Annotated in this window: 52 protein-coding genes, 4 tRNA genes and 1 pseudogene (1 of these 57 running past the window's edge); 34 read left to right on the forward strand and 23 right to left on the reverse strand. The window is 66.8% G+C overall.

What is annotated here, in order from left to right; translation table 11 throughout:
- Positions 1-172 (reverse strand): annotated as a pseudogene (locus AC1DKN_RS14580) (IS110 family RNA-guided transposase); the annotation flags it as partial.
- Positions 173-374: 202 nt separating this feature from the next.
- Between AC1DKN_RS14580 and AC1DKN_RS14585 the strand changes: the two are divergent.
- From AC1DKN_RS14585 to AC1DKN_RS14625, 9 genes are all read left to right on the forward strand, one after another.
- Positions 375-1,430, forward strand: coding sequence for a tyrosine-type recombinase/integrase (locus AC1DKN_RS14585; RefSeq protein WP_476871676.1), 1,056 nt, complete (start codon positions 375-377; stop codon positions 1,428-1,430).
- A 731-nt stretch (positions 1,431-2,161) separates the two neighbouring features.
- Positions 2,162-3,094, forward strand: coding sequence for a DUF6492 family protein (locus AC1DKN_RS14590; protein ID WP_476871677.1), 933 nt, complete (start codon positions 2,162-2,164; stop codon positions 3,092-3,094).
- 1,407 nt (positions 3,095-4,501) lie between these two features.
- Positions 4,502-6,142, forward strand: a complete 1,641-nt coding sequence (locus AC1DKN_RS14595) for a GMC family oxidoreductase (RefSeq protein WP_476871723.1) — start codon at positions 4,502-4,504, stop codon at positions 6,140-6,142.
- Between the two features lie 229 nt (positions 6,143-6,371).
- Positions 6,372-7,862, forward strand: a complete 1,491-nt coding sequence (locus AC1DKN_RS14600) for a glyceraldehyde-3-phosphate dehydrogenase (protein ID WP_476871678.1) — start codon at positions 6,372-6,374, stop codon at positions 7,860-7,862.
- 88 nt (positions 7,863-7,950) lie between these two features.
- Positions 7,951-8,160, forward strand: coding sequence for a hypothetical protein (locus AC1DKN_RS14605; RefSeq protein WP_018773403.1), 210 nt, complete (start codon positions 7,951-7,953; stop codon positions 8,158-8,160).
- Between the two features lie 109 nt (positions 8,161-8,269).
- Positions 8,270-9,067 (forward strand): HNH endonuclease family protein, encoded by a 798-nt coding sequence (locus AC1DKN_RS14610; RefSeq protein ID WP_476871679.1) that lies wholly within the window; start codon positions 8,270-8,272, stop codon positions 9,065-9,067.
- Between the two features lie 109 nt (positions 9,068-9,176).
- A complete protein-coding gene (gene ppk2, locus AC1DKN_RS14615; RefSeq protein ID WP_476871680.1) occupies positions 9,177-10,049 on the forward strand; it encodes a polyphosphate kinase 2 in 873 nt (290 codons plus the stop codon).
- 30 nt (positions 10,050-10,079) lie between these two features.
- Positions 10,080-10,538 carry a DUF1579 family protein gene (locus AC1DKN_RS14620; RefSeq protein ID WP_476871681.1) on the forward strand — a complete coding sequence of 153 codons (459 nt, stop codon included), beginning with the start codon at positions 10,080-10,082 and terminating at the stop codon, positions 10,536-10,538.
- 9 nt (positions 10,539-10,547) lie between these two features.
- Positions 10,548-11,249, forward strand: coding sequence for an alpha/beta fold hydrolase (locus AC1DKN_RS14625; protein WP_476848994.1), 702 nt, complete (start codon positions 10,548-10,550; stop codon positions 11,247-11,249).
- Between the two features lie 162 nt (positions 11,250-11,411).
- Here the strand turns inward: AC1DKN_RS14625 and def are convergent, their stop codons facing one another.
- The 4 genes from def to orn all read right to left on the reverse strand — a co-directional run bounded on the left by def (position 11,412) and on the right by orn (position 14,179).
- Complete coding sequence (gene def / locus AC1DKN_RS14630; protein ID WP_476848995.1) at positions 11,412-11,984, reverse strand: peptide deformylase; 573 nt, start codon at positions 11,982-11,984, stop codon at positions 11,412-11,414.
- A gap of 40 nt (positions 11,985-12,024) precedes the next feature.
- Entirely contained in the window at positions 12,025-13,179 is a 1,155-nt protein-coding gene (locus tag AC1DKN_RS14635) for an acyl-CoA dehydrogenase family protein (protein ID WP_476848996.1), read from the reverse strand.
- Between the two features lie 93 nt (positions 13,180-13,272).
- Positions 13,273-13,345: transfer RNA gene (locus tag AC1DKN_RS14640), tRNA-His, on the reverse strand.
- A 201-nt stretch (positions 13,346-13,546) separates the two neighbouring features.
- On the reverse strand, positions 13,547-14,179 hold the full coding sequence (orn, locus tag AC1DKN_RS14645) for an oligoribonuclease (RefSeq protein ID WP_476871682.1): 633 nt from the start codon (positions 14,177-14,179) through the stop codon (positions 13,547-13,549).
- A 168-nt stretch (positions 14,180-14,347) separates the two neighbouring features.
- On the opposite strand from orn, the gene mptB reads away from it, so the two are divergent.
- Positions 14,348-15,973, forward strand: coding sequence for a polyprenol phosphomannose-dependent alpha 1,6 mannosyltransferase MptB (gene mptB / locus AC1DKN_RS14650; RefSeq protein ID WP_476848998.1), 1,626 nt, complete (start codon positions 14,348-14,350; stop codon positions 15,971-15,973).
- Between the two features lie 12 nt (positions 15,974-15,985).
- Here the strand turns inward: mptB and AC1DKN_RS14655 are convergent, their stop codons facing one another.
- Entirely contained in the window at positions 15,986-16,669 is a 684-nt protein-coding gene (locus AC1DKN_RS14655) for a DNA alkylation repair protein (protein ID WP_476871683.1), read from the reverse strand.
- Positions 16,670-16,747: 78 nt separating this feature from the next.
- Between AC1DKN_RS14655 and map the strand changes: the two genes are divergently transcribed.
- Positions 16,748-17,515, forward strand: coding sequence for a type I methionyl aminopeptidase (gene map, locus AC1DKN_RS14660; protein WP_476856927.1), 768 nt, complete (start codon positions 16,748-16,750; stop codon positions 17,513-17,515).
- On the opposite strand, the gene AC1DKN_RS14665 is transcribed toward map, so the two are convergent.
- Positions 17,512-18,159 (reverse strand): GNAT family N-acetyltransferase, encoded by a 648-nt coding sequence (locus AC1DKN_RS14665; protein ID WP_476871684.1) that lies wholly within the window; start codon positions 18,157-18,159, stop codon positions 17,512-17,514. The two genes, map and AC1DKN_RS14665, sit on opposite strands and share 4 nt — an antisense overlap.
- 31 nt (positions 18,160-18,190) lie before the next feature.
- Positions 18,191-18,700: a LapA family protein gene (locus AC1DKN_RS14670; protein ID WP_476849002.1), complete on the reverse strand. Its 510-nt coding sequence runs from the start codon at positions 18,698-18,700 to the stop codon at positions 18,191-18,193.
- Between the two features lie 317 nt (positions 18,701-19,017).
- Here AC1DKN_RS14670 and AC1DKN_RS14675 point away from each other — a divergent pair, with 317 nt between their 5' ends.
- On the forward strand, positions 19,018-20,034 hold the full coding sequence (locus AC1DKN_RS14675) for a magnesium and cobalt transport protein CorA (protein ID WP_243177208.1): 1,017 nt from the start codon (positions 19,018-19,020) through the stop codon (positions 20,032-20,034).
- A 76-nt stretch (positions 20,035-20,110) separates the two neighbouring features.
- Here AC1DKN_RS14675 and AC1DKN_RS14680 read toward each other — a convergent pair.
- A tRNA-Arg gene (locus AC1DKN_RS14680) sits at positions 20,111-20,183 on the reverse strand.
- A gap of 245 nt (positions 20,184-20,428) precedes the next feature.
- Between AC1DKN_RS14680 and AC1DKN_RS14685 the strand changes: the two genes are divergently transcribed.
- From AC1DKN_RS14685 to ettA, 3 genes are all read left to right on the forward strand, one after another.
- On the forward strand, positions 20,429-21,001 hold the full coding sequence (locus AC1DKN_RS14685) for a single-stranded DNA-binding protein (protein ID WP_476871685.1): 573 nt from the start codon (positions 20,429-20,431) through the stop codon (positions 20,999-21,001).
- Between the two features lie 89 nt (positions 21,002-21,090).
- On the forward strand, positions 21,091-21,648 hold the full coding sequence (locus AC1DKN_RS14690; RefSeq protein WP_476871686.1) for a DUF6993 domain-containing protein: 558 nt from the start codon (positions 21,091-21,093) through the stop codon (positions 21,646-21,648).
- A gap of 83 nt (positions 21,649-21,731) precedes the next feature.
- Positions 21,732-23,414: an energy-dependent translational throttle protein EttA gene (gene ettA / locus AC1DKN_RS14695; protein WP_026266424.1), complete on the forward strand. Its 1,683-nt coding sequence runs from the start codon at positions 21,732-21,734 to the stop codon at positions 23,412-23,414.
- Between the two features lie 189 nt (positions 23,415-23,603).
- Here the strand turns inward: ettA and AC1DKN_RS14700 are convergent, their stop codons facing one another.
- Positions 23,604-24,566 (reverse strand): acyl-CoA thioesterase, encoded by a 963-nt coding sequence (locus AC1DKN_RS14700; RefSeq protein WP_476850152.1) that lies wholly within the window; start codon positions 24,564-24,566, stop codon positions 23,604-23,606.
- A gap of 62 nt (positions 24,567-24,628) precedes the next feature.
- Here AC1DKN_RS14700 and AC1DKN_RS14705 point away from each other — a divergent pair, with 62 nt between their 5' ends.
- Positions 24,629-25,288: a DUF8185 domain-containing protein gene (locus AC1DKN_RS14705; protein WP_476856923.1), complete on the forward strand. Its 660-nt coding sequence runs from the start codon at positions 24,629-24,631 to the stop codon at positions 25,286-25,288.
- Positions 25,289-25,310: 22 nt separating this feature from the next.
- Here the strand turns inward: AC1DKN_RS14705 and AC1DKN_RS14710 are convergent, their stop codons facing one another.
- Complete coding sequence (locus AC1DKN_RS14710) at positions 25,311-25,769, reverse strand: globin (RefSeq protein WP_079554696.1); 459 nt, start codon at positions 25,767-25,769, stop codon at positions 25,311-25,313.
- A 4-nt stretch (positions 25,770-25,773) separates the two neighbouring features.
- Positions 25,774-26,433: a mechanosensitive ion channel family protein gene (locus AC1DKN_RS14715; protein ID WP_028277840.1), complete on the reverse strand. Its 660-nt coding sequence runs from the start codon at positions 26,431-26,433 to the stop codon at positions 25,774-25,776.
- Positions 26,434-26,570: 137 nt separating this feature from the next.
- Here AC1DKN_RS14715 and AC1DKN_RS14720 point away from each other — a divergent pair, with 137 nt between their 5' ends.
- Positions 26,571-27,596 (forward strand): NAD-dependent epimerase/dehydratase family protein, encoded by a 1,026-nt coding sequence (locus AC1DKN_RS14720; RefSeq protein WP_476871687.1) that lies wholly within the window; start codon positions 26,571-26,573, stop codon positions 27,594-27,596.
- A gap of 7 nt (positions 27,597-27,603) precedes the next feature.
- On the opposite strand, the gene AC1DKN_RS14725 is transcribed toward AC1DKN_RS14720, so the two are convergent.
- Together AC1DKN_RS14725 and pepN are read right to left on the reverse strand one after the other, a co-directional pair.
- Positions 27,604-28,089, reverse strand: coding sequence for an OsmC family protein (locus AC1DKN_RS14725; RefSeq protein WP_476871688.1), 486 nt, complete (start codon positions 28,087-28,089; stop codon positions 27,604-27,606).
- Between the two features lie 87 nt (positions 28,090-28,176).
- Entirely contained in the window at positions 28,177-30,732 is a 2,556-nt protein-coding gene (pepN, locus tag AC1DKN_RS14730; protein WP_476871724.1) for an aminopeptidase N, read from the reverse strand.
- Between the two features lie 378 nt (positions 30,733-31,110).
- Between pepN and AC1DKN_RS14735 the strand changes: the two genes are divergently transcribed.
- The 3 genes from AC1DKN_RS14735 to AC1DKN_RS14745 all read left to right on the forward strand — a co-directional run bounded on the left by AC1DKN_RS14735 (position 31,111) and on the right by AC1DKN_RS14745 (position 33,736).
- Entirely contained in the window at positions 31,111-32,112 is a 1,002-nt protein-coding gene (locus AC1DKN_RS14735; protein WP_476871689.1) for a hypothetical protein, read from the forward strand.
- A gap of 215 nt (positions 32,113-32,327) precedes the next feature.
- Positions 32,328-32,819, forward strand: a complete 492-nt coding sequence (locus AC1DKN_RS14740; protein ID WP_290370304.1) for a ribose-5-phosphate isomerase — start codon at positions 32,328-32,330, stop codon at positions 32,817-32,819.
- Positions 32,819-33,736, forward strand: a complete 918-nt coding sequence (locus AC1DKN_RS14745) for an Fpg/Nei family DNA glycosylase (RefSeq protein WP_476871690.1) — start codon at positions 32,819-32,821, stop codon at positions 33,734-33,736. The genes AC1DKN_RS14740 and AC1DKN_RS14745 overlap by 1 nt, the downstream gene beginning before the upstream one ends.
- Before the next feature lie 109 nt (positions 33,737-33,845).
- Here AC1DKN_RS14745 and AC1DKN_RS14750 read toward each other — a convergent pair.
- Positions 33,846-33,916, reverse strand: a tRNA-Gly gene (locus AC1DKN_RS14750).
- Between the two features lie 131 nt (positions 33,917-34,047).
- Here AC1DKN_RS14750 and AC1DKN_RS14755 point away from each other — a divergent pair.
- The 6 genes from AC1DKN_RS14755 (at position 34,048) to AC1DKN_RS14780 (ending at position 39,364) form a co-directional block, all read left to right on the forward strand.
- Positions 34,048-34,122, forward strand: a tRNA-Pro gene (locus AC1DKN_RS14755).
- Positions 34,123-34,190: 68 nt separating this feature from the next.
- Entirely contained in the window at positions 34,191-35,585 is a 1,395-nt protein-coding gene (gene tig, locus AC1DKN_RS14760) for a trigger factor (RefSeq protein WP_476850146.1), read from the forward strand.
- Between the two features lie 308 nt (positions 35,586-35,893).
- On the forward strand, positions 35,894-36,532 hold the full coding sequence (locus AC1DKN_RS14765; protein ID WP_028277848.1) for an ATP-dependent Clp protease proteolytic subunit: 639 nt from the start codon (positions 35,894-35,896) through the stop codon (positions 36,530-36,532).
- Positions 36,533-36,570: 38 nt separating this feature from the next.
- Positions 36,571-37,230, forward strand: coding sequence for an ATP-dependent Clp protease proteolytic subunit (locus AC1DKN_RS14770; protein WP_026266422.1), 660 nt, complete (start codon positions 36,571-36,573; stop codon positions 37,228-37,230).
- A 131-nt stretch (positions 37,231-37,361) separates the two neighbouring features.
- The gene (gene clpX / locus AC1DKN_RS14775; protein WP_243177221.1) at positions 37,362-38,645 is read left to right on the forward strand and encodes an ATP-dependent Clp protease ATP-binding subunit ClpX; all 1,284 of its coding nucleotides are present in this window, start codon (positions 37,362-37,364) and stop codon (positions 38,643-38,645) included.
- A 113-nt stretch (positions 38,646-38,758) separates the two neighbouring features.
- A complete protein-coding gene (locus AC1DKN_RS14780) occupies positions 38,759-39,364 on the forward strand; it encodes a mycothiol-dependent nitroreductase Rv2466c family protein (protein WP_459386006.1) in 606 nt (201 codons plus the stop codon).
- A gap of 528 nt (positions 39,365-39,892) precedes the next feature.
- Here AC1DKN_RS14780 and AC1DKN_RS14785 read toward each other — a convergent pair.
- Together AC1DKN_RS14785 and AC1DKN_RS14790 are read right to left on the reverse strand one after the other, a co-directional pair.
- The gene (locus tag AC1DKN_RS14785) at positions 39,893-40,039 is read right to left on the reverse strand and encodes a hypothetical protein (protein ID WP_155855732.1); all 147 of its coding nucleotides are present in this window, start codon (positions 40,037-40,039) and stop codon (positions 39,893-39,895) included.
- A gap of 1 nt (position 40,040) precedes the next feature.
- Positions 40,041-40,514, reverse strand: a complete 474-nt coding sequence (locus AC1DKN_RS14790) for a DUF6325 family protein (protein WP_243177222.1) — start codon at positions 40,512-40,514, stop codon at positions 40,041-40,043.
- A gap of 286 nt (positions 40,515-40,800) precedes the next feature.
- Between AC1DKN_RS14790 and AC1DKN_RS14795 the strand changes: the two genes are divergently transcribed.
- Positions 40,801-41,094 carry a putative quinol monooxygenase gene (locus AC1DKN_RS14795; RefSeq protein WP_476871691.1) on the forward strand — a complete coding sequence of 98 codons (294 nt, stop codon included), beginning with the start codon at positions 40,801-40,803 and terminating at the stop codon, positions 41,092-41,094.
- A 90-nt stretch (positions 41,095-41,184) separates the two neighbouring features.
- Here AC1DKN_RS14795 and valS read toward each other — a convergent pair whose 3' ends face one another.
- Entirely contained in the window at positions 41,185-43,803 is a 2,619-nt protein-coding gene (valS, locus tag AC1DKN_RS14800) for a valine--tRNA ligase (protein WP_476871692.1), read from the reverse strand.
- Between the two features lie 106 nt (positions 43,804-43,909).
- Here valS and AC1DKN_RS14805 point away from each other — a divergent pair, with 106 nt between their 5' ends.
- The 3 genes from AC1DKN_RS14805 to AC1DKN_RS14815 all read left to right on the forward strand — a co-directional run bounded on the left by AC1DKN_RS14805 (position 43,910) and on the right by AC1DKN_RS14815 (position 46,370).
- Positions 43,910-44,299, forward strand: coding sequence for a DUF488 domain-containing protein (locus AC1DKN_RS14805; protein WP_476871693.1), 390 nt, complete (start codon positions 43,910-43,912; stop codon positions 44,297-44,299).
- A gap of 27 nt (positions 44,300-44,326) precedes the next feature.
- Positions 44,327-45,118: an SDR family oxidoreductase gene (locus tag AC1DKN_RS14810; protein ID WP_223917446.1), complete on the forward strand. Its 792-nt coding sequence runs from the start codon at positions 44,327-44,329 to the stop codon at positions 45,116-45,118.
- A gap of 172 nt (positions 45,119-45,290) precedes the next feature.
- A complete protein-coding gene (locus tag AC1DKN_RS14815) occupies positions 45,291-46,370 on the forward strand; it encodes a glycerophosphodiester phosphodiesterase (RefSeq protein WP_476871694.1) in 1,080 nt (359 codons plus the stop codon).
- Here AC1DKN_RS14815 and AC1DKN_RS14820 read toward each other — a convergent pair.
- Positions 46,367-47,428 carry an endonuclease/exonuclease/phosphatase family protein gene (locus AC1DKN_RS14820; protein WP_476858317.1) on the reverse strand — a complete coding sequence of 354 codons (1,062 nt, stop codon included), beginning with the start codon at positions 47,426-47,428 and terminating at the stop codon, positions 46,367-46,369. The genes AC1DKN_RS14815 and AC1DKN_RS14820 overlap by 4 nt on opposite strands.
- Positions 47,429-47,872: 444 nt before the next feature.
- Here AC1DKN_RS14820 and ileS point away from each other — a divergent pair, with 444 nt between their 5' ends.
- The 4 genes from ileS to ndk all read left to right on the forward strand — a co-directional run bounded on the left by ileS (position 47,873) and on the right by ndk (position 53,543).
- A complete protein-coding gene (gene ileS, locus AC1DKN_RS14825) occupies positions 47,873-51,235 on the forward strand; it encodes an isoleucine--tRNA ligase (RefSeq protein ID WP_476856913.1) in 3,363 nt (1,120 codons plus the stop codon).
- A 3-nt stretch (positions 51,236-51,238) separates the two neighbouring features.
- Positions 51,239-52,597, forward strand: a complete 1,359-nt coding sequence (locus AC1DKN_RS14830) for a bifunctional folylpolyglutamate synthase/dihydrofolate synthase (RefSeq protein WP_223917442.1) — start codon at positions 51,239-51,241, stop codon at positions 52,595-52,597.
- Positions 52,598-52,600: 3 nt separating this feature from the next.
- Positions 52,601-53,056 (forward strand): DUF4233 domain-containing protein, encoded by a 456-nt coding sequence (locus AC1DKN_RS14835; RefSeq protein ID WP_476871695.1) that lies wholly within the window; start codon positions 52,601-52,603, stop codon positions 53,054-53,056.
- Positions 53,057-53,129: 73 nt separating this feature from the next.
- A complete protein-coding gene (gene ndk, locus AC1DKN_RS14840) occupies positions 53,130-53,543 on the forward strand; it encodes a nucleoside-diphosphate kinase (RefSeq protein ID WP_018773361.1) in 414 nt (137 codons plus the stop codon).
- Between the two features lie 142 nt (positions 53,544-53,685).
- Here ndk and AC1DKN_RS14845 read toward each other — a convergent pair whose 3' ends face one another.
- The 4 genes from AC1DKN_RS14845 to AC1DKN_RS14860 form a co-directional block, all read right to left on the reverse strand.
- A complete protein-coding gene (locus AC1DKN_RS14845) occupies positions 53,686-54,351 on the reverse strand; it encodes a hypothetical protein (protein ID WP_476871696.1) in 666 nt (221 codons plus the stop codon).
- On the reverse strand, positions 54,348-55,070 hold the full coding sequence (locus AC1DKN_RS14850; RefSeq protein ID WP_476871697.1) for a dienelactone hydrolase family protein: 723 nt from the start codon (positions 55,068-55,070) through the stop codon (positions 54,348-54,350). Before AC1DKN_RS14850 ends, AC1DKN_RS14845 begins: the two co-directional genes overlap by 4 nt.
- 64 nt (positions 55,071-55,134) lie before the next feature.
- Positions 55,135-55,680 (reverse strand): flavodoxin domain-containing protein, encoded by a 546-nt coding sequence (locus tag AC1DKN_RS14855; RefSeq protein ID WP_476856908.1) that lies wholly within the window; start codon positions 55,678-55,680, stop codon positions 55,135-55,137.
- Between the two features lie 165 nt (positions 55,681-55,845).
- On the reverse strand, positions 55,846-56,078 hold the 3' end of the coding sequence (locus tag AC1DKN_RS14860) for a vitamin K epoxide reductase family protein (protein ID WP_028277864.1). It continues 439 nt past the right edge of the window; the window shows 233 of its 672 coding nt (coding positions 440-672); the start codon falls outside the window, past its right edge — the gene reads right to left on this strand; it ends in the stop codon at positions 55,846-55,848.

Below are 56,078 nucleotides of genomic sequence, written 5' to 3' on the forward strand. Positions count from 1 at the left end.
CGGCCTCGTAGACCACCCGCACCGGGGCTGGAAGAGAGACGATCCAGGCAAGAATCTCGGCATAATCCGGAGTCATCCGGTGCGGAATGATCTCGCCGGTCTGCGCGTCCAGGGCGCATCCGGCGACAGAACGGGCATGGACATCCAGGCCGACGCTTGTACGCTCGAACATAGCTGGAACCTCCCAATTTCAAATGTGGCTCTACCTGTCCGCCAAGTCTGGCAGGCAACCCACGTACCGCTTTGAAAAGGAGGTTCCAGCCCCAAAACCCGGCTACCTCATATCGTCTAGCGGGAAGGCTGAACTAATGGCCAGGGTCGAAGATAGATGGATCCGGAAGGACAAGACGCGCACTCCCTTATATGGGAAGGGTTTGCGGTGGCGTGCAGAGTGGACGCCGCCAGCCGGCACGAAGCAGCGGCAGAGCTTCGCCACTAGGGCCGCGGCCGAGGACTTCCTCGCCGAACAGGTGTCGTCGATAAACCGTGGCACGTATGTGCGTCTGCGGAAGAAGGTCCTGCTCTCGGATTACGCGGAGAAGTGGCAGGGCGCCCAGCTGCATCACCGGGCGTCATCGAAGGAGCAGGTGGCGGCCAAGCTAAAGCTCTACATCATCCCCAGCCTCGGGCACATGACGTTGGACGCCGTGCACCGGGAGGACGTGCAGGCCGCGGTGGGGGAGTGGGCGGAGTCCTTGGCCCCGTCCACGGTCAAGGTCACTTACGGCTACCTGGCCGCCATGTTCAAGGCTGCAGTGTTGGACGGCAACCTGCAGAAGAGCCCATGCCTGTCGATACGTTTGCCAACGATCGAGGATGAGGCGGTGATCCCTCTCAAGACGGAGACGGTGCAGCGGCTCGCAAAGGAGATCTGGAAACCGTACCGTCCGATGGTGGTGTTCTGCGCCGCCACCGGGTTACGGTCCTCCGAGCTGCGCGGCCTCACATGGGACAGGGTCGACTTCGACAACGCAATGATCAGCATCGACCGGCAGCTGATCGGGAACAACTCGAGCGATCCCTCCTGGGGGCCGCCCAAGACGAAGGCCAGCCGCCGGCGCGTCCACATCGGCGATCACTCCATGCAGATCCTCAAAAACTTGCGGGAAGGGCCGCAAGGCGTCGGTGGCATCATCTTCCACTCGGCCGGCAGGGCCGTCACCAGGCACACGGCGGGGGAGGCGTGGCGGCACATCCGTGACATCGTCCCTGGGGCCGGGACGGGCTGGCACGAGCTGCGGCACTATCACGCCTCGCAGCTGATCGCCGGTGGCATGTCCCCTGTGGCCGTGGCTCACCGTCTGGGGCAAAAGGATGCCACCGAGACCCTCAAGACCTATGCCCACCTGTGGCCTGACGATGACACGAAGGCGGCGGCCCTTACGGATGGTCTGGTGCGTTTGGATGCCCCTGATTTGCCCCTGACCTAGCCCACACCTCAGCGTGGGCGCTGATTTGGGCAGAACCCGGCGTATCGGTCAACCCATCCATCCACTTGGCCTGATTCCCGCGTGAGCTCGGGGACTTTCGGCTATTCTCCGGGGTCCACCGTCCGTTGGCTGGCCCTGCAGTATGGCACGTACATGCGAGTAGGAATGATGTTCTCTGCGGAAGACGTGGAGGCGCTGCTCTATAGGATCAGGAATCGGACTCCTGGGGTTCCTACCAACGTAACGCAGGGCCCATAGCCCCGCGAGTCCGCTGCAGGGAAATTCAAAGGCCGCATGCCTATTGTCGTGTCAGGTCGGGGCCCACGAGCCCCTTGGGGGAGCCGTTCAGCATCATACGCACAGGGTGCCGGTTGGCACTGGCGATGTTGACGCCCCAGATTCGGACCCATGGTCTTGAAATCATGGGGCTGACTCGCCCTTTTTCGGCGGCATTCTGGAGCCTATGCAGTCACGAACCCGGGCAGCCGTTGCCACAACGAATGGCCCGGAGCTGCTCCGGGCACCGCGGGCAGTCCTCTATCTCCCATTCGGAATCGGAGACGCGACAGACGTTGCCGGCCGGGATCCAGGCCGAATGCGCGTGGTCCCCGTCGTCATCCCAAGACGCGAGGAATGCGGGAGGGGTTCCAGCGCTCGGTGGCGACGTAGACGTTAAGGAACAGGGCAGGGCTTCATTTATCGTCCTCAAGGGACGCTGCTAATCTTGGGCCATGCCCAGAGACTCCCAAGACGTTGACCTCGTGACCATCACTTTCGAGGGAGACATCCGACTTACGGTCCTCCAGATCCTCTCGGTGGACCGGCTCCTGGACCACTCAAGTATCGGCCGATACATCGTTGTGCTGAACGGACAGGACAACGCCCGGCTGGAGGGCTTCCTGAAAACCAGCACTGAATCCCGCATCGCGCCCGGGCTGGCGGCGAAAATCGACTACGTCAATGCTTCTACCTTGCTGCCCGGCCACGACCCCCTAGGGTGGCGGGGGCAGCAACTCCTCAAGCTCGTAGTGGCGAACCATTTGGCCGCCCGCTATTACTTGGTACTGGATGCAAAAAACCACTTCGTACACCGAACGCTGGTCCGGGACTTCTTTACCGAAACGGCAATCAAGACTTTCCGTCGAGCTGCGCCCCAGAACTACCACTCCCACATCAAGAAATCGTTCGGCGCATTCGCTGCAGAGGACCGGGCCGGCGAATTCGCGGACTCCGCGATGCCCACCATTACCCCCTACCTCATGGATGCCGGACTCGTGCGGGGACTAATGTCAGAGCTGGAGACCATATACGCCGGCAGGTCTCTTGAAGATCTCTTTGAGAAGGAGCTGTCCGGGACCACCGAGTTCTTCCTCTACTGTGCCTATCTCGTCACCACCGGCCAGGAGAGCTTGTACGAGCACAGCGCCAAAATGGCAGCCACGCTCTTCACCAAGTGGCCCCGGGAGCACAAAGACGTGATGAAGCTAGTCAACTCGGCAAGATCTAACAAGGTCGCGATGTTCGGACTTCATCGCCGGCGTCTTCCCCAGTTGAATAATGAGCAACGGGACAACATCGTGAAACTTTGGAACACCGAACTCTTGGCCGCCGACGAGAACGCGGCCTGGTTCATGGAGACCGATAGCCCCATGTCGACGCCGTGACTGTGCCTTGTCGCAGTATCCGCGTGTCGCTAATGGCTGGCCACGGCTAGGGGAACGCACAAACGCGCGAACTTCGCGCAATGGGAGCTGAGGGTGTTGACGTGGGACACGGACGTCGCCATAACACCGGTGGCAAAGTGGAACTGGCCATGTTCGTCGGCGTAGTTGCGGCGAGTGTCTGCGACATGGCAGCAAGCTTCACGTCTTCTAACGTGCACCTAGCGGTCGAGCCATCACCGCTCACGGTCACGGTTCCCGAGGCGACACCGGTCATCAGCCCGGTGACGTCGCGGACGCCTGCGTAGCCACGCGAAACGCCCGGCGGATTTGTCAACGGTGAAGTCAAGATCGGAGCCGGTAAATAGGGTCAGTGTGGGATCGGCAATGAGTTGGTTCGTTACCAAGTTGAGGACGGGTGTTGCTGCGGATAGAGATTGCGGCGTCGCCCGGACGACAAGCTCCCCGGAAGGTAGGGATGGCGTAGTAAGTGCCGGCGGTGGAATCCCAAACCCAGGCGCCGGGTTCAAGGCGCACACATTTGGCTGCCTGCTTCGCTGCGGCTGAGGCGGTCTTCCGCTTCCGCACTGACACCGTGCAACGGCTGGCACTGGAGGTTTGGCGGCCGTACCGTGCGATGGTGGTGTTCTGCGCCGCAACGGAACTGTCCTCCGAACTGCGCGGCCGGACCTGGGACGGGGTAGACCTCAATAACGCCATGTTCAGCACGGACCGGCAGCTGATCGAGAACAACTCGAGCGATCCCTCATCGGGTCCGCCCAAAACGAAGGCCAGCCGCAGGCGCATCCATATCGGGGACCACTCCCCGCAGATGCTCAGAACCTTCGGGAAGGGCCGCAGGGTGTCGGGGGCTTCATTTTCCATTCGGCCGGCCGGGCGATCACCAGGCACAGAGCGGGGGAGCCGTGGCGGCACATCCGCGACATCGTCCCGGGCGCCGGCACGGACTGGCACGAGCTGCGGCACGATCACGCCTCGCAGCTGATCGCCAGGGCATGTCCCCCTGGGGCTGTGGCCCACCGGCAGGGGCACAAGGACGCCACCGAGACACCCAAGACCTACCCCCCTGTGGCCGGACGACGACACCCGGGCCGCGGCCCTCACGGATGGTCTCGTGAGGCTCGATGTCCCTCATTTGCCCCTGACCTTGCCCCATCCCGATGATGGAGACGAATCAGCCAGAACCCGGCGACTCGATTAACCCATCCACTTAAGGCCAGCCGCCCCGTCCGTTCCGCCGTGTGCCGCCTACCGGCGGCTGTGCACGCCAGCCCCGGATGCTTGACATCATGGCCGCGGAACTAACACACTTCAATCAACGCTTCAAGGAGCGGTAGCTTCGGCGATGGTTGAGGAGTCATAGTGCCGGACGATGCTGAGTACGACTATGTGATCGCCGGGGGTGGTACCGGCGGCAGCGTTCTGGCTGGCAGATTGAGTGAAGACCCCTCAGTCCGTGTGCTTCTGCTCGAGGCGGGCAGGTCCGACCGCCATCCCTTCATCCATATGCCCGCGGGCTTCCCGAGATTGAAGGGAGGGCCGTACCAGTGGGCGTATAGCAGTGTTCCGCAAAAGCACAGCAACGGCCGGAGCATCCCGCTCCCTCAAGGCCGCGGGCTTGGCGGCGGCGGGTCTATCAACTCCCAGGTCTTCACCCGGGGCGTGGCTGGGGACTACGACGGGTGGGCCGGGGACTATGGATGTGAGGGCTGGTCCGCTGCCGAGGTGTCCAAGTATTTCATTCGATCGGAGTCAAACACCAGGCTCTCAGGACCCCACCATGGAACCACAGGGCCGCTCGGCGTCTCTGACCTCCGGCGTCCGCACACGCTCTCGGCGGCATTCGTTCAGGCGGGCCAGGAGTTCGGGCTGCCCTACAACAGCGATTTTAATGGGGCGAAGCAGCTCGGCGTTGGCTTCTACCAGACCACCACCAGGAATGGGCGCCGGTGCAGCGCAGCCGTCGCCTATCTGAAACCCGCGCGCAGGCGGCCCAATCTCACTGTCCGCGTCAACGTGACCGTCTCCAAGGTGGTCATCAAGAATGGCCGCGCCGTCGGCATCCAGGCGATTGAAGGCGGAGTCGCGCGAACCTACGGTGCCCGGCGCGAGGTGCTGATCGCCAGCGGCGCGTTTGGCTCGCCCAAGTTGCTGCAGCTTTCAGGCATCGGCGACCCGGCAGACCTTGCTGCCGCCGGCATCGACGTGGTCCACGCCCTGCCCGGGGTCGGGAAGAACCTGCAGGACCACCTCGACCTGGACATCATCTACGAACTCACCGATGACCACAGCCTGGACCGGTTCAATCGGGTGCGCCCGGCGACAGTACTGGCGGGCCTCGAGTATCTGGCCTTCCGCTCGGGACCGTTCGCGTCCAACCTCGTCGAGGCCGGTGGCTTCAGCTACGCCAACACAGATGAGAAGACCCCGGACCTGCAGTTCCACTTCCTGCCCGCGGCGCGGTCGGAGCCGGGCATCGCGTCGCTGCGGCCCGGATTCGGGGCGACGCTCAACTCGTACTTCCTGCGCCCCCGCAGCCGGGGGACAGTTCGCGTCGCGTCCTCGGATCCCACAATGACACCGCTCATCGATCCGAATTTCCTGGCGGATGACTACGATCTGGAGATGACGATCGCCGGGGTGCAGCAGAGCCGGCAGATCATGGAGCAGTCATCGATGGCGGCGTTCATACAGAAGGAGCACATCGGCGACGGCTCCCGGGTGGCAACCCGCGACCAGTACGTGAATTTCGTGCGCTCCTACGGGCGGACCTCGTACCACCCGGTCGGCACTTGCGCCATGGGTACCACCGATGATTCCGTTGTCTCCCCGCGGCTGAAGGTCCACGGGCTGGAGGGATTGCGGGTCGTTGACTCCTCGATCATGCCCCGGCTGGTCAGTGCCAACACCCAGGCACCCACCATCATGATCGCGGAAAAGGCCGTCGACATGATCCTTGAGGACGCATCGGGGCTGACGCCCGGCGCGGATGGTTTTGCCGACTTCGACGTGGCCCCGGACAGTGTGTGAGTCAATTCACGCGCAACAGGCACCCCACCCTGGCTGGCCGCCCGTAGAATTGATGGTGAACGTAGAAGTTCTGCCGCCGGGTCTGCGTTCGCAGCCGGCGGTTTTTCTTTGCGCTCGATGAGGCGCCCGGGGTGGACCGAATCCCCGCCGGTGCCCGGTACCGGACACCCTCCGGCGGCCGACTTCCCCCTACGAGGACGTAGGGGGTGGATTCTAGGAAGGTAGTTCTGTGAGCCAGACGTCAGATTCTTGTCTTGATACGTGGATGGGCCGTGAGGCACTCGCCGAGGCGATGATCCCCGTGATCGGCCGGCTGTACCGCGAGAACAACGTGGTGACCTCCATCCACGGACGCAGCCTGATCAACAAGTCCACCATGAATATCCTCAAGGCCCACCGCTTCGCCCGCCGGATGAGCAAGGAAGAACTGCGCCTCGAGGAGACGGCCCCGCTGCTGGAGGCCCTGACCAAGCTGGACCTCGGCGCCGCGGCGATCGACATTGCCCGCCTCACCGAGAAATACCGCGCCGAGGGCGACGGCGCCAGCCTGGATGAGTTCCTCCGCGCCGAACTCGCCGAGGTTGTCGGCAAGCGCGGCGGCGACGACCGCACCAGCACCGACGTCGTCCTCTATGGCTTCGGCCGCATCGGCCGGCTCCTGGCCCGGCTCCTGATCGAAAAGGCAGGCGGCGGCCACGGCCTGCGCCTGCGTGCCATCGTGGTCCGCCGCGGTTCCGACAACGACCTTGCCAAGCGCGCGAGCCTGCTGCGCCGCGACTCCGTCCACGGCTCCTTCGAAGGCACCATCAAGGTTGACCTCGAAAACGACACCATCACGGCCAACGGCGTCCAGATCCAGGTCATCTACTCGGACAACCCCTCCACGGTGGACTACACTGCCTACGGCATCCAGGACGCGCTCGTCGTGGACAACACGGGCCGCTGGCGCGACGCCGAGGGCCTGTCCCAGCACCTGTTGAGCAAGGGTGTTGCCCGCGTTCTCCTCACCGCACCGGGCAAGGGCGAGTTGAAGAACATCGTGCACGGCATCAACCACGGCACCATCGACGACTCGGACACGATCGTCTCGGCGGCGTCCTGCACCACGAACGCCATCACCCCTGTGCTTAAGGCGATCAACGACCGCTACGGCGTGGTGCACGGCCACGTGGAGACGGTCCACTCCTTCACGAACGACCAGAACCTGATCGACAACTTCCACAAGGGCGACCGCCGTGGACGCTCTGCCGCGCTGAACATGGTGATCACCGAGACCGGTGCCGCCAAGGCCGTGGCCAAGGCCCTGCCGGAACTGCTCGGCAAGCTCACGGGCAGCTCCATCCGCGTCCCCACCCCGGACGTCTCGCTGGCCATCCTGAACCTGAACCTGGAGAACGGCACCACCAAGGACGAGGTCAACGACTACCTGCGGGAAATGTCGCTGCACTCCGAGCTGCGCAAGCAGATCGATTACATCGATTCGCCCGAGGTTGTCTCCACGGACTTCGTCGGCTCACGCCGGGCAGGCATCGTCGACGGCCTGGCCACCATCTCCAACGAGAAGAACCTCGTCCTGTACGTCTGGTACGACAACGAGTTCGGCTACAGCTGCCAGGTGGTCCGCGTCATGGAGGAAATGGCCGGGGTCAACCCGCCGTCCTTCCCCGCCAAGGACGCTGCGTCCATCCTCGAGGCCGCAGGGCTGCCCGTCGAGGTCTAGTCAGGGCGAATGTCCCTGACCGGGACATGTTCCTCCTTTCCCGGCCGATGCACTGGAATCGGCCGGGAAAGGGAACCACAATGGAGCCATGGAACCGAACCCGGCTGTTGAACACGAGACCACCCTGGAACACGCGCTGGACGTCGCGCGGAGCAACGCGAAAGAAGCGAAGCGGCTGCTGGACGACGCCCTCGTCAAACGCCAGTCCGGTGAAGTCAACGACGACCGGGTGACCCAGCTCCAGGGCCTGCTGGATCTGGCCAACGAAGACCTGAAACGGGTCACGCGGGAGCAATAGGCCCCCGCGTTCCGCCACCGGTCCCCAACACTGTAGACAACCGCCCGAGTGGCATGGCGTCCGCATAGGCTCAGGGCGTGCAGTCAAAACGCCGCGAGCGGCCGCCCACATGACCGTCACCTGGATGGATTTCCGCCGCGCCCGCCGCCACTCCCGCCAGGCCTGGCTTCTCCTGGCCGCGGCCTGCCTGGCCGTCCTGGGCGGTCTGGTCTGGTTCTTCACGGCTGGCCAGTTTGCCGCCGCGGAGCCGCAAATCGCCGGCCCCCGCGAGGCCCCCGTCATTGCCCGAGGGTGGATGAACGCGGTGGACGCCGTCCGGGCCGTGCCGCAGGGAAGCGCTGCCGGCGTGCTCGACACCCTCGCGGTCAAGGGACGGTCGGCGAAGAACAACTATGACCGGGGCGCCTTCGGCCAGGCGTGGCTCGACGTCGACCGCAACGGCTGCGATACGCGCAACGACATCCTCCGCCGCGACCTGGCGGCCGCCGAATTCGTCAGTGGCTCCCGCTGCCAGGTGGCCGGCGGCACGTTCCAGGAACCGTACACCGGCCGCATGATCGTGTTCCGGCGCGGCGCCGAAACCAGTGCTGCGGTGCAGATCGACCACGTCGTGGCGCTGGGGGACGCGTGGCAAAAGGGCGCCCAGCAGCTCACCTCGCAGCAGCGTGAACACCTGGCCAACGATCCGCTCAACCTGATCGCCGTCGACGGTCCCGCCAACCAGGACAAGAGTGCCTCCGACGCCGCCACCTGGCTGCCGCCAAACAAGGCTTTCCGCTGCCACTACGTCGCCCGCCAAATTTCGGTTAAGGCGGCCTACCGGCTGTGGGTTACTGCGGCAGAAAAGGAGGCGATGAAACGGATCCTGGCCTCTTGCCCAGGGCAACAGACGATCGTGGCGCGCTGACGCGCCCGTCCCGGATTCCGGGCTGGAGGACCCTTGCAGCCGTTCTGATGCACGGCGAGAATGGGCGCGGCGGGACAAACCCCGCGCCCCAAATGCTGGAACGGAAACCATGGCACATCGCACGGACAAATCAGGCAAGGGGCACGCCGGCCGCAAGAAGGGCTCCGCACGGCGGCCGGCCCGGCTCGATGCCGGAATCTACGAGGCCGAACTTCTGCGGCTCCAGGCGGAACTGGTTGCCCTCCAGGAGTGGGTCCGGAGCACCGGGGCGCGGGTCCTCGTTATCTTCGAGGGGCGGGATGCAGCCGGCAAGGGGAGTGCGATCAAGCGGGTCACCGAGTACCTGAATCCGCGGTTTGCCCGGATAGTCGCATTGCCGGCGCCGACTGAGCGCGAACGCGGTGAATGGTACTTCCAGCGCTATGTGGCGCATCTGCCGGCCGCCGGGGAAATCGTCCTGATGGACCGCTCCTGGTACAACCGCGCCGGCGTCGAACACGTGATGGGCTTTTGCACCCCGGCGGAGCACAAACGCTTCATGGCCCAGTGCCCGGTTTTTGAACGGCTCCTCATCCAGGACGGCATCCTCTTCTTCAAGTACTGGTTTTCGATCAGCCATGGGGAACAGGAGCGGCGGTTCAAATCCCGGATGGATGATCCCATGCGGCAATGGAAGCTCTCGCCGATGGACCGGGAGGCAATCCTGCGCTGGGAAGACTACTCAAGGGCCAAAGACGACATGTTCGTACAGACAGACACCGCGGAGTCTCCCTGGTACGTGGTGGAAGCCGAAGACAAACGCCGGGCAAGGATCAACCTCATCGCCCACCTGCTCTCCAGCATCGACTACACCGAAGTACGGACAGAACAGGTGACCTTGCCGGAGCGGCCGAAGGCCGTCAACTACACGCGCCCCCCGCGGGAACTGTTCCGCTACGTCCCGGACTTCGCGGCGAGCCTCGAAAAGCCGGCCAAGGACTGAGCAGGATCGATTGGCTCAGTAGACTGCAGCATGGACATTGTGAAATACCTGACACCGTTCCTTGGCGCCTGGCAGGGACAAAACCGCTTGCGGCTCATGCCCACGGACGACTACAAGGCTTCGGCGGCCACCGCCACGGTGACGGTGACCGCCGCACACTTCGCGAGTGTCGCCTACACCTGGTCAGACGGTGAGAGCCCGCAGGAAGGCCTCCTGATCCTGGCCGGCGGCGCGTCCGGCGCGGATCCCGCCACCGCTGTGTGGCTGGACTCCTGGCACACGGGCAAGGCGCTGATGCAGTTCTCCGGCACTGTGGGCGGCGACGGTGTCCTCCGGCTCAACGGCTCCTATGCGGCGCCGACCGGCCCGGACTGGGGCTGGCAGATCCACCTGCACCCGGCGGACGGCTCGGGCGGACGCATCACCATGCACAACCTGGTCCCGGGCGAGGACCCCTACCAGGTGGTGGAGCTGGTACTCGACCGGTAGGGTACCGGCATGGACATCATCCTCGTACCCGGATTCTGGTTGGACGCCTCGTCGTGGGCGGACGTCACCCCGCCGCTGACCGCGGCCGGGCACAAGGTCCATCCGTTGACCCTGCCGGGCCTGGAGTCGGCGGATGCGCCGCGCGCCGGGATCGGCCTGCGCACCCACATCGACGCCGTCGTGGCGAAGATCGATTCCTTCGACGCGCCGGTGGTCCTGGTGGGCCACTCCGGCGGCGGGGCCATCATCCACGGCGCCGTTGACGCCCGCCCGGACCGGGTGGCCCGGGCTGTCTACGTGGACAGCGGTCCGCTGGGGGAGGGCGGGGTCATCAATGACGAACTCCCGGCCGACGGCGACGAGGTGCCGCTGCCGCCGTGGGAGCTCTTCGAGGACCAGGACCTCACCGACCTGACCGACGAGCTGCGCGCCATGTTCCGTGCCCGTGCCATCCCGCAGCCCCGCGGCGTGGCCCAGGACCGGCAGCAGCTCTCGGATGAACGCCGCTTCGAGGTTCCGGTCACCATCATCGCCTGCGAATTCCCGTCCTCGATGCTGACGGAAATGGTTGCCGGCGGCCACCCGTTCGTGGCGGAGCTCGGACGGATCCGCCAGGTCGACTATGTGGACCTGCCTACCGGACACTGGCCGCAGTTCACCAGGCCGGCCGAGCTCGGCGCCGCCATTCTGGCCGCCGTCGACCGCACCTAAAGGAACCGGCTGGCCGGGTCACTGCTGAACTGGGGAAATCCCGCCGAAATTCCCCACCTTTGGGACCCGCCGCCGGCGCGTGCGCCCAAACCGCCGGCGATTTCCTGCGCATCGGCGTCAAACGTGGGGAAATCCGCGTGCAGCAGCGCCCAGCCGCGGCCGTCAGTGGCCGAACGGGTCCGGGTCCACTCCCGGCATCCAGGTCAGGCCGGGAACGCCCCAGCCGCTGCGCTTGGCCTGCTTCATGGCCCGGCGGGCATAGCGGTCAATGAGCCGGTTGACGTAGAGCTTGCCATCGAGGTGGTCGTACTCGTGCTGGATGACCCGGGCGAACCAGCCGGTCGCCTCGAATTCCACCGGCTTCCCGTCACCGTCGAAGCCCTGGACCCTCGCCCATTCCGCCCGCTTGAGCGGATACTGGCCGCCGGGGAAGGACAGGCAGCCTTCCTCTTCCTCGTCGGGGTCCGGCAGGGCGCCGGAGATCTTGGAAAGTGTCAGGACAGGGTTGACCACGACGCCGGTGGGCGCGGCGCCGTCGTCGTTGTCGTACTTGTACACGAAGAGCCGCTTGCCGACCCCCACCTGGGGGGCCGCCAGCCCGACGCCGTTCGCGGCGTCGTTGGTCTCGAACATGTCGGCTATCAGGCTGCGGAGCTCGTCGTCGAAGACTTCGACTTCCGCGGCCCGGCGGTGCAGCACGGGCTCGCCCCAGATCGTGATGGGCAGGACGGTCATATCAGGAATATTCCTCGGGTGCAGGTGGAGTCGCGGCGTCTCAGCCGGCGATGGTGCGGCCGACGACGTCGCGCATGATTTCGTTGGTGCCGCCGAAGATCGTCAGCAGCCGGGCGGCGAGGTAGGCCTGGGCCACCGGGTATTCCATGATGTAGCCGTACCCGCCGTGCAGCTGCAGGCAGCGGTCCGTGACGGACTTGGCGCGCTCGGACGCCCACAGTTTGGCACGGGCGGCGCCTGCGGCGTCGAGCTCTCCGGCGTTGAACGCCAGGATGGCCTGGTCCACATACGCTTCGGTGACCTCGACCTCCGTGAGGATGTCGGCGAGTTCGAAGCGGCTGTTCTGGAAATCGATGATCCGCTCGCCGAAAGCGTTGCGGTCCTTCGTGTAGCGGACAGTCGCCTCGTAGGTGGCGCGCACGACGGCGGAGCTGGCCACGGCGATCGCCAGCCGGCCCTGGGGGAGCTGTTCGGCCGCGTACTGCAGGCCCTTGCCCTCCTCGCCGACGAGGTCCGCGTGCGGGACGCGGACGTTGTCGAAGAACAGCTCGGCCGTGTCGGAGGCCTTGAGGCCCATCTTGTCCAGCTGTTTGCCGGTGTTGTAGCCCTCGCCCTTCTGGACCATGAAAAGCGAGAACGAGTCGCGGTTTCCGCGTCCGGTACCGCCGTCGGTGCGAGCCAGGACCAGGGAGGCGTCGCCGGAGATGCCGTTGCCGATAAACGTTTTCTGGCCAGTGATCAGCCAGTCGTCGCCGTCGCGGACCGCCTTGGTGCGGATGCCGCGCAGGTCGGAGCCGGCCCCCGGTTCGGTCCAGGCGACCGAGGTGACCTTTTCGCCCGAGACCATGCCCGGGAGCCAGCGGGCCTTGAGGTCATCGGAGCCGTAGGCCAGCAGGTGGGGGAGGACCATGTCATCGTGCAGGTGGAACGCCAGGCCGACCGCGAGGTGGTTGCTCTTGGCGAATTCTTCGTCCAGCACTGTCCGGAAGCGGTAGTCGGACATCCCCATGCCGCCGAACTCTTCCGGCACGGCCAGGCCCAGCAGGCCCTGCTCGCCGGCAGCGGACCACAGTTCCCGGGGCATCATGTGGTCCTCGTCCCACTGGGTGTAGTGGGGAGCGACCGCGCGCGCGTTGAACTCGGCGGCCATCTCACGGAACATCTCGTGGTCTTCTTCAAACAGCTTGCGCTTCACTGCGATTCCTTCCCATACAGACAACAAAGGCCGCACCGGATAACCGGTGCGGCCTTTGGAAAAGGTCGGACAATCACTGCCGTCCTTCATGAGGGTGAGCGACGGGGGTTGAACCCGCGACCTCCTGGACCACAACCAGGCGCTCTGCCAACTGAGCTACGCCCACCATGTGCCATATCAGGCCCTCCGGCGAACCGGCTGGCTGGAAAGGCAACGACAAATAGCTTACCTGCTGTTTGGGGGTGGTTTTGCCACTTTTGCGATTTTCGCCGAAATTTCCGCGAAACGTGGCGCAGATTACTTTTCCGCGCCACGTCCCCGGCGACGTTTCACCGGCCCCGCTGCGCGGAGGGTAGGTGTGCGGCCGCTACTCCGCCGGGGTGGGCTCGGCTGGTTCGCCGCCCATGACGCGTTTGGCGATCCGCTGCGCCGTGGCACTGTCCGGGCCCGGCGCGGGGACAAACACGGCCTCGCGGTAATACCGGAGTTCGTCGATGGAGTCCTTGATGTCGCCGAGCGCCCGGTGGCCGCCCAGCTTGGCCGGGGACTGGAAGTAGGCCCGGGCAAACCAGCGGCGGGAGAGTTCCTTGATGGTGCTCACATCGATGACCCGGTAGTGCAGGTGCTCCACCACGTCGGGCATATCGCGGACAAGGAACACGCGGTCGGTGCCCACCGAGTTGCCGCCGAGCGGGGCCTTCCGGGGATCCGGCACCCATTTCTTGATGTAGGCGAGCACCGCTGCCTGCGCTTCGACCATCGTCTTGCCGTGCGGAAGCTCCGCCAGCAGGCCGGAGCGTGTGTGCATGTCCCGGACAAAGTCGTTCATCTGGGCCAGCGCGGCGTCGTCGGGCTTGATCACGACGTCGACGCCGTCCCCCAGGATGTTGAGCTCCGAATCGGTCACCAGCGCGGCCACCTCGATAAGGGCGTCATTCTTGGTGTCCAGGCCGGTCATTTCGCAGTCGATCCAGACGATGCGTTCGTTAGTAATAGGCACCCGCCCAGCCTACCGTTCCGACGCCACAGAGCCGTCCGGTGCTAGGATTTCGAATACGCGGCCGCCGAATTATTTCGGCACTGATTTCTTCGACGCGGCGCCCCGGGCCGGACACTGCGGCCGGCTGTGGGCGGAATTGTGGCCCACAACAGATTGGACGATCCTGACATGACGGCGCCTGTGCCTGCGGCGGGGGAAACGGCTGCCGGTACGTCCCGCCCGTCCACGTCCCGCCCCTCCGCGTCCGGCCGGACCGCGCTCACCCCGGCTGCGGCCTCCACTGAGGGGGAAGGGGCCGTCGGCGACGTCGACAACCCGCGGTCCCCGATCCTTGCCGGGTTCCTGGGCTCGCTGTTCATGACGATCGGTTCGATCGGCGTCGGCTGGCTTGCCCCCGCGTCCGAACTCCGCCGCGTCCCGCTGTTCATCTTTATGCGCACCGAGGCCCTGGGCGTCGCCCTCTGCATTGTCCTGCTGGCCTTCGGCGGCATGCTGCTGGTCCGCGCCTGGCTCCGGCTCGGCCAGCGCGTCCGGGTCTGGGGGGCCGGCGCCCGCAAGGCCACGCTCCAGGCGACGGCGGCGTGGGGGCTGCCGCTGATGTTCTCTGTGCCGCTGTTCAGCCGCGACGTCTACGCGTACATCGGCCAGGGCCGGCTCATGGTGGAGGGCTTCAACCCCTACGAAAACGGCATTTCGGCGCTGTCCAACTACTTCCAGCTGGGCGCCGACAGAATGTGGACCGAAGCCCCCGTCCCCTACGGGCAACTGTTCCTGTGGATCGAACAGTTCGTGGTCTGGGCCACCAACGTGCACCCTGAAGGCAGCATCATGCTGTTCCGGATCGCGGCCCTGGTGGGCGTGGTCCTCTGCGTGATCTACGTGCCCAAACTGGCCGAACTGCACGGAGTGAACCCGAACCGGGCCCTGTGGCTGACGGCGGCCAACCCGCTGTTCCTCACCAACTTCATCGCCAGCGTCCACAACGATGCCCTCATGATCGGCCTGGCCCTGGCCGGCCTTTATTACTGCGCCACGCGCCGGGTCATCCTCGGCATCGTGCTGGTCACGCTCTCCATCTCGGTCAAGCCCATCACGGTGGTCTTCCTGCCGTTCATCGGCCTGCTCTGGGCGGGCAAGGGCGCCAGCTGGCCGCGCAAGTTCGTCTTCTGGGCCCTCACGGCCGGCATCAGCCTGGCCTTGCTGTATCTCATGAGCCGGGTCAATGGCTTCGGCTTCGGCTGGATCAACGGGTTGTCCGCCCCGGGCAGCATCTGGATCTGGTACGCGCCTGTTGGCCTGGTGGGCCTGATCGTGGCCTCCATCTCCAACGCCTTCGGGCTCGACGGCTGGGGACTGGCCAAGTGGGCGTTCGACGCCGGCAAGCTGCTCGCCGTCGGCATCGTCGCCTGGCAGATCTTCCGCGGCGACTACGACCGCCTGATGCGCCGGCTCACCCTAGCGTTCGCCGCCGTCGTGCTGCTGTCCCCGATGATCCAGTCCTGGTACATCGTCTGGCTCATCCCACTCTTCGCCGTCACGGGCATCCGCGACGACTGGCAGGTCAAGGCGCTCTACTTCATCGTGTCCTTCTTCATGGTGTACGCGATCTCGGACCAGCTCGACGTCTTCCCGTACCTGCAGACCGCGGATCTGGGCCTGGCCCTGGCGCTGGCCCGCAACGCCGCGGCGATCATTGCGTTGCTGTTCGCGCTGTACCTGATCTTCCTTGACCCGAAGACCAAGCTGCTGTTCACCAAGTCGGACGAGCCGGTCACGACGCGGCCGATCATCTAGCGCTGATTCTGGCTAAGCCGCCAGATTTCTGAGCGCTTCCTTGCGCGAGAGCGGACTGAGCTGGTCCGCATGCCGCCGCACGAACGCTTTCACCCGGGCCGGATCCGTCCTGGCGTACTGGCGCAGCGGCCACCCGATCGCCTTGCGGATGAAGAACTCCCGGTCCTCGAGGTTGGCCTCGATCACAGCGGCCAGGAGCTCCGTGTCCGTGGCGTCCTTCGCCCCCAGCTGTGCGGTGATCGCGGCCCGCCGGACCCAGAAGTCCTCGTCCCGGCTCCAGCGTTCGAGCACCGGCGTCAGTTCTGCCCGGTGGGCCTGCAACAGGGCGCCCAGCCGGTGGGCCACCCCGTCCACCAGGTCCCACCAGGCTCCGGTGCGGATGATTTCCTCATAGAGGGCCAGCATGCTCAGTTCCCCGGCTGCGGGCTTGAGACCCGTGAGCTCGATCGCGGCGTAGCGTTCCTCACGGTGGCCGGCGTTGCGCCACAGCACAAGCACCGCGGACTGCAGTTCCGCCAGGCTGCCCGGCGGGTGGTCCGCGGCCGCGGCCCTGACAATGCTGCGAACCTCGGGAACCCGCACGCCCAGGGATGGCATCTGCGATTTCATGTAGGCCTGTGCCCCCGCGGCGCGGCCAGGATCGGCAGCAGCCTGGAGGCTGCCGCGGATCGCGTCAATGAGTTCCGCGGTGGTCATGAGGCCACTGTAGACACGCCGCGGCGGGCTTTAGAGTTGAAGCCAGCAAGCCGCGGCTCCGCGTCGGAAGGGAAAGCCATGTCCATGATCAAGAGTCCCGAAGAGATCGCACTGATGCGCGAGGCCGGCCGGGTGGTCGCCACCACCCTCGCCCGGGTCCGCGACGCGGCCGCCGTCGGCGTTTCGCTCAAGGAACTGGACGATGTCGCCGCAGCGTCAATCGCCGATGCGGGAGCCACGCCGGCGTTCCTGAACTACCGGCCGCGGTGGGCGTCAGTGCCGTTCCCGGGGGTCATCTGCACGTCCGTCAACGACGCCGTCGTGCATGGCATCCCCAACGAGTACCGGCTCCAGGACGGGGACCTCCTGAGCGTGGATTGCGGCGCGTTCCTGGCCGGGTGGTGCGGCGATGCGGCAGTCAGCTTCATCGTGGGGACCGTGGACCCGGTGGACCAGGCCCTCATCGACGCCACGGACGCCGCCCTGGCCAGGGGGATCGAAGCGGCAAGGATCGGGAACAAGATGGGGGATCTCGCCTACGCGATCGGCGGGGCAGCGCGCCGGGCAGGCTACGGGCTGCTCGCCGACCACGGCGGCCACGGGATCGGCCGGACCATGCACGCCGAGCCGCACGTGCCCAACGACGGGCGTCCCGGTCGCGGCATCAAATTGACCGAGGGCCTGGTCATCGCCATCGAGCCAATGCTGATTCTCGGCCGCAAGGACGACTACTACCATGACGACGACGAATGGACCCTCCGCTCAGCGAACGGCCGCCGCGCCGCGCACAGCGAACACACCGTTGCCATCACCGCCGACGGGCCGGTGATCCTGACCCTGCCCTAGCGCCCGCGGTCCCTGCCGGGCCGGGGCACCATCAGGCGGACGACGGCGCGTCCCGGCACCGCGCCGCTGACCACTTCGCCGCTGACTACTGTGAAGCCAGCCGCCAAAAAGAGTCCCAGCGTGCCGTGGTAGAGGTCTGCCGGGCCGGCCTTGGGCCGTTGCGCGGGGTCGACCGGATAACCCTCCACCACCGTGGCGCCGTGCGCGGCGGCGTGTTCGACGGCGGCGGCAAGCAACGCCCCCGCCACGCCGGTCCGTCGGTGGCCGGGGGAGACGACAAAGCAACTGACGGACCACACATGGTCCACGCCGGGATCCCGGGCGGCGTCAGGGGCCGACGCCAGCACCTTCGAGCGCAGGATCCTTGGGTAGCACCCGCGGGGCTCGACGGCGCACCAGCCCACCGGATTCCCGTCGCGGAAGGCCAGGACCCCGGGCGCCGGCTGGCCGCCGTCGAACTTGTCCCGCAACTGGTTCTTCCGCTCCTCCGGGGTGGACGCGGACCACTGCGGGCCGGTCAAGGCAAAGAACCGGCACCAGCATCGTGAGGGCTCGCCGCGGACGCCAAAGAGACGCTCGACGTCGGGCCAGTCCGCCGCGGCGGTGGTGATGGCTGCCTGGGCCCGGGGTTCTGCGTCGCGCATGGAAAGAGGGTAGCGCCTGGCGGTTTCCGCGTCAGCGCGTGCGCGTGCCCGGGCTGGCCTGGCGGCGGACGCGGTGCGCGGCGAGCCGGAGCTGGATGATGCGGGCGGCTCCGGCGATGGCGACCAGAACGCCGCCGCCGACGGCCGCGATGAACAAGGCGATGCCCAGCGGGACCGAGCCTTCGAGGCCAAAGAACTTCACCTGCACGTATTCCTGATTCTGCAGGATGAAAGCGATCAGCAGGATCAGCACCACGAGCGCGCAGGCAACCGCGGCCCAAACCATTCCCGCACGGGTGACCTGGCGCGTGTCCGGAGCGGGCGCCGGCGCGGGAGCCTGAGCCGTGGGTTCCTCGGGGCGGGAGGTTTCGGCGCGCCCCGCCGTCGTGGCGGCCACATCGGTGCCGGTCGCGGCCACGTCCGTGCTGAGGCCTTGCTCGGCGGACGAGGGCCCGGGCGTGGCGTCAGCGGACCCCGCGTACTGGGAGGTGGAGGCGTCGTCTGGATTGGTGGGGTCGAATCTGCGGGGTGTCTCGGTCATGGCGGCCGTACCTTTCGATTGCGGGCAGGGCGCACAGGCTATCCCTGCCGGCCTGCCAGTCCACTCAATACTAAGCGTGCTGAGGGCTGGCGGGGCTCAGGGCAGACGGTGTGCACGGTTCGGGCGATCTGCCCCAAGCCAGCATCTGTGCTTTGGAGCCCTGGCGGCGGCCGTCGGCGTCGTTCTTCCCGGCAGTCTTTCCGGGGAATGTTCCCGGAAAACCAGCGGCGCCCTCGGGGCAGTGCGGACTGTTGGCACCGGCCCGGGGAGGGTATAACGTCACAGCAAAGCGAATGCCTTGAAGAGGAGGCGCGGCCGTGACGATTATTGACAACGCCGTCTATGTGGACGGTCACCGGACCGCCGACCCGGAAGGGCTCGAGGAGACGTACTTTCTGCTGCGGCAGCGCCAGGGCATGGCCTGGATCGGGCTCTACCGGCCCGAAGCCCAGGAGTTGCGCTCCGTGGCCGAGGAATTTGACCTGAGCCACCTGGCCGTGGAGGACGCGCTCGCCGGCCACCAGCGGGCCAAGCTGGAACACTATGGCGAGACGCTGTTCCTGGTGCTGCGGCCCGCGCGGTACCTGGACGATGTGGAGAAGGTCGAGTTCGGCGAGATCCATGTGTTCTCCGGCCCGGACTTTGTGGTGACCGTCCGCCGGGCGGAGTCTCCCGACCTGGCCCGGGTGCGCCGGCGGATGGAGTCCGAGCCGGAGTTCCTGGCGCTCGGACCGGATGCGGTGTTGTACGCGATCCTGGACCAGGTGGTGGACGAGTACGAGCCGGTGGCGGCAGGGCTGGAAAACGATATCGATGAAATCGAAGACGACCTGTTCGCTGCCGACCCCGGCGTATCGCGCAGGATCTATGAACTCTCCCGCCAGGTCATCACGTTCCAGCGTGCCACGGCCCCGCTGGCCGGAATCCTGCAGAGCCTCATGGGCGGCGGACCGGACGGCGTGCCGGACCCCGAACTGCAGGATCATTTCCGCGACGTCCTGGACCACGCCATCAGGCTGGGGGAGCGGGTGTCTGCCTTCCGGGCGTTGCTGCAGAACGCCCTGGCCGTCAACGCGGCCCTGGTTGCCCAGCGGCAGAACGACGAAATGCGGCTCCTGACGGAGTCGAGCTTCGCCCAGAACGAGCAGGTCAAGCGGATCTCGTCGTGGGCTGCCATCCTGTTTGCGCCGACGTTGATCGCGTCGATTTACGGCATGAACTTCCGCGACATGCCCGAGCTCGACTGGATCTTCGGCTATCCGATGGCACTCGCGCTCATGCTCGGCATGGGCGGGATCCTGTTCCTGACGTTCAAACACAACAAGTGGATCTGATGTTCTGGTTGAAATCGGAGTTGGCGTAGGAAGCGGCCCTGACCTTGCGTTGTCGCAGGTCAGAGCCGCTCTCTTGTGCCCCAGGAGGGAATCGAACCCCCGACCGGCGGATTAGAAGGCCGCTGCTCTATCCCCTGAGCTACTGGGGCGCGCTGGCGCCCACCGGCTGCTGCCGGTGACGCCTCAAAAAGTTTACAGTGCCGGACGGCCGGTGGAGGTCAACGCCGTCCGGTTGGCTGGCCCTGCCGGCCCTGACTTCTCCCCAACACGGTCCCCACACCGTTGCCGGCAGCCGGTTATCCACATGGCACAGCCGGGTCCTCCCCGGCCACGGTCCACGGCGGGATGCTGGAACTGCCCGGCAGGGCACGACAATTCGAGACAGGACATGAGAATGAGCGACAACATTACGGTCCGTGGCTTCGTCGCCTCGGAGATCAGAAGCTCGACCACACCCGGTGGCGTGGCCACGGCGTCCTTCCGGTTCGGCGCCACCGAGCGCCGGTACGACCGCGGCTCCAGCACCTGGGTGGATGGCAACACCAACTGGTTCACCGTCCAGGGATACCGGCAGCTGGCCGGCAACATTGGCTGCAGCATCAAGAAGGGCCAGCGGGTCATCGTGGTTGGCAGGCTGAAGATGCGGAGCTGGGAGAAGGACGGCAGGGTCTACCACGTCGCCGAAATTGACGCGGAGTCAGTTGGCCACGACCTCATGTGGGGCTCTGCCAACTTCACCCGCTCAGCCGCAGCCGGAAGCCAGGCGGCCGCCGGATCCGGTTCCCCAGACGCGCCCGGTAGCGGTGACGGCGACGGAGGCGGACCGCAGAGCCAGCCAGGGGACGACGACGGGGACGGCGACCACGGTGCCGACCACCACGACCACGGGACCTTCATCCATGACGAGAGCGGTGAGGAGGAGGAGGTGGACCAGGAAACCGGAGAACTGAAAGGGGTCGCAGCCTGAATCCCCTAGACCGGCGGGCAGCGCCGTGGACGCCGGGACTGGGCACCGGCACGCCGGAACGCGGCACTGCCGCGTGGCAGAATTGCCCGATGCAACACGCCAGGATCGCTGCGGGACGGGCGGGCCCCACCCGCACCGCGGGAGGGGACGCCCGTCGCGGCGGCTGGGCCGTTCCGGCCGCCGCAACCTTGGTGCTCCTGCTTTCGGCCACCGCCTGTGCGACGCCGGCCGGCAGCAGCGGAGCCATGGCCTCTGAAGCCGCGGATTCTCAGGGGACACCTTCCGCAACGTCCCCGGCACCGGCCCCGACAGCCACTGCGTCGCCGCTGGCGAAACCCGGCCTGAAACCCGACAGGGAATCCGCCATGAAGTCCACGGTCGAGGCGGTCCTGAACGCCGCCATCCGCGCCGGCGGTCAGCCCGAAACGGCGGGCATCCGCGCGTCGTTGGTTAAGGCAGGGATTCCGGCCGACACTGTAGAAGTCACAGCCGGGCGGACGCCCACCGGCCTGGCTGTCGACGCCGTCGAGGCCGGAGTGCGCGACGGCAGCGACTGCATCGTGGCCCAGATCCGCACCGGCAGCGTCACCGTCGCTGTGCTGCCGGGTCTGGCCTCCGGCGGCTGCCTCGTGGGCGTCCGGGACTGAGCCGAACCCCCGGACGCCGTTAAGTGGCCGATCCGGGCTCACGGAATGTGAGTTATCCCGCCCGAACCACTAGATTTGTAGGCATGGCGGAATTTATCTACACAATGACCAAGGCCCGTAAGGCTGTCGGCGAAAAACTCATCCTCGATGACGTAAGCATGTCCTTCTTCCCGGGGGCCAAGATTGGCGTTGTCGGCCCGAATGGTGCCGGTAAGTCCACCATTCTCAAGATCATGGCCGGCCTGGACACTCCCTCCAACGGTGAGGCCCGGCTCAGCCCCGGCTACACGGTAGGCATCCTGCTGCAGGAGCCGCCGCTGAACGAAGACAAGACCGTCCTGGGCAACGTCCAGGAAGGCGTCGGCGAAATCTACGGCAAGATCCAGCGCTTCAACGCGATCTCCGAGGAAATGGCCAGCCCCGACGCTGACTACGATGCCCTCCTCGAGGAAATGGGACAGCTGCAGGAAGCGATCGACGCGGCCGACGCCTGGGACATCGATTCCCAGCTGGAACAGGCTATGGACGCACTGCGCTGCCCGCCCGCCGACGCCGACGTCACCCTGCTCTCCGGTGGTGAGCGCCGCCGCGTCGCGCTGTGCAAGCTCCTGCTGCAGAAGCCGGACCTGTTGCTCCTCGACGAGCCCACCAACCACCTTGACGCCGAGAGCGTGCTGTGGCTGGAGCAGCACCTCTCCAGCTACTCCGGTGCCGTCCTTGCCGTCACCCACGACCGGTACTTCCTCGACCACGTGGCCGAGTGGATCGCCGAAGTCGACCGCGGCCACCTGTACCCGTACGAGGGCAACTACTCCACGTACCTGGAGAAGAAGCGCGCCCGTCTGGAGGTCCAGGGCAAGAAGGACGCCAAGCAGGCCAAGCGCCTGACCGAGGAACTCGAATGGGTCCGGTCCAACGCCAAGGGACGCCAGACCAAGTCCAAGGCCCGTCTGGCCCGCTACGAGGAAATGGCTGCCGAGGCAGACCGTACCCGCAAGCTCGACTTCGAAGAGATCCAGATCCCGCCGGGCCCGCGCCTGGGCGGACTCGTGCTGGAGGCCAAGGGGCTCCAGAAGGGCTTTGATGACCGCACCCTGATCGACGGACTGTCCTTCAGCCTGCCCCGCAACGGCATCGTCGGCGTCATCGGCCCCAACGGCGTCGGCAAATCGACCCTCTTCAAGACCATCGTGGGCCTGGAACCGCTCGACGGCGGCGAACTGAAGATCGGCGATTCCGTCAAGATCTCCTACGCCGACCAGAGCCGCGGCGGCATTGACCCGAACAAGACCCTGTGGGAAGTCGTCTCCGACGGCCTCGACTACATCCAGGTCGGCCACGTCGAAATGCCGTCCCGCGCCTACGTGGCCGCTTTCGGCTTCAAGGGCCCGGACCAGCAGAAGAAGGCCGGGGTGCTCTCCGGTGGTGAGCGCAACCGCCTCAACCTGGCGCTGACCCTCAAGCAGGGTGGCAACCTGCTGCTCCTCGACGAACCGACCAACGACCTCGACGTCGAAACCCTCAGCAGCCTCGAAAACGCCCTGCTCGAATTCCCGGGCTGCGCCGTCGTCGTCTCGCACGACCGCTGGTTCCTGGACCGGGTGGCCACCCACATCCTCGCCTACGAAGGCGACGAGGAGAACCCGTCCAAGTGGTACTGGTTCGAGGGCAACTTCGAGTCCTACGAGGAGAACAAGGTCGAGCGCCTGGGCCCGGATGCGGCCAAGCCGCACCGCGTAACCCACCGCCGCCTCACCCGCGACTAAGCCCGCAAGGCTTACAGCGCCACGAAAAAGCCGGCTCCCGCCTGAACTGTTTCAGGGGGAGCCGGCTTTTTGTGTGCAGTGGACCTGTGTGCGGTGGGCCTGTGTGCCGTTGACGCTGTGTGCCGAGGACGCCGTGGGGGAGTACTGGCAGCCCTCGGCTTTGCTGATCTGGTGCTGCAGCGCCCTCGATCAGACGGCGGCCTGCACGGCGCCCTTCTCTGTGTTCTTCAGGTCGGTGTTTTTGAAGTCGTTCGGGACGCGGATCATGCCTTCCTGGGCCACCGTCGCCACGTGCCGGCCGTCCCGGCTGAAGATTTTGCCCGTCGCGAGGCCCCGTGCGCCCTGGGCGCTGGGCGATTCCTGGACGTACAGGAGCCACTCGTCGACCCTGACCGGCCGGTGCCACCACATGGCGTGGTCCAGGCTTGCCACGGACATTCCCGGCGTAATCCAGCTCATGCCGTGCTTGCGGAGGATGGATTCGAGCAAGGTGTAGTCGCTCGCGTAGGCCAGGGCCGCCCGGTGCAGGCCGGCGTCGTCGGGCATCGGACCGAAGGTCTTCATCCACACGGCGTTGCGGGCTTCCCGGGGTCCCTTGGCCGAGACATACAGTGCCGGATCGACGTGGCGGATGTCGAACGGCCGCTCGTAGGCCCAGTGCCGGGCCACGGGGTGATCGAACTTGCCCAGCAGGTCGGCCGTGCTCGGCAGCGATTCGGGGTCCGGGATCCCGGCGGGCATCTCGGACTGGTGCTCGATCCCCTCGTCCTCGGCCTGGAAGGACGCGATCATCGACAGGATGGGCATGCCCTCCTGATAGGCGTGGACCCGGCGGGCCGAGAAGGACCGCCCGTCGCGCAGTCGCTGCACACCGAAGGTGATCGGCTTGTTGGCGTCTCCGGGCCGGAGGAAGTAACCGTGCATGGAGTGCACGCTGCGGTCCGGATCGACGGTGCGGCTGCCGGCTATCAGGGACTGCGCCAGCACCTGGCCGCCAAAGACGCGCTGCTTGGGCTGTTGCTGGGAGGGACCCATGAAGATGTCCTCGTCCGTCCGGGCGCCCTCGAGCTCGCCGAGGTTGAGAAGTTGGATGAGCGAGGAGGTGGGGTCCTGGGTCGGGAGCCCCAGCAGTCCGGCTTCGGCTTCAGTCATGGTCTGACTCTAGACGGCGTCCAGCGCCGCTCCAAAGAAGCGCAGCCGGTAGAGTCAGTAGTGTGTCTGATGTCCTAACCCAGCCCCTGCAGTTCACCGATCCCCGCGACCTCGACGACCTGCGCACCTTCGCGACGCGCGCCAGGTCCATTGACGACGGCGCCATCCGGCTCCAGGCCGCGGGCCCCGTCCTGGCCGCCTACGTCTGCGTCCTGCGGCCCCGGCTCCTGGGCGAATCCACCCCCACCATCCTGGGCCTGCGGACCATGGCGCTGGCGCAGCCGGCGGACACTGACGTGACAGTGCCGCTGTCCGCCGTGCTGGACCGCCTGGCACGGGCGGGGGAGCACGACGTCGAACTTCCCGTCCCGCCGGTGACCGTCAGCGAGTCGTGGGCCGGGATCGGCGCGCCGCGGGCCGGCTGGGAACTGCTCGGCACCGTCCAGGACACTGCCCTGCGGACCGCAGCGGAGGCCGGGATCAGGGAGATCGCCGCGATCATTCCGGACAAGCCCGGTGCGCTGATCGTCAACAACGCCAGGGCAACGGTCTGGGGCCGGGAACTGCCCGACGCCGGCGGCCTGCCGGCCGGGGCCGCGTTCGCCGCGCTCACCCTGGGTTTCCTGGCAGAGAGCGAACAACGGCTCTACCGCGCCGGGCGCTGGTTCCGGCTCAGCGGCACCCGCGGCCACGTGCTGGTCCGGACCGGCACCGGGCTCTAGGAAGCTCCGGCGCCCTCCGCACTCAGGCCTCTGACGGGCTGTTCACCATGGACAGGGCTGCCCGCTCCATGTAATCCCAGAGCGTTCCCTCATACAGCGGCGGCAGTTCCAGGGCATCCACCGCGGCACGCATGTGGAACAGCCAGCGCTCCTTGGCCTCCGGCGTCACCCGGAACGGCATGTGGCGCATCCGCAGCCGCGGATGCCCGCGCTCCTCGCCGTACGTCGTCGGCCCGCCCCAGTACTGTTCCAGGAACATCAGGAAGCGGCGCTTGGCCGGGCCAAGGTCCTCTTCCGGGTACATGGCGCGCAACAGCGGATCTGTTGCGACGCCGTCGTAGAAGACGTCGATGAGCTTCACAAAGGTCTCGTGGCCGCCCACGGCGTCATAGAAGTTGTCCGTGTAGCCGGGCTGGCTGAACGGATCGTTCTGCAGCAGCTGCCTGGGCTGGCTGGGTTCGCTGGCGCTGGGAATCGTCATTTCACTATTCTCCAGCCTTCTGCTGGGGTGCGCTGTCGGCCTCGTCCGCCGGGGACGTCTCGGGCGGAATGTACGTGCCCTGGGAGCGGTTGCCCACGCGCAGGATTTCGCCGTTGCGCAGGTACCAGATGGTGCCGTCGTCGGCCCGGACCCGGGTGATCCGCAGGTTCATGGCCTCGACCGTGCCCACCACCTCGGAAGTCTCGATAATGTCGCCAATGCCGTACTGGTCCTCGAAGGTAATGAAGATGCCGGCGAGGAAGTCGCGGATCAACTGCTGGGCCCCGAAGCCGATCGCCACACCGAGGATCCCGACGCTCGTCAGGATGGGAGCCACGTCCACGTTCAGGTACTTGAGCACGTACACGATGGTGAGGACGGCGATCAGGACGCCGACCACGCTGCGGAGCAGTGCGCCGATTGTCTCTGCCCGCTGGACGCGGCGTTCATGGTCCAGGGCGCGGAACGCCGGAGCCACCCAGCGGAAGTGCGACTTCTTGAAAAGTGTGCTGCCCGCCGCGACCCGTTTGGTGATTCCGGTGATCACGAAGGATGCCACCAGCCACACGGCGACGCCGATGCCCAGGCTGATGAGGCCGCCTGGCAGGTTGACAGCCGAGATGTCCGGTGCGGTGATGGGTTCGATGGTGGTCAGGCTGATCATCGGTGAGGGAAAACTCCTTGTTTACTGCAACCCTGCTGCCGGCCGGCAGCAGGGCTGGGCGTCCGGAAAGGCAGCTGGCGTTCGCCGGGCGCATAACGCTCTGGTCTACTTCAACACTAGCGCCGTAGCGTGGCCCCATGCGCATCCTGGTCCTTGGCGGCACCGTCTTCCTGTCAGCTGAAATAGCCCGGCAGGCCCTCGCCGCCGGTCACGACGTTACATGCCTGGCCCGCGGTACCGCCGCCGCGCCGCCCGACGGCGCCACCTGGCTGCGCGCGGACCGCGCGCAGGGGAAGGCCGCGTACCAAGGGGCCGCCGGCAGCGGCGGGTGGGACGCTGTCGTCGACGTCTCGCGGGACCCCGCCCAGGCACGGGCGGCCCTCGAGACGCTGGCCGGCTCGGCCCGGCACTGGACCTTCATTTCCAGCTGCTCGGTCTACGCTGACCACTCAGTGGCCGGCGAGGCCGAAGACGCCCAGGTGCTCCCGCCGCTGGCCCCGGGCACGGAACTGACCATGGATAACTACGGCGAGGCCAAGTCCGCGATCGAGCACCTGACCCGGGAACTGGCAGGGGACAAGGCGCACCTCTGCCGCGCCGGCCTGATCGGCGGCCCCGGGGACGGCTCCGACCGCTACGGGTACTGGCCGGCCCGATTCGCCCGGGACAACGATCCCGTCCTGGTCCCGGACATCCCCGCCGACGCCACCCAGATCATCGACGTCCGCGACCTCGCGGCCTGGATCCTCACCGCCGCCGAAAACGGAACCACAGGGGCGCTGAACGCCGTCGGTGAGCCGGTGCCCTTTGCCGCCTACCTGGAGGAAGCCCGCCAGCTGGCCGACGCCGAGTCAGAGGTGGTTGTCGCCCCCGAGGACTGGCTGGCGTCGCACGGTGCGAACTACTGGGCCGGCCCGGACTCGCTGCCGCTGTGGCTGCCGCCAGGCCACGAGGGCTTCGCGACCCGCAGCAACGACGCTGCCCGGACAGCAGGGCTGCGGCTCCGGCCCTGGATGGACACGCTGCGGGACACCCTGGCGGATGAACGCCGCCGCGGACTCGGCCGTGAACGCAAGGCCGGAATGAGCCCGGAGACGGAGCGCCGGCTGGTGTCCGAGTACCGGACAGAGGCCTCGGCCGACCCGGCTGACGGCGCCGCCTGAAAACTATTCAGTCAGCCTGGCCCTCCACCACAGCCGTCGGCTTGTGCAACACCGGGAAGTTCACGCTGCGGGCGATGAAACAGACCTTGTTGGCCTCCACGTGGAGTTCCTCGAGGACATCCGGTGCCGCCGCTTCCGCCACCGTCACCCGGGGCCTCAGCGTGACGGATTCGAACTGCCCGCTGCCGTCCCTGTTGGTCCGCATCAGGCCCTCGGCCCGGTCCTCGTAGGCCGTCACCACAACGCCGTGCTTCACGGCCACGTGCAGGAAGGAGAGCATGTGGCACTGCGAGAGCGCAGCCAGCAGGAGCTGTTCGGGGTTGTAGCGCTCCCGGTCCCCGTGGAAGGTCGGATCGGCCGAGCCGCGCAGCACCGGCAGCCCGGGGATCTCGACGTCGTGGTCCCGTGAGTAACCGCGGTACGAGGACGTCCCGGCCCCGCGGTTCCCGGTCCAGCGGACGGTCAGCGCATAGTGATGTTCGTCAAGGCTCATGACTCCAGCCTAGAACGACAGAACCCCGGCGCCGCACAGGGGCGGCGCCGGGGTTCCAGGCTTGCCGGGGATCCGGTGCCTTGGTCGTTAGCCGACGTCGGCCTGGCGGGCGCGCAGGGCCCGGGCAACGCCGTCGCGGTTCTCCAGCATCATCCGGCGCAGCGCCGCACTGCCCTCCGGCAGCGAGGCCAGGAACTCATCCGTGCGGTCCACCGTGGCCTGCGTGGTCAGCTGGGCCGGGTAGAGCCCGACGACGATCTGCGAGGCCAGCGCGTGGGTGCGGCTTGCCATGATGCCGGGGACGGCCTCGAAGTACTTCTCGGCGTACGGCTCGAGCAGGGACGTGTCCAGGACCCGGGTAAAGCCGGTCACCGCGGAGCCCTGCAGGGCGTTGGACAGATCGCCCTTGACCACGATCGATTCCCAGGCCGCGGCCTTGGCCTCCGGGGTGGGGATGGCGGCCGTGGCCAGGGCCGCCGCGTTCTGGCCGTTGGAGGTGTTGTCGTGCTCCAGTTCCTCGTCGATCCGCTCCTGTCCGGCGCGGCCGCCGGCCACGAGGGAGGCCAGCAGCTCCCACCGGAGGTCCTGGTCCACGCTCAGCCCATCGAGGGTGAGTGAGCCGTCCAGCAGCCCGGAGACCGTGTCCAGCTGCCCGGCGCTGCGGGCCAGCAGGGCGTAGGACTTCACGAACTGCAGCTGGGCGTCCGAGCCGGCCGGCACCGCCGAGGCGAGCTCCCAGAGCTTGTCGGCCGCGGCCACGGCGGTGGCCTCCTGGTGCTCCTCGGCCACGTAGAAGGTCAGCGTGGTGGCCAGCTGCCGGAGCTGGACCAGGATCACGGAGGAATCGGATTCCTCGGCAATGTTGGCGAGGATCAGCTCCACGTACCCGCGGGCCGGGGACTCGCCGTCGCGCGCCGCATCCCAGGCCGAGCCCCACACGAGCGTGCGGGGGAGGCTCTGGCTGAAGTCCTTCAGGTGCGCCGTTGCGGTGGCGAGGGACTTCGGATCCAGGCGGACCTTGGCATAGGCGAGGTCGTCGTCATTGAGCAGGATCAGGTCCGGCTGGGCCAGGCCGGCCAAGGCCGGAACTTCGGTGCGCTCGCCGTCGACGTCGAGCTCCTCGCGGTGCACCCGCTCCAGCTTGCCGGCCCCGTTGAGGTTGTAGAAGCCGACCGCGAGGCGGTGCGGCCGCAGGGTCGGTTCGCTCTCGATCGCCGACTGCACGATGGCGAAGGACTCGATGGTGCCGTCCGTGGCCGCCGAGATTTCCGGTGTCAGGGTGTTCACGCCGGCGGTCTCCAGCCAGAGCTGCCCCCACCGTTCCAGGTCGCGGCCGCTGGCCTTCTCGAGTTCGGCCATGAGGTCGCTGAGCTCGGTGTTCTGCCAGGCGTGCTTGCTGAAGTACTCCCGCACCCCGGACATGAATTGCTCCGGGCCCACCCAGGCGACGAGCTGGCGCAGCACCGACGCGCCCTTGGCGTAGGTGATCCCGTCGAAGTTCACCTCGACGTCCTGGAGGTCGTTGATCTCGGCGAAGATCGGGTGCGTGGTGGGCAGCTGATCCTGCCGGTAGGCCCAGGACTTCTCCACGGACGCGAACGTGGTCCAGGCGTGGCCGAACTCGGTGTTCTCGACGGCGGCCAGATGGGACATGTATTCGGCGAAGGACTCGTTGAGCCAGAGGTCGTTCCACCAGCGCATGGTGACGAGGTCGCCGAACCACATGTGCGCGAGCTCGTGCAGCACGGTGATCGCGCGGCGTTCCACCTGGGCGTCGGTGACCTTGCCGCGGAAGACGTAGCCTTCCAGGATGGTGACGGCCCCGGCGTTCTCCATGGCGCCGGCGTTGAACTCCGGCACGAAGAGCTGGTCGTACTTCTCGAACGGGTATGGGCAGCCGAACTGGGCCTCGAAGAACTCGAAGCCCTGCCGGGTGAGTTCGAAGATGTTGTCCGCATCGAGGTACTGCATGAGCGACTTGCGGGCGAAGATGCCCAGCGGGGTGACCTTGCCCGCCGCCGACGTGACCTCGCTGCCCACCGACTGGTACGGCCCGGCGATCAGGGCGGTGACATAGGAGGACAGCCGCGGTGTCGGCGTGAACTCCCAGACAGAGCGGGCGCCCCCATCCGCGCCGGGGATGGTCTCCACCGGCACCGGGGTGGGGGAGTTGGACACGACATCCCAGTGCGAGGGGGCGGTGACGGTGAACGTGAAGCTGGCCTTCAGGTCGGGCTGTTCGAAGACGGCGAACATGCGCCGCGAATCCGGGACCTCGAACTGGGTGTACAGGTAGACCTCGTTGTCCACCGGATCCACGAAGCGGTGCAGGCCTTCACCGGTGTTCATGTACGGGGCGTCGGCGACCACCAGCAGGTGGTTCTCGGCCGCGAGGTCCGGGAGCTGGATCCGGACGCCGTCGGAGACCTCGGCCGGATCCAGTTCGCGGCCGTTGAGGCTCACGCTGTGCACGGCGTGGGTGACGGCGTCGATGAAGGTCGACGAGCCCGGCTTGGCCCGGAACTTCACGGCCGTGGTGGAGCCGAAGACCTTCTCGCCGCGGGTCAGGTCCAGGCTGACCTCGTAGGAGTCGACGTCGATCAGGGCGGCGCGCTCGCGGGCTTCGGCGCGGGTCAGGTTCATACCGGGCAAAGGGGCCTCCAGAAGAAGATGGATACTGCCGGCCGGCCGCGGCCGCGGCCGCCGGCGATACTGTGAAATTATTCTTTCACGTTAGCGGCCCTTGGCAAGTTAGCCCGGTCACAACCGGCCCCAAGGCCTCCGCATCCAGCCCACGATTTGCCACGAATGGCCGCTTAGCCGATGCCCTTGGCGGCCGTTCGTGTCAGATGGGTGCGGTTGGGGCGGCCACGTTGACGTTGCCCCGGCGGTCTCTTCTTGCTCGTGGCGAGGTCCGGGCGCCGGACTACGTGCCTGATCCCACATTTGCTTCCCGTCCACCTCCTGACCTGCGCGCACGTCCCCAGATCCATCAAGGGGCGTCCGCGGTAGCGTTGGAGCATGGGAAAGATCCGTGACTCCGTCGATGCCAGGGCGCTGCGCTTTGCCATCGGTTTCCCCCTGATGCTGGCGGCAGGATTCGTGGTGTGTGCGCTTCTGGTACGCCCGGATCTGCCCGAGCCGCTGGCCGTCCGCTGGACCGCCGCCGGTGCCGCCGACTTCGCGCCGTTCGTGACGGTCGCGGGAGCCGGAGCCTCGCTGATCGTGGTGATCGGCTGGGCCGTGCTGCTGCAGGCCGTGCCGCTGTCGCGCCCCGCGATGATGCGCCGCATCATGATGGGCGCCGGCCTGTCCATGAGCCTGTTCGTCGCCACAGTCCTTGCCGCCGTGCTCGTGGGCCAGCTGGGCCTGCCCGATGCGCGGGGATCCCATGTGGACGCCTCGGTCCTGGCCCTCGGCAGCGGCGCGGCCCTCGGCCTGGGCATTGTGATGGGTTTTGTCTTCAAGGCCGACGAGCGCTGGTCCGTTGATGACGACGTCGCCGTCCGGCAGGCCCTCGAGCGCGAACAGGATCCGGATTTGGCCAGGGACCGGGTCAGCCTCTGGGTCCACGCCCGCAGCTCCATCTTCGTCATGCTCGGCATCGCAACGCTTCTGCCGGCCGCCCTCCTGACCGTTGCCGTGCCGTGGCTGTCTGTCCTCCTGGTGGCGGCGGCCCTGGTGGCCGCGGCGTTCCTGGTGGCCCGGATCCGGGTTGACCGCGGCGGCCTGCACGTCTTCGCGGCAGGCTTCGTCCGGGTCATGGAGGTTCCGGCCGCGGCCATCGACGCCGCGACGCCCAGGGACGTCACGGCGGCGGACTATGGCGGGTGGGGTTACCGGACCCATGGCAACACCACCGCGATGCTGGTCAGCAGCGGCCCCGCGGTGGTCATCGACCGCTCGGACGGGCGCCGGCTGGCGGTGAGCGGCGGCAGTGCCACCGCGGCGGACAATATCGCCCAAACGCTGTCCCGGGTGGCGGACAGGGCCCGGCGGAACGGCGGGACCACCGCCGTGTAGCACGGCCGTGTAGCACGGCGGTGTCGGTCCCCGGTGGAGTAGGACGGTGGAGCAAGACGGCGGAGTACGACGGCGTGCCGGGCCTGTGTAACACGACCGTCCAGTGAGGGGTCCGGCGGGCTGCAGCAAGGTCCCGGGAGGCCCGGCCTAGTACGCTTGGACCAGACCCCAACCGCCCCGGCCGCCGCCCGGCGCCGCAACCGAACGGAACAGCCGTGACCATTTCTGACCTGCCCCGCGTGCACATTGCCACCGACCACGCCGGAATGGAGCTCAGCGCCCACCTGGTCAGCCACCTCGGCGCCAAGGGCTATGAGGTGGTGGACCACGGACCGAAGGTCTACGACGCCCTGGATGACTACCCGTCGTTCTGCATCAACGCCGCCCTCGCCGTCGTCGCGGACCAGGAGGCCGGAACCCACGCCCTCGGCATAGTCCTCGGCGGCTCTGGCAATGGCGAGCAGATCGCCGCCAACAAGGTCAAGGGCGTCCGTGCCGCGCTGGCCTGGAACCTGTCCACCGCCCAGCTGGCACGTGAGCACAACGACGCCAACGTCGTCGCCGTCGGCGGCCGCCAGCACAGCGTCGACGAGGCCACGGAAATCATCGAGGCGTTCCTGGCCGAACCCTTCAGCAACGATGAGCGCCACGTCCGCCGGATCGGCAAGATCGCCACGTACGAGCGCACCGGCGAGGTCATCGACTAGTGCCGGAGGGGCATTCCGTCCACCGGCTGGCCCGCCAGTTCGGGGACGTCTTCGCGGGGGAGCGGCTCGCGGTCTCCAGTCCGCAGGGCCGGTTTGCCCAGGGCGCGGCGCTGCTGGACGGCCACACCCTCGTCAGTTCCGTGGCGCACGGAAAGCACCTCTTCCTGGAGTTCGGGCACGGGCTTCTCCTGCACGTCCACCTGGGCCTCTATGGCGCCTGGGATTTCGGCGGTGACGCCACCTTCCGCGGCGCCTCCAGCATTGGCGCGCCCCGGAAGGTGGGGGAGCGGGAAGTCTACGACGACGCTGAGGCGGCCGGGCTGGCCGCATATGAGGGCCCGCCCGCGCCGGTCGGTGCCGTCCGCGTCCGGCTCGCCGGCGCGCACGGCTGGGCCGATCTCCGCGGCGCGACCACGTGCGAGGCGATCACGGACGCGGAAGCGGCGGCCATACTGGCGCGGCTCGGCCCGGACCCGCTGCGGAACCTTCCGGGAGACCGGCACACCTTCAGCGCCAGCGTGGCGGCCAAACGCACACCGCTGGCGGCCCTGCTGATGGACCAAAAGGTGATTGCCGGCGTCGGGAACGTCTACCGGGCCGAACTCCTGTTCCGGCAGCGGCTCAACCCCTGGCTGCCCGGCGCCGAACTGTCACCGGACGCGGCCCGCCGGCTCTGGGACGACACCGCGGCCATGATGACCGACGGCGTCCGGGACGGCCGGATCATCACGACGCCGCCGCAGTACTGGAACGGGGCCGGAGCCGGCATATCCCGCGGCGTCCTGCCGGCCCCGGAGGAGGCGCACTTCGTCTACCGGCGGCACGGACTTGGCTGCAGGGACTGCGGAACGCCGGTGGCGCTGACCGAGCTCGGCGCCAGGAAGCTTTACTGGTGCCCGGCCTGCCAGCCGGCCTGAGCCGGTACGCCTGCCCTTGCACGCCTGCCCTTCCAAGCCCCGGCCGCCGGGGCCTGGAGGGCAACGAAAAAAGCCCCTCCGGAGAGGGGCTTTTTTCGTCATATTTCTGAGGGGACGACGGGAATCGAACCCGCGTAATCAGTTTGGAAGACTGAGGCTTTACCATTAAGCTACGTCCCCGGGATCTCACTGGAACTCCAGCAAAACTTCCGGGCGGCTGTTCAAGCCGGATACAACTAAACCCAATTCAAGGCCCCGGTGTCAAATGTGCAAATCGGCACAGTATGACCGTAGACTGTTCTGTGCACTTACGGGGTGTAGCTCAGCTTGGCTAGAGCGCCTGCTTTGGGAGCAGGAAGTCGCAGGTTCAAATCCTGTCACCCCGACTCTGCAAGCACTGCCAGCACGTGGCAATGCAGAACCCCATACCCCCCACACCAGGAGTACTTAGACTGTGAAGAGCGCTGTCGAGAACCTCACCCCCACGCGGGTCAAGCTCAATGTTGAGGTCCCCTTTGAGGAATTGAAGCCCAGCATCGCAGAGGCATACAAGACTGTTGCTTCGCAGATCCAGGTCCCCGGTTTCCGCAAGGGCAAGGTCCCCTCCAAGCTCATTGACCAGCGCGTTGGCCGCGGCTACGTCCTGGAGACGGCCATCAACGAAGGCCTCAACGGCTGGTACCAGGCCGCCGTGCAGGAAACCGGCATCCGCCCGCTGAGCCGTCCCGAGGTCGAGATCACCGAGGTTCCGGACCCGTCCGCCACCGACGGCGAGCTCAAGTTCCACGCCGAGGTTGACATCCGCCCCGAAATCGAACTGCCCGACTACGCAGGCATCAAGGTTGAGGTCGCCGCCGCCGAGTCCTCCGACGCCGACGTCGACAAGGCCCTGGACGAGCTCCGCGGCCGCTTCGGCACGCTGAAGTCCGTGGACCGCCCGGCCGCCGATGGCGACTTCCTGACGATCGACATCGCAGCCTCGATCGACGGCGCCGATGTTGACTCCGCTTCCGGCCTGTCCTACCAGGTTGGCGCCGGCACCATGCTCGAAGGCCTCGACGAGGCCGTCACCGGCCTCAGCGCCGACGAGGACGCCATCTTTGACACCACGCTGGTCGGCGGCGAGCACGCCGGCGAGTCCGCTCAGGTCAAGGTCACCGTCAAGGCCGTCAAGGAGCGCGAGCTCCCCGTCGCCGACGACGACTTCGCCCAGCTCGCCAGCGAATTCGACACCTTGGCCGAACTCCGTGAGGACCTCGCCAAGCAGGCCGCTGAGTCCAAGATTGTTGACCAGGGCGTCGAGGCCCGCGACAAGGTCCTGGACAAGCTCGTTGAGCTCGTCGAGGTTCCCGTCCCGGCGTCGATCGTCGAAGAGCAGCTCGAGCAGCACTTCAACGCCGAAAACGCCCACGGTGAAGGCGAGCACGACACCGAGGAGCACCGCGCCGAGGTCAAGGCCAACACCGAACGCGCCTTCCAGAACGAGATCATCCTCGACGCCATCGCGGAGAAGGAAGAAGTCAACGTCAGCCAGAACGAGCTGATCGACTACATCGTCACCACCGCCAGCCAGTACGGCATGGATCCGAACCAGTTCGCCCAGATCATCGATCAGAGCGGCCAGGTGCCCATGATGGTTTCCGAGGTCCGCCGCCGCAAGGCACTGGCCGTCGTGCTGGGCCAGGCCGAGGTCACCGACTCCGAGGGCAACAAGGTTGACCTGAGCGACTTCGTCCGCCCCGGCGACGAAGCCGCCCCGGCCGCCGAGACCGTTGAGGACGAAGCGGCTTCGGCAGAAGCCAGCACCGAGGCCACGCCGAGCGATGACCCCGCAGCAGTGAAGTTCTAGCAGTCACTGAGACTTAGAACAGTCGGCCCCCGGATCACCGATCCGGGGGCCGTCTGTTTTAAGCCCCCGCCTGCGGCCATGCCCGGCCGGCACGGTCTGTTCGGGAGCCGGGAAGGGCCCGCATCCAGGACCCGGCGCGCGGGGTCCCGGCAATCGTGCGCCGTCAGCGAACAGCCCGGCGCCAGCGAACAAAGCGGGCGTGAAAACGGTTAGTGTCGCTGTAGGAAAGTTCAGTGATGTCGTCCAGTGGCGTCACCGTCGCCAGCGAGAGGTAAGTACATATGTCACAGCAAGCAGGGACACCCCGGATGGCCACGGTCGATCCGGCAGCCCAGGATAACTACATTTACAACCGCCTGCTGAAAGAGCGCATCATCTGGCTCGGCTCCGAGGTCCGCGACGATAACGCCAACGCGATCTGCTCCCAGCTGCTGCTGCTCTCGGCGGAGAATCCTGAAAGGGACATCTACCTTTACATCAACTCACCCGGCGGCTCCGTCACCGCCGGCATGGCCATCTACGACACCATGCAGTTCATCCCGAACGATGTTGTCACGGTCGCCACCGGCCTCGCCGCGTCCATGGGCCAGTTCCTGCTCTCCTCCGGCACCAAGGGCAAGCGCTACGCCACCCCCAACGCCCGCATCCTCATGCACCAGCCCTCCGGCGGCATCGGCGGCACGGCGTCGGACATCAAGATCCAGGCCGAGCTGATCCTGCACATGAAGAAAGTCATGGCCGAGCTGACCGCGGACCAGACCGGCCAGAGTGTGGACACCATCCTCAAGGACAACGACCGCGACAAGTGGTTCACGGCCCCGGAAGCCCTCGAATACGGCTTCTTCGACAAGATCGCCGCACACGCCGGATCCGTGGCAGGCGGCGGCGGAACCAACGCCAACGGCTCCGGGAACAGCGGCGGCGCTGCGACAGCCACCGAGAACTGACCGGCAGGTAGACAGCAATGAATTCAGGAGCAATGAACATGAACTACAACTTCGGTTCGACTGCCGGCAACCTGCCGAGCAGCCGCTACGTGCTGCCCCAGTTCGAAGAGCGCACCCCCTACGGCTTCAAGCGCCAGGACCCGTACACCAAGCTGTTCGAGGACCGCATCATCTTCCTCGGCGTCCAGGTCGACGACGCCTCGGCCGACGACGTCATGGCCCAGCTGCTGGTGCTCGAGTCCACCGACCCGGACCGCGACATCACGCTCTACATCAACTCGCCTGGCGGTTCCTTCACCGCCATGACCGCGATCTACGACACCATGACGTACATCCGGCCCGAGATCCAGACCGTCTGCCTCGGCCAGGCGGCCAGCGCCGCCGCCGTGCTGCTCGCGGCCGGCACGCCGGGCAAGCGCCTCGCACTGCCGAACGCCCGCGTACTGATCCACCAGCCTTCGCTGTCCGGCGGACAAGGCGGGCAGGCCTCGGACCTCGAGATCCAGGCCGCCGAGGTCATGCGCATGCGCTCCTGGCTCGAGGACACGCTGGCCAAGCACTCCGGCCGGACGCCGGAACAGGTCAACAACGACATCGAGCGGGACAAGATCCTCACGGCCGCCGAGGCCATGCAGTACGGCCTCATTGACCAGGTCCTCGATTCCCGCAAGATCAAGCCCCAGGCAATCGCGCGCTAATCAGCAATCCGCGGCGCCGGTGCGGCATTTTTACTTGGCCGCACCGGCGTCCGCTTTCCACCCAACGGGCCCAAAGTGACCTAGAGTGGAACATGTCACAGCCAGCAGCAAGCTACTAAAGGGGTTCACACATGGCTCGGATTGGCGAGAGCACAGATCTGCTGAAGTGTTCTTTCTGCGGAAAGAGCCAGAAGCAGGTCCGCAAGCTCATTGCCGGGCCCGGCGTCTACATCTGCGACGAGTGCATCGAACTCTGCAACGAGATCATCGAAGAGGAACTCGCGGAAGTAGCTGACCTGGGCAGTTTCGAGTTGCCCAAGCCCCGCGAAATCTTTGATTTCCTGCAGGAATACGTGATTGGCCAGGAACCCGCCAAGCGTTCGCTCGCCGTCGCGGTGTACAACCACTACAAGCGGATCCAGGCCGGCCACGCGCCGAAGAGCGGCAGCCTCGCCGACGGCGTGCACCACGACGACGTCGAGATCGCCAAGTCCAACATCCTGCTGATCGGACCCACCGGCTGCGGCAAGACCTATCTGGCCCAAACCCTCGCCCGCCGCCTCAACGTCCCGTTCGCCGTCGCCGACGCCACGGCCCTGACCGAAGCCGGCTACGTCGGTGAGGACGTTGAAAACATCCTCCTCAAACTCATCCAGGCCGCCGACTACGACGTCAAAAAGGCCGAGCAGGGCATCATCTACATCGATGAGATCGACAAGATCTCACGCAAGAGCGAGAATCCGTCCATTACCCGGGACGTCTCGGGTGAGGGCGTGCAGCAGGCGCTCCTGAAAATCCTCGAGGGCACGGTGGCCTCGGTCCCGCCGCAGGGCGGACGCAAGCACCCGCACCAGGAATTCATCCAGATCGACACCACCAACGTGCTCTTCATCGTGGCCGGCGCCTTCGCGGGGCTCGAGGACATCATCGGTTCGCGGTCCGGGCGCAAGGGCATCGGATTCGGCGCCCCGCTCAACGAGGTCAAGAACACCACGGATTCCTACGGCGAGGTCATGCCGGAAGACCTGCTCAAGTTCGGGCTGATCCCGGAGTTCATCGGCCGGTTGCCCGTCATCACCACCGTCTCCAACCTGGACCGCGCCGCGCTCATCCAGATCCTCTCGACGCCGAAGAATGCCCTCGTCAAGCAGTACCAGAAGATGTTCCAGCTCGACGGCGTCGAGCTCATCTTCGAGGACGAGGCCCTCAACACCATTGCCGACCAGGCGCTGGAGCGCGGCACCGGGGCCCGGGGGCTGCGCGCCATCATGGAGGAAGTCCTGCTCCCGGTCATGTTCGACCTCCCCAGCCGCGACGACGTCGCCAGCGTCGTGATCACCGAAGAGGTCGTGACCAAGAAGGCGGCGCCCACGATGATCGCCCACGACGAGGTCAAACGGCGCAAGTCCGCCTGATCCGGAATATTATCGCGGCCAAGGTCGCTGTAATTTTTAGCGCGCCGTGTGCGTGATCCGCCCCGGCGCTTTCCCCGCAGACTTCCCTAAGGAGAACACCTGTGTCTGAAACCATGACCAACAAAGCCGACTTCTGGTTCGACCCGATGTGCCCCTTCGCCTGGGTCACCTCCCGCTGGATCGGTGAAGTCGAAGAAGTCCGCGACATCAAGACCGAGTGGCATGTCATGAGCCTCGCCGTGCTCAACGAGGGCCGCGAGGAACTGCCCGAGCAGTACCGCGAGTTCATGAAGAAGGCGTGGGCTCCGGTCCGCGTCATCACCGCCGCCGCTGAACAGCACGGTGCCGAATTTATCAAGGCGCTCTATGACTCCATGGGCACCAAGATCCACAACGAAGGCATCAAGGACATTGACGAGGTCATCGCCAAGTCGCTGGCCGAGGCCGGACTGCCGGCCGAGCTTGCCGCCGCGGGCCAGAGCGACGAATTCGATGCAAAGCTGCGCGCCAGCCACGAGGCAGGCATCTCGCTGGTCGGACAGGACGTGGGCACACCCGTCGTCGCCTTCAACGGCACGGCCTTCTTCGGCCCGGTCCTGACGCGCATCCCGCGCGGCGAGGAAGCAGGACAGATCTGGGACGCCACGGTGACCCTGGCATCCTTCCCGTACTTCTTCGAAATCAAGCGCAGCCGTACCGAAAGCCCGGTCTTTAACTAGGCCTGCCGGGCCGCTGCCCGGCCTCCCGGGAGCCCCGGCAGAACTACTCCGATGTAGTTCTGCCGGGGCTCTTGTGCACAGCAGGCCGGAGGACAACAATGGAACTTACCCACTTCGAAAGAAGAGGGACGCAGGAACCAAAGATTCAGTGACACTCATCCGACGCAGCCTTCGGCAAAGTCAGATGATGGCTACCAGTGACGAGGTAGGAAGACCTGAAAGTCTAAGGATCCCGCCAGATTGTCTATGACGTCACGTGACAATCGAAAAGTCGAAGCCCCACCAACGGCTAACGCTGATGGGGCTTCCCCTTTGCCCAAAAACACTTTGCTTTGCCCAAAAACACCTTGCCCAAAAACAGTGCGGCCCAAAGCAGTGTGACCAAATTCGTCAGATCGCCGTCCACGGGCGCTTCCGGGGTGCAGACTGGGCATTGTGCAGGTGCGCACGACCCGGGAGGAGTCATGCGCACCTGCGGGTGCCCGGGGCCGGCTCCGCGTTGTCAGTCGCGGGGGTCAGCCGCGGGTGTTAGTCGCGGCGGTCTTCCCGGCGGTCGCCGCGGTCGTCACGGCGGTCTTCCCGCCGGTCGCCGCGACGGTTGATCCCGTGGGCGACGACAACGGCCCCGCCGACGGCGGCTGCGGTCCTGCGTCTGCGTCGTGCTGCCAGTGGCATGTCAGGCTCCTTCTATCGCTTCTTCAGGGGACTGGTCTTCGGCATCGGCCTGGAAGGCGGCGATGACGGCCTGGGTCGGGATCCGGCCGCTGGCCACGAGTTGGCCGCCGGCCTTGCGGACTGCCGTGCCGAACGGGGCCGCCCACAGGTTCTCCCAGACGAGCACCGCGGCGGAGTGGCCGGGCGCGATCGTCTCGGCCAGGTCCATGACATCCTGCTCAGAGAGCACCATGGCCAGGTCGGCCTCGGCCGTGCGCACCTCGCCGAGCTCGCTCGGGTCCAGATCGGAGATCTCCGCCGTCTCGAGAGTGCCGTCCTCCATCTTCCTCAGGAACACCATGTCGAGCACCCTGACGAGGTCACGCTGGACCAGGTCCTCCAGGAACGGGGCGATCTGGCCCTTGCCGAAATCGGGTCCGGGGAATTCAACGACGATCCAGTCGACCGGCCCCAGTTCATCGAGTGTCTCAGTCATGCGTATGACCTCCGCTTCTTCTTGGGGTTCGAGGCGATCCGACGGACCGCTGCACCTTCATTCTGTGCCCCCGGTGAGGTGCGGCGCCTCACCCGTGCCGGGTGACCTCACTCCTCAGCGGTAGGACTTGCTTGTGCCGCCCCGGGTTCCGGGCCGAAGGAACAAGCCCGGCGGCCCGGCTGTTGCTTCCAATGACGGGGCAGCGGTCCCCGTGCCGTGATCTCCGGGCAACCCGCCCGGTTGTACCCGGTTTTGTCCTGTCCCCACCTGCGAACATTGGAGCGCCATGCCCGTTACAGCCCATCTCGACTTGAACGTCAAAGCCGAAGCCCTGCCCACGGCGCCCGCGGTGCTCCGCGATATTCTCTCCGATACGCGCGCCTTTGACGGCTGCCTCGGGGTCGATGTGCTGGTCGACAGCGCGGATCCGGCGCATTTTCTCGTGGTCGAACAGTGGGCATCGATGGAACACGACGCCGCCTATCGCGCCTGGCGCGCAGGCGACGGCGCGAGCGGGCTGGCAGAACTCCTGGCCGCCCCGCCGGTGCTGACGCACTTCGAGACGTCCTTCGCGGTCTGAGCCTCCCCGCGACGCCGAAGGGGCCCCGCCGGATCAGAATTGCTTCTCTGAACCGGGCCGAGGGCCCCTTCGTGTTGTTTCCGCCGGAGACTACGCCTGGACAGGCGGCTCGGCAGGTGCCAGCACAACGTCGCTGACGGCCAGTTCACCCTCGCCGGCGACAAGCGCCAGTTCACGGGCGTTGGCCGCGGCCTTGAGGTCGGCGAGGCCGGCCTTGAGCTGGGTCGTGAGGGATTCCGAGGCCGTGATCGTCGCGGACAGCACCTCGGTGCGCTGCTTGACCTTGGCCTCGGACTTGGCCTTGCGAATGCCGCTGAGCGCGGTTCCCACCGTGGCCAGGAGGGTCGTGTCGCCGTCGACCGTGATGGCGGAGGGCCACTGGGCGCGGTGCACGGAACCGGTGCGCCACCAGCTCCAGACTTCCTCCGTGGCGAACGGCAGGAACGGCGCGAAGAGCCGCAGGAGGGTGTCCAGGCTCGTCGCGAGGGCGGCCAGCACGGATGCCTGCTGCTCCTCGCCGGCCGCACCGTAGGCACGGTCCTTGATGAGCTCCACGTAGTCGTCGGTGAAGTTCCAGAAGAAGCTCTCGGTGATCTGCAGCGCCCGGGCGTAGTCGTAGCCCTCGAATGCCTTGGTCGCCTGCTCGACGACGTCGGCGAGCTGGGCCAGGACGGCCCGGTCTAAGGGGTTGCTCAGCACGGACAGGTCGCCGGAGACGACCGAGTCCTCGGTGGCGCCCAGGTTCAGGACGAACTTGGAGGCGTTGAGCAGCTTGATGGCCAGGCGGCGGCCGATCTTCATCTGCGCGATCTCGTAGGCGGTGTCCGCGCCGAGCTTGGCCGAGGCAGCCCAGTAGCGCACGGCGTCGGAGCCGTACTCCTCCAGCACATCCGTGGGCACAATGACGTTGCCCTTGGACTTGGACATCTTCTTCCGGTCCGGGTCCAGGATCCAGCCGGAGATGGCCGCGTGCTTCCACGGTGCGGTCTTCTGCAGCGCGTCGGCGCGGACGGCGGAGGAGAACAGCCAGGTCCGGATGATGTCATGGCCCTGCGGGCGCACGTCGAAGGGGTAGACCTTGGCGAAGAGCGCCTCGTCGGTGCTCCAGCCGCCCACAATCTGGGGGGTCAGGGAGGACGTGGCCCAGGTGTCGAGGACGTCCGCGTCGCCGGTGAAGCCGCCGGGCACGTCGCGCTGGGCTTCCTCGTAGCCGGGGGCCGCATCTGCCGCGGGGTCCACGGGCAGCTGCGCGTCCGACGGGACGATCGGTGCGTCGTATTCGGGGTTGCCGTCGGCATCCAGGGGGTACCAGACCGGTACCGGCACGCCGAAGAAGCGCTGGCGGGACACGAGCCAGTCGCCGTTGAGCCCCGAGATCCAGTTCTCGTAGCGGGAGCGCATGAAGGCGGGGTGGAACTCGATCTCGTTGCCGCGGCCGATCAGCCGTTCGCGCCGGTCCTCGTCGCGTCCGCCGTTGCGGATGTACCACTGGCGTGAGGTGACGACCTCGAGGGGCTTGTCGCCCTTCTCGAAGAAGTTCACCGGGTGCATGATCTTCTTGGGCTCGCCGTCAAGCAGTTCCGCGGCGGCCAGGAGCTCCACCACGGACTCCTTGGCACTGAACACCGTTTTGCCGGCGATGGCCGCGAAGTTGGCGCGGCCTTCTTCGGTGGTGATCCACTCCGGGGTCTCGCCGATGATGCGGCCGTCGCGGCCCACGATCGCGCGGGTGGGCAGCTGCAGTTCGCGCCACCAGGTGACGTCGGTGAGGTCGCCGAAGGTGCAGACCATGGCGACGCCGGAGCCCTTGTCTGCCTTGGCCAGCGGGTGGGCCTTGACCTCTACCTCGACACCGAACAGGGGAGAGGTGACCTTCTTGCCGAACAGCGGCTTGTAGCGCTCGTCGTCGGGGTTGGCCACGAGCGCGGCGCAGGCGGCCAGCAGCTCGGGGCGGGTGGTTTCGATGAAGATCTTTTCGCCGTCTTCGGTGAAGAAGGGGTAGCGGTAGTAGGCGCCAGCGACTTCGCGGTCTTCGAGCTCGGCCTGGGCCACGGCGGTGCGGAACGTGACATCCCACAGGGTGGGGGCCTCGGCCATGTACGCGTCGCCTGCGGCCAGGTTGGCCAGGAAAGCGCGCTGCGAGATGGCGCGGGACTTGTTATCGATCGTCCGGTAGGTCAGATCCCAGTCCACGGACAGGCCCAGTGTCTGGAACAGGTGCTCGAAGACCTTCTCGTCCTCGACCGCGAGCTCTTCGCACAGCTCGATGAAGTTCTTGCGGGAGATGACGTCGAAGTCGCGCTGGTTCTTGGCGGGCTCGGCCGGGGGGCGGTAGCCGGCGTCGTAGGCGATCGCGGGATCGCAGCGCACGCCGTAGTAGTTCTGCACGCGGCGCTCGGTGGGCAGGCCGTTGTCGTCCCAGCCCATGGGGTAGAAGACGTTCTTGCCGGTCATGCGCTGGTAGCGCGCCAGGACGTCGGTCTGGGTGTAGGAGAACATGTGTCCCACGTGGAGGGATCCCGATGCGGTGGGCGGGGGAGTGTCGATCGAGTAGACCTGCGCCCGGGTGGTGTCCGGGTTGAACTTGTAGGTCCCTTCGCCAAGCCAGCGCTGCGTAAGCGCCTCTTCCAGCCCCTCCAGGGCGGGCTTGTCCGGAACGTTGATGGGGGCGGTGGTGGGCGTGTCTGTACCCTGATTGTCTTCAGCCATGGGCCAATTCTTCCACTAACTTCCATCCCCTGATGTACGGGATGCGGCCGGCGGCGGGATCTCCGGGTGTGGGCGCCGCCCAAGTAACGTGAAGTAGCATGCGCAGATGGGCAATTCTCAGGGTAATTCTGCCGGAACCTTCGTGATCAAGCGCATCTACGACGACCCTTCCGACGACGACGGCTGCCGGGTCCTGGTGGACCGGCTCTGGCCCCGCGGAGTCAGCAAGGAACGGGCCCACCTGGAGCTCTGGCTCAAGGACGTGGCACCGTCTGCACCGCTGCGCAATGAATTCGGGCACATGCAGGAACGGTTCGCGGACTTCCGGGCGGCCTACGAAGCCGAGCTCGAGGGCAACCCGGCCGTGCAGACGCTGTACGGACTCGCGGCGGAGCACGGGAAAGTGACGCTGCTGTTCGGTGCACGGGACCCGGAGACCAACCATGCCCGGGTGCTGCAGGAGTTCCTGGAGCACGGCAGCAGCAGCAGGAAATGAGCCCGGCATTGCCGTTACTGTGGTGCCATGACTGAGGGAATCGACAACAACACACAAGAATTCACTGCAGCAGGAGCCAAAGCAGCAGTAGTCACCGGCGCCAGCACCGGAATCGGCGAGGCCACGGTGCGTGCGCTCCGCAAGGAAGGCTGGACCGTGTTCGCCGTCGCCCGCCGTGCCGACCGGCTCGAAGCGCTCGCCGCCGAAACCGGCGCCGTCGCCCTTCCCGCCGATGTGACCGACGACGCCGATGTGGCCCGGCTGCTCGATGAGGTGACCCGCGCCGGCGGCATCGACACGCTGATCAACATCGCCGGTGGTGCCCGCGGCGCCGACAAGGTCGCCGGGGCCAAAACCGAGGACTGGGAATGGATGTTCCAGGTCAACGTGCTGGGCAGCATGAAGCTGATCCGCGCGTTCCTGCCCATGCTGCGTGCCTGCGGCGAGGGAACCGTGCTGAACCTGACCTCCACGGCCGGGCTCGCGGCCTATGAGGGCGGCGGCGGCTACAACGCGGCCAAGTTCGCCCAGCACGCCCTGACCGGCGCCCTGCGGCTCGAAGAGGCCGAGCACAACCTCCGCGTGATCGAGGTGGCCCCCGGGCTGGTGCAGACCGAGGAATTCGCCCTGAACCGCCTCGGCGACCAGGACGCGGCGGCCAAGGTGTACCAGGGAGTCGAGAAGCCACTGACCGCCGAGGACGTGGCCGATGTGGTCCGCTACGCCGTCGTCGCGCCGCACCACATCAACCTGGACCAGATCGTGATCCGCCCGGTGGCGCAGGCGGCCAACTACAAGCTGATCCGCAAGAACCAGTAGGGCGGGGCCAGGAGCGGGGCCAAGGGCGGGGCAAGGGGCCGGGACATCCGGCTGCGACACCTGACGTTCACCGAGGCGTGGGGCGCAGGTCAGGCTGCGCTGGTCCGGAGTTGGCCGGGGTTGGGCAAGGTGGCGCATGCAACTGCACACCACCAGAGTGGAGAACTTTCCCATGCGAACCCCGACGAAGCTCGGCGCTGCCGTACTCAGCGCAGCCCTGCTCCTCGCCGCCGCTGCCCAGGCAAACGCTGCCCAGGCAAACGCCGCCGAGGCCCACGCGGCCGACACGAACCCCAACGGCCAGGGCAACCACTTTGACCTCGAGGCCCATCGAGGCGGCATCGGCTTGACTGTCGAGTCAACCCTGGCGTCCTTCGCCAAGGGGATCGAGACCGGCGTCTCCACCCTCGAACTGGACCTCCAGATCACCAAGGACGGCCACGAGGTCATCACCCACGACCGCAAGATCAGCGGCCAGAAGTGCCTGGATACGGCTCCTGTCACGCCGAACGACCCACAGTTCCCCTACGTGGGCAAATACATCAAGGACCTGACGTTCGCGCAGGTCCGCAGCCTGGACTGCGGCACCCTCACGCTGCCCCAGTTCCCGGGCCAGGTGGCCTCGCCGGGCGCCAAGATGCCCACGCTGGCCGAGGTCTTCGCCCTGGCGGACTCGCACCGCGCCAGCCAGGTGAAGTTCAACATCGAAACCAAGGTCGAGGCAGGGGCGCCGCAGGAAACGGCCCCGCGGGAGCAGTTCGTCGACGTCGCGCTCCGCGAAATCAAGGCCGCCCACATGCAGAGCCGCGTCTCAATCGAGAGTTTCGACTGGGGCTCACTGCGCCTGGTCCAGCAGCGCGATCCCCAGATCCGCACCGTGGCCCTGACCAACAAGGACTTCCTCCAGGCAGGCCGGCCCGGCAAGTCGCCGTGGCTGGGCGGCATCGACGCCGATGACTTCGGCGGTGACCTCGTCGCCGCAGCCTCGTCCCTGGGCTTCGACGCCATCTCTCCCGTGCACGGCACGCCGCAGGACGGCGCCGTGACGGATCCGGGCTATGTTCCCTACGTCACCGCCGACATGGTCCGCCGTGCCCATGCGGCAGGCATGCAGGTCATTCCGTGGACCGTTGATGACAAGCCCACCATGCGGGCGCTCATCGGTGCCGGCGTGGACGGGCTGATCACGGATTACCCGGACCGGCTCCGGGACGTGATGGCCGAGTCCGGCATGAAACTGCCGCGCAGCTAGTCCGCCGCGGGGACGGACAACGTGGCCAGGACCGCCGCGTGGTCCGTCCCGGCCACCGGCAGCACGGCATAGCCGCTGCTGCCCACCTGCGGGCTGGTCACGATGTGGTCGATCACCACGCCCGGCAGCGGGGGCCCGGCCATCGGCCAGGTCGGAACCAGCCGTGCCAGGGCGGCGGCGCCCGCGTCGACGCGGGGGCCGCCGGGCCCGGTGCCGTCAGGGCCCTGAAGGATCTGGCGGAACTCGGCGTGGTCGAGGGTGGCGTTGAAGTCGCCCAGCAGCAGCATGCTGCCGGGACGGGCGGCAAGGCGGCCCAGGGCAGCCAATTCACTCCGCCACTGCCCGGCCCGGCCCCACACCGGAGCCTTGGTGTGCACGTTGGTCACGGTGAGGGGGGCCGGCCGGCCGCCGGCGTCGAGCTCCAGCTGCACCGTTGGCATGTGGAAGGCGGAACCGTCCACGGAGTCCACCGGAATGATCGGGCGTGAGGAGTACACGGCGCCGCCGCCCGCGCCGTCCCTCGAGCGGCTGATCCGGTGCGGAAGCAGCGCGTCCAGCCCCTCCGCGTCCAGCCGTTTTTCCAGGTCCGGGGAGAGTTCCTGGACGGCGAGCAGCCCGACACCGTTTTCACGCACCAGCCGGACAACTTCCGCGGCGTCCGCCTGGCCTTTCCAGGCGTTGAGGCTCATGACCGTAAGTTCCGCCGTCGCCGCCGGGGCTGTGGACTGTGCCTGCCCCGTGCTCCGTTGCTCGCCAGGCAGCGAATCCGCCTGCCGGGGCAGAAGCCTGTCCGCCACCCGGTCCGGCGGGAACAGCCACAGCAGCTGGAGGGCCAGGAGGGCGCCGGCCGGGAGGGCCGCCCAGGGACGCCGCCCCGGCAGCGCGAGCAGGAGGGCCGCGCCCGCAGGGAGCGCGAACCAGGGCGTGAAGGCCACGAGCTGGACCACCGGGGCCGGCCAGGGCCCCGGGACCGCCCGGAAGATGGATACCACCGCAACGGGCGCGGCGCAGAGGACAGAGGACACCTGCCACCGGCGGCTGGCGCTGCGGCGCTTCACGGGTAGGCCCGGGGCGGCCGGGGGACGGTCATGGCATGAGTCTATGCAGTCGGACCGCCGGCGTCGCCCCTCACAGCGGAGTTAGTAGCTGTGAAATGCAGTCGCACTGCCCGTCACTGCAGCGGGGCAGTGAAACGCACTATTTTCTCCGGTACCATCGACGTAGCAGCTTTGACCCGGCCATCACCGGTGAGCTTCCGGAAGAACACCCTCGCGTGAGGTGGAGATTTAGTCGCCACGGTGCGTGCACGGGCCAGTAGAACCGGACGGGTAAGCCCGTCACAGCAGTAATGAGCGGCCGACGCCGGTGCAGAACCTTTCGCGAAGGGGAGCGGACCGGTGGCGGTAAGTGAGGTGGTACCGCGGTCCGTGGTGTCGGAAGACAACAGGGCCGTCCTCGCATCCTGAATGCATGTGTTCACCAGCTCAACCCAGGATGTCGAGATGACTTATTACCCCAAGGCCTCCGCCACAGGCGCCGGCTCCACCACCTCTGCGTCAAACGCGGCTTCCAACGCAGTTTCCAACACCTCCGGTGTGTCTGCCTCCGTGAAGTTCCCGGAGATCGAAGAGCGCATCCTCAAATACTGGGACCAGGACGGCACCTTCCAGGCGAGCATCGACCAGCGGGATGCTGGTCAGGACGGGTCCAACGAGTTCGTCTTCTACGACGGCCCGCCCTTCGCCAACGGCCTGCCGCACTACGGCCACCTCCTGACCGGCTACGCCAAAGACCTCGTGGGCCGCTACCAGACCCAGCGCGGCCGCCGCGTGGAGCGCCGCTTCGGCTGGGACACCCACGGCCTGCCCGCCGAGCTGGAAGCCATGAAGCAGTTGGGCATGACGGACAAGACCCAGATCGAGGCCATGGGCATCGACAAGTTCAACGACGCCTGCCGCGCCTCCGTCATGAAGTACGCCGACGAATGGAAGAGCTACGTCACCCGCCAGGCGCGCTGGGTGGACTTCGAAAACGACTATAAGACGCTCAACGTCGAGTACATGGAGTCCGTGCTCTGGGCCTTCAAGCAGCTGCACGAAAAAGGCCTGACCTACAACGGCTACCGCGTCCTGCCGTACTGCTGGAAGGACGAGACGCCGCTGTCCAACCATGAGCTGCGCATGGACGACGACGTCTACAAGAACCGCCAGGACCAGACCGTCACGGTCACGTTCCCCATCACGGCAGGGGACTCGGAGCTGTCCAGGCAGCTCGCCGGGGTACAGGCACTTGCCTGGACCACCACGCCCTGGACGCTGCCCACCAACCTGGCGCTCGCCGTCGGGCCCGACATCAGCTACGTGGTCCTGCCTGCCGGCCCGCACGGGATCAAGGCCGCGGCGGCCGACGCCCCCGTCACGGGCAGCTTCCTGCTGGCCGCGGACCTCCTGGCCGCCTACGCCAAGGACCTCGGCTACGGCGACGGGGCCGAGGGTGCCGCCGCCGCGGAAGCCGCGATCACCTCCCGCCACACCGGCGCCGAGCTCAACGGCTTGAGCTATGAGCCGCTCTGGGACTACTTCCACGACGCCGAAAAGTACGGCACCGAGAACGCCTGGCGCTTCCTCGTGGCCGACTATGTCACCACCACCGACGGCACCGGCATCGTCCACCAGGCCCCCGCTTACGGCGAAGACGACCAGAAGATCTGTGAAGAGGCCGGCATCCCCGTTGTCCTCTCGGTCGACGAAGGCGCAAAGTTCCTGCCGCTCTTCGGCCACGGCGACCTCGCCGAAATCGCCGGGCTGCAGGTATTCGAGGCCAACAAGCCCATCACCCAGGTGCTCCGCGCCCAGGGCCGCCTGGTCCGCCAGGCCAGCTACGAGCACAGCTACCCGCACTGCTGGCGCTGCCGCAACCCGCTGATCTACCGCGCCGTGTCCTCCTGGTACGTCGAGGTCACCAAGTTCAAGGACCGCATGTCCGAGCTCAACCAGGACATCAACTGGATCCCGGGCAACGTCAAGGACGGCCAGTTCGGCAAGTGGCTCGCCAACGCCCGCGACTGGTCCATCAGCCGCAACCGCTACTGGGGCAGCCCCATCCCCGTCTGGCAGTCCACCGACCCGGACTACCCGCGCACCGACGTCTACGGCTCCCTGGCCGAGATCGAGGCCGACTTCGGCCGCCTGCCGCTGAACAAGGCCGGCCAGGTGGACCTGCACCGGCCGTTCATCGACGAGCTCACCCGCCCGAACCCGGATGACCCCCGCACTCCGGAAGAAGGCCAGTCCGTGATGCGCCGCGTCGAGGACGTCCTGGACGTCTGGTTCGACTCCGGTTCCATGCCCTACGGCCAGGTCCACTACCCGTTCCAGAACGAGGAATGGTTCGACACGCACAACCCGGCGGACTTCATCGTCGAGTACATCGGCCAGACACGCGGCTGGTTCTACATGCTGCACATCCTTTCCACCGCGCTGTTCGACCGTCCGGCCTTCCGCAACGTCATCAGCCACGGCATCGTGCTGGGTTCGGACGGGCAGAAGATGTCCAAGAGCCTGCGCAACTACCCGGACGTCTCCGAGGTCCTGGACCGCGACGGCTCCGACGCCATGCGCTGGTTCCTGATGTCCAGCCCGATCCTGCGCGGCGGCAACCTCGTGGTCACCGAGCAGGGCATCCGCGACGGCGTCCGCCAGGTCATACTGCCGCTGTGGAACGTTTACAGTTTCTTCACGCTGTACACGAACGCGGCAGATGGCGGGCGCGGGTACGACGCGAAGCTCCGCTACGACGGCTACGCCGACACCCTGGACCAGTACCTCATGGCCAACACCGGGGACCTGGTCCGGAACATGACCGCCCAGCTGGACAGCTACGACATCTCCGGCGCCTGCGACGAGCTGCGCAGCTACCTGGACATGCTCACCAACTGGTACGTCCGCCGCAGCCGCCAGCGCTTCTTCGACGAGAGTGTGGACGCCTTCGACGCGCTCTACACCGCGCTGGAGACCGTCACCCGCGTGGCCGCCTCTCTGCTGCCGCTGATCTCCGAGGAGATCTGGCGCGGCCTCACCGGCGGGCGTTCCGTGCACCTGGCCGACTGGCCGGATGCCGGACTGTTCCCGGCCAACCCGGGCCTGGTCGAGGCGATGGACCGGGTGCAGCAGATCTGCTCCACCGGCTCCTCGCTGCGCAAGGCCGCGAACCTGCGCGTGCGCCTGCCGCTGCAGGAACTCACGGTCGTGGCACCGGGCGCGGACGCGCTGGGCGGCTTCGCCGCCGTCGTCGCCGATGAACTGAACCTGCGCTCGGTCCGCCTGCTGGACGCCGAGAGCGCCTCCCCGGAGGAGTTCGGCATCGAGCAGAAGCTCGTGGTCAATGCCCGGGCCGCCGGCCCGCGCCTGGGCAAGAACGTCCAGCAGGCCATCAAGGGCTCCAAGTCCGGCGACTGGTCGGTCAGCGACGCCGGGGTGGTCACCGCCGGCGGCCTCGACCTCGAACCGCAGGAGTACACCCTGGAAACCGTCGTGGCCGAGGCCGCGGAAGGCGAAGGCTCACGCGCGGCCGCCGTGCTTCCCGGCGGCGGCTTCGTGGTCCTCAACACCGAGGTCACCCCGGAGCTGGAGGCCGAGGGCCTGGCCCGTGACATGGTCCGCGCCATCCAGCAGGCCCGCAAGGACGCCGGACTCAATGTCAGCGACCGGATCAGCACGTCCGTCACGGCGAAGCAGGACGTCGTCGAGGCGCTGCTGGCCAACGCGGAGCTGGTCAAGACCGAAACCCTGACCGTCGAGCTGGAAACCCTGGCGGCCGACATCAAGGACCCACAGGTCAGCGTTGCCAAGAAAGTTGGAGCCTAAACCATGACCGATGAATTCTCCGTTGAAAGCGTCTACGCCGAGCTCCTGGGCCGGGCGCCGGAAAACAAAATGGAGCCGCGGCTCGCCCCGCTGCACCGGGCCATGGAAATCCTGGGGGAGCCGAACAAGGCGTTCCCGATCATCCACGTCACCGGCACCAACGGCAAGACCTCCACGGCCCGGATGATCGAGGCCGGGCTGCGCGCCCACGGCCTGAGCACCGGCCGCTACACGAGCCCGCACCTGTCCAAGGTCACCGAGCGGATCAGCATCGACGGCGCCCCGGTGCCGGATGAGACGTTCGTCCGGATCTGGGACGAGATCCGTCCCTACCTGCAGATCGTGGACGGCGAACTCGAGGCGGCGGGCCAGCCCCGGCTGACCTACTTCGAGTGCCTGACCATCCTGGGCTTCGCGGTCTTCGCTGACCAGCCGGTCAACGTCGCCGTGATCGAAGTGGGCCTGGGCGGCATCACCGACGCCACGAACGTCGGCGATGGCCAGGTGGCCGTCGTCACCCCGATCTCGCTGGACCACACCGATCTGCTGGGCGACACCACCGGGGACATCGCCTACGAGAAGGCCGGCATCATCAAGCCCGGCAGCTTCCTCATCAGCGCGGCGCAGCCGGTCGACGCGGCCCAGGTCCTGCTGGAAAAGGCCAAAGAGGTCAACGTGCCGTTCCGCTTCGAGGGCGTGGAGTTCGGCGTCGAATCCCGCACCGTCGCGGTCGGCGGCCAGATGGTCACCATCCAGGGCATCGCCGGACGCTACGAGGACCTGCTGGTGCCGCTGCACGGCGCGCACCAGGCCGAGAACGCCGCCGTCGCCATTGCTGCGCTGGAAGCGTTCTTTGGCGGGGAAAAGGCGATCGACGCCGAGATCCTGCAGGAGGCCTTCGCCTCCGTCACCTCCCCTGGACGGCTTGAGGTGGTCCGCACCGCGCCGACCATCATCGTGGACGCGGCCCACAACCCGGAGGGCATCCGGGTCTCCGCCGAGGCCATCCACGAGGCCTTCAACTTCACCAAGCTGGTGGTGGTGGTCGGCGTGCTGCGGGAGAAGGATGCCGAGGAGATCCTGCGCCAGCTCAAGGAATCCCTGGGCGGCCTCGCCACCGAATACTGCTTCACCCAGTCCAACTCGCCCCGGGCCGTCCCGGCCGAGGACCTGGCCGAAATCGCGGTTGACCTGGGCTTCGGCGAGGAGAACATCCACGTCGCCGGGAAGCTCGATGATGCCCTCGAATGGGCCGTGGAACGGGCCGAAGCCGATGACGAGCCCGCCGGCGGGGTCCTCGTGACCGGTTCCATCACGCTCGTCGCGGACGCCCGGATCCTGCTCGGAAAGGCGGACGCTTAAGCGATGGCGAAGCTCACCAAAGCCCAGCGCGAATGGCGCCCGGGCATGCCCAAAAAACGACGGTCGACGAAGGTCATGTTCGCCTCCACGGTCCTGCTGCTGGAAGCGTTCGTGGTGCTCTTCGGCACACTGGCCGTCTTTGGACTGCACCGGAACGAATACCCTGCGGCCCTGGTCTTCTCGGTCGGGATCGGCCTGTGCCTGGTCTTCGTCTTCACCTGCGCTGTCCTCTCGAAGCCGTGGGGAGTGGCCCTGGGCTGGGTCCTGCAGCTCGTGCTGATCCTGGGCGGCATCGTGGAACCGGCGATATACCTCGTCGGCGCGCTCTTCGCCGTGGCGTGGTGGTACGGGATCCGGACCGGCATCCGGATTGACCGGGAAGCTGCCCAGCGGGAGCGCGAGCAAGCTGACTGGGATGCGGCCCACCCCCAGGGCCCCGCGCCGGGAAAGAGCGCCTGAACCTCCATCCCGGGCACCTGGCCCGAACCCCGTAGACTTGACCCAAATCCCACCCCAACACATTGGAGCAGCTGTGAGCATTGAGCGCACCCTCGTCCTGATCAAGCCCGACGGCGTCGCCCGCAACCTGTCCGGCGCCATCCTGAGCCGGATCGAAGCCAAGGGCTACACCCTGGCCGAGCTCAAGAAAGTCGACGCAAGCCGCGAACTGCTGGAGCAGCACTACGAGGAGCACGTCGGCAAGCCGTTCTACGAGCCGCTGGTTGAGTTCATGCTCAGCGGCCCCGTGGTCGCCGCGATCTTCGAGGGCCACCGCGTGATCGAGGGCTTCCGCACCCTCGCCGGCACCACGGACCCGACGACGGCGGCGCCCGGTACCATCCGCGGCGACTTCGGCCGCGACTGGGGCCTGAAGGTCCAGCAGAACCTGGTCCACGGCTCGGATTCGGCGGAATCCGCCGAGCGCGAGATCAAGATCTGGTTCTAGCCCGAATTTCGGGACGCCCTCCGCCAGCGAGGGGACGGTTAAGGCCAATGTTCGTACCGGACATTGGCCTTAACCGTCCCCTCGCCGTTTGGGACCTCGCGGCGGGTGGGGCTTCGCTGCGTGCTCCGGGTCCGGAGACCTCTCATCGGCTGGCGAGGCGCACTAGATTCGAGAACTGACGGGTCTGCATGACCCAATGCGCGGGCTCCAGCATGGTGATGCTCAGGATGGGTTGCAGCCATTGTGGCTGTAGCGACCAGTAGCCGCTGACTACCAGCCGGGTGCGCTCACCCGCGGCCTCCCGCAGCTCGAATCCCCAGAGCGAGTCGGTGCAATAGCGCGGCCGGGTTCGTGCCGGGTCGAAGGGACGCCCCCGGAGATCGACCGACATACGCAGGCCCAGGAACCTCTCGGGTTCAAGCGCCGCGACCGCCCACCACTCGCTGCCGTCGGGCTTCGCCGCCAGACGGTCACCGATGGCGATGTCCTGCCACTCCGGATGGATGCGCCCTGCGCTGCGGCGCCCGAAATTATCGAGACGGTCCCAGCTGTACCAGCCGGCGCGATCCGTTCCCATCTGCACCAGCCAGGGCCACACGCGGGAAGGGGGCGCATCGATGGTCACCGCCATGGTCGCGCTTCGGGTGCTGCCCGGAATCAACCCGGCGCCCGGGTAAGGTCCCCGCGCTTCGTCAACGGTCGCACCCCAGCGAAGCAGGCGTGGCCGCGCAACGGCCAGGTAGCCGGTGGTGAAAACGGCCACGGCACCCGCTGCCAGCAGGGATCCCCTCGGTGCAGGGTGCATCATCGCGCTTCCCCCTCAGTGATCAGGTGTTCCCGGAAGAACCCGAGGATGCGCAGGCGCGCGTCCTCGGCGGAGGGCTCGTGGTAACCGGCAGCGACCAGCTTCGCGAGCAACTTGTCCCCGAACGTGAGGTCCGACGGGCCATGCCTGTTGAGGAAGCCGTGACCGGCGTCTGGATAGACCTTGATGTCATGCTCTATTCCGGCCTCGGCGAGCAGCGGCTCCAGACGCGCCGGCACCTTGCGCACTCCGGGCCAGCGGTCCCTGGCGCCGTAGCTGCCAACGATGGGGCAGGCCCGGGGCATTGCGCGGGCAGTCCCGTCATCGAGTCCACCGTAGTTGACGCTTGCCGCGGCGAAATCATGGTCCGGGGCCAGCATGAGGGCGAACCCGCCGCCCATACAGAAGCCGATCACGCCGATCCGGCCGGTGCAGCCGTCCCGTCCGGCCAGCCACGCTCGGGTGAGGTCCAGGTCGCCGAGGGGCCGCCAGCCGCGGATGAGGGACCACAAGCAGGCTCTCCTGCTGCCCCAGTAAAACAGGTCAGGCGCCACGGCGAGGAACCCCTCGCCGGCCAGCCAGTCGGCCTGGTCCCTGGTGTCACGGCTCAGGCCGAGTGCGTCATGGATGACGACGACGCCGGGCCACGGACCGGTACCGGCCGGCGTCGCCGCGTAGGCAGGCATGTCCCCTCGTTCGGCGTGAATGCTCACAACGGTCATGGGTCCTCCCGTGCACGCCCCACCGCGCCGGGCGCCGCGGCCGGGATGTGCAGTCCCGACGGCATTAGCCTGTGATGCTGCCTGATGACGTGGACGAAGCAGGTTTAGCGAGTTGGGCCGTAATCTGATCCGTCCATTCGTCCACTGCCGCCCAGTCCCGCAAATCCCCAAATCGGCCGCCGGTGAGCCGGAACAACACCCGGAGCGGTGCCGGCATCTGGCCTGCCTGGTAGACGCCGGAGAAGAGTTTGTGGCCTCGAAGTGGAACTTCTTTGATCAGGACTTCTGCCAGACGTTCCTGTTGCAGTGCCGCGCCGCGCCGGCGAATGGGCTTAGGCAGCGCATCCGCCATCCCTACACTGAAGGCCCAGACGGGCCGACTGGCCAGCTCGCGGGCGTGGTGTTTGAAGAACAGCAAAGCCGGGGGCAGCCAGGCCTGGTTGTGGACGGCGCTGCCGACGACGACAGCCTCATAGCGGGAGAGGGCCCCGACGTCCTCCACGGACCGGCACTCTACCTCGCCCAGTGCACCCGCCATGCGGGATGCCATATGTTGTGCCATCTCCCGGGTGGAGCCCAGGGCGCTTGCGTAGGCAATTAGAACAGTCATCAAGAGGCCTCCGGTCTTCCTTCCTCCAGCCTTATGTAACCTGCGCGCGCGGGGTCGTGCCATAAGTCCCGACATGGGCCCGGACCCTCTCACCGAAGTGACAGGTAAGGCCAATGCCCGGCGCGAGCATTGGCCTTAACTGTCTCTTCGATGCGGTTGGGGCGTTTAGTAGCCGGAGGTTCCGATGAAAACCTGGATGAAGGCGAAGAAGATCGTCGCGACGACGGCGACGTACAGCAGCGCCGTAATGATCCAGCCGGAGTCGCCGATCACCTTGGTGGGACCGGCGGGCAGGGCAATCACGCCGTGGGAGATGTTCCGGACGCTCACCCAGACGAACAGCGGGATCATCACGGCCCAGACGATCATGCAGAACGGGCAGAGGATGTGGATGGCGT

It is taken from the genome of Arthrobacter sp. 01N444 (assembly GCF_056399305.1).

What these genes read in the sequence shown, in the direction of transcription:
- AC1DKN_RS14590 (WP_476871677.1), top strand. Translation starts at nt 2,162, where the DNA reads ATGCCCAGAGACTCCCAAGACGTTGACCTCGTGACCATCACTTTCGAG.
- AC1DKN_RS14605 (WP_018773403.1), top strand. Translation starts at nt 7,951, where the DNA reads ATGGAACCGAACCCGGCTGTTGAACACGAGACCACCCTGGAACACGCG.
- AC1DKN_RS14610 (WP_476871679.1), top strand. Translation starts at nt 8,270, where the DNA reads ATGACCGTCACCTGGATGGATTTCCGCCGCGCCCGCCGCCACTCCCGC.
- ppk2 (WP_476871680.1), top strand. Translation starts at nt 9,177, where the DNA reads ATGGCACATCGCACGGACAAATCAGGCAAGGGGCACGCCGGCCGCAAG.
- AC1DKN_RS14620 (WP_476871681.1), top strand. Translation starts at nt 10,080, where the DNA reads ATGGACATTGTGAAATACCTGACACCGTTCCTTGGCGCCTGGCAGGGA.
- AC1DKN_RS14625 (WP_476848994.1), top strand. Translation starts at nt 10,548, where the DNA reads ATGGACATCATCCTCGTACCCGGATTCTGGTTGGACGCCTCGTCGTGG.
- def (WP_476848995.1), bottom strand. Translation starts at nt 11,984, where the DNA reads ATGACCGTCCTGCCCATCACGATCTGGGGCGAGCCCGTGCTGCACCGC.
- mptB (WP_476848998.1), top strand. Translation starts at nt 14,348, where the DNA reads ATGACGGCGCCTGTGCCTGCGGCGGGGGAAACGGCTGCCGGTACGTCC.
- AC1DKN_RS14655 (WP_476871683.1), bottom strand. Translation starts at nt 16,669, where the DNA reads ATGACCACCGCGGAACTCATTGACGCGATCCGCGGCAGCCTCCAGGCT.
- map (WP_476856927.1), top strand. Translation starts at nt 16,748, where the DNA reads ATGTCCATGATCAAGAGTCCCGAAGAGATCGCACTGATGCGCGAGGCC.
- AC1DKN_RS14665 (WP_476871684.1), bottom strand. Translation starts at nt 18,159, where the DNA reads ATGCGCGACGCAGAACCCCGGGCCCAGGCAGCCATCACCACCGCCGCG.
- AC1DKN_RS14670 (WP_476849002.1), bottom strand. Translation starts at nt 18,700, where the DNA reads ATGACCGAGACACCCCGCAGATTCGACCCCACCAATCCAGACGACGCC.
- AC1DKN_RS14685 (WP_476871685.1), top strand. Translation starts at nt 20,429, where the DNA reads ATGAGCGACAACATTACGGTCCGTGGCTTCGTCGCCTCGGAGATCAGA.
- AC1DKN_RS14690 (WP_476871686.1), top strand. Translation starts at nt 21,091, where the DNA reads ATGCAACACGCCAGGATCGCTGCGGGACGGGCGGGCCCCACCCGCACC.
- ettA (WP_026266424.1), top strand. Translation starts at nt 21,732, where the DNA reads ATGGCGGAATTTATCTACACAATGACCAAGGCCCGTAAGGCTGTCGGC.
- AC1DKN_RS14700 (WP_476850152.1), bottom strand. Translation starts at nt 24,566, where the DNA reads ATGACTGAAGCCGAAGCCGGACTGCTGGGGCTCCCGACCCAGGACCCC.
- AC1DKN_RS14710 (WP_079554696.1), bottom strand. Translation starts at nt 25,769, where the DNA reads ATGACGATTCCCAGCGCCAGCGAACCCAGCCAGCCCAGGCAGCTGCTG.
- AC1DKN_RS14715 (WP_028277840.1), bottom strand. Translation starts at nt 26,433, where the DNA reads ATGATCAGCCTGACCACCATCGAACCCATCACCGCACCGGACATCTCG.
- AC1DKN_RS14720 (WP_476871687.1), top strand. Translation starts at nt 26,571, where the DNA reads ATGCGCATCCTGGTCCTTGGCGGCACCGTCTTCCTGTCAGCTGAAATA.
- AC1DKN_RS14725 (WP_476871688.1), bottom strand. Translation starts at nt 28,089, where the DNA reads ATGAGCCTTGACGAACATCACTATGCGCTGACCGTCCGCTGGACCGGG.
- pepN (WP_476871724.1), bottom strand. Translation starts at nt 30,732, where the DNA reads ATGAACCTGACCCGCGCCGAAGCCCGCGAGCGCGCCGCCCTGATCGAC.
- AC1DKN_RS14735 (WP_476871689.1), top strand. Translation starts at nt 31,111, where the DNA reads ATGGGAAAGATCCGTGACTCCGTCGATGCCAGGGCGCTGCGCTTTGCC.
- AC1DKN_RS14765 (WP_028277848.1), top strand. Translation starts at nt 35,894, where the DNA reads ATGGCCACGGTCGATCCGGCAGCCCAGGATAACTACATTTACAACCGC.
- AC1DKN_RS14770 (WP_026266422.1), top strand. Translation starts at nt 36,571, where the DNA reads ATGAACTACAACTTCGGTTCGACTGCCGGCAACCTGCCGAGCAGCCGC.
- clpX (WP_243177221.1), top strand. Translation starts at nt 37,362, where the DNA reads ATGGCTCGGATTGGCGAGAGCACAGATCTGCTGAAGTGTTCTTTCTGC.
- AC1DKN_RS14780 (WP_459386006.1), top strand. Translation starts at nt 38,759, where the DNA reads ATGACCAACAAAGCCGACTTCTGGTTCGACCCGATGTGCCCCTTCGCC.
- AC1DKN_RS14785 (WP_155855732.1), bottom strand. Translation starts at nt 40,039, where the DNA reads ATGCCACTGGCAGCACGACGCAGACGCAGGACCGCAGCCGCCGTCGGC.
- AC1DKN_RS14790 (WP_243177222.1), bottom strand. Translation starts at nt 40,514, where the DNA reads ATGACTGAGACACTCGATGAACTGGGGCCGGTCGACTGGATCGTCGTT.
- AC1DKN_RS14795 (WP_476871691.1), top strand. Translation starts at nt 40,801, where the DNA reads ATGCCCGTTACAGCCCATCTCGACTTGAACGTCAAAGCCGAAGCCCTG.
- valS (WP_476871692.1), bottom strand. Translation starts at nt 43,803, where the DNA reads ATGGCTGAAGACAATCAGGGTACAGACACGCCCACCACCGCCCCCATC.
- AC1DKN_RS14805 (WP_476871693.1), top strand. Translation starts at nt 43,910, where the DNA reads ATGGGCAATTCTCAGGGTAATTCTGCCGGAACCTTCGTGATCAAGCGC.
- AC1DKN_RS14810 (WP_223917446.1), top strand. Translation starts at nt 44,327, where the DNA reads ATGACTGAGGGAATCGACAACAACACACAAGAATTCACTGCAGCAGGA.
- AC1DKN_RS14815 (WP_476871694.1), top strand. Translation starts at nt 45,291, where the DNA reads ATGCGAACCCCGACGAAGCTCGGCGCTGCCGTACTCAGCGCAGCCCTG.
- ileS (WP_476856913.1), top strand. Translation starts at nt 47,873, where the DNA reads ATGACTTATTACCCCAAGGCCTCCGCCACAGGCGCCGGCTCCACCACC.
- AC1DKN_RS14830 (WP_223917442.1), top strand. Translation starts at nt 51,239, where the DNA reads ATGACCGATGAATTCTCCGTTGAAAGCGTCTACGCCGAGCTCCTGGGC.
- AC1DKN_RS14835 (WP_476871695.1), top strand. Translation starts at nt 52,601, where the DNA reads ATGGCGAAGCTCACCAAAGCCCAGCGCGAATGGCGCCCGGGCATGCCC.
- AC1DKN_RS14845 (WP_476871696.1), bottom strand. Translation starts at nt 54,351, where the DNA reads ATGATGCACCCTGCACCGAGGGGATCCCTGCTGGCAGCGGGTGCCGTG.
- AC1DKN_RS14850 (WP_476871697.1), bottom strand. Translation starts at nt 55,070, where the DNA reads ATGACCGTTGTGAGCATTCACGCCGAACGAGGGGACATGCCTGCCTAC.
- AC1DKN_RS14855 (WP_476856908.1), bottom strand. Translation starts at nt 55,680, where the DNA reads ATGACTGTTCTAATTGCCTACGCAAGCGCCCTGGGCTCCACCCGGGAG.